Here is a 57,671-nt window from a genome sequence, read left to right as displayed (position 1 = left end):
GATGGAGTGCCAAGGTTGACGGAAAGAAAGTAAAGATAGAAAAAGTCCAGAATGCATTTATGGGTATAGAGCTTACGGAAGGAGAGCATACTGTAGAATTTTATTATACAGCTCCGGGATTCTATCCGGGCCTTCTGATCATGGCAATATCCTGGGGAATATTTATCTTTATCATTGGCAGAAATTCATTCGGCGCAAAGAAAAAGCACAGTATTTACACGCCTGCACAGCCTAAATAATATTTGACCATAATAGCTATTTATAGTAAAATATTTTGTGTATTTTATAGAACGGAAACCCTATATATTGGGTATAATAAATCAAAATGAAAGGATGTAAGGGGTAAAGCTTATGGAAAAGCTTAGAGATATGAATAACCAGCAGTTGGGTATCGTAACTGCTCTTATAGTCGGTGTGCTGGGTGTTGTCGGTGTATTAGCGGGTAATACGGTTGTTGGAATACTGCTTTTGGTAGCGGAACTTGGTGTGATAATCATCATGTTCATGAATACCAGCATGAGATCGAATGGAAGTAAGAAGAACGATAAGTACAGAAAACTTTTCATGAATCTTCCTATCGGATTCGCTCAGGCAAAGATCATAACTGATCATACAGGAACGGTTACAGGATATCAGATGGTCGATGCAAATGAAACATTCGGAGCATATTTCAATCTTGATCAGCCGGATTTTCAGGACAAGATACTTGGAGAAAGTAATATCGAAGTTCTTCAGGATATTAATGCATGGTTCAGTGCATATAACAACTCAGGCACCAAGGAAGGTGATCTTATGGACGTTGAGATCACGATGGAAAAACTTGGTAAAGTATTTAATACTGTTATGTACAAATCAGAAGCAGACCATATCAACATGGTTGTTATCGATGTTACAGAGCAGAAGGAAACAGAAGGTAAGCTTTCAAAGGCTATCGATGATGCCAATGCAGCATATAAGACTCAGGCTGAGTTCCTTGCAAATATGAGTCACGAGATCAGAACACCTATTAATGGTATTCTCGGAATGATTCAGTTAACTCTTATGGCTGATGACCTTCAGGCAGATTACAGAGATAATCTTATTACAGCAAAGAATTGTGCGGATAACCTCCTCAGACTTATAAATGATATCCTTGATATCAGTAAGCTTGAAGCAGGTAAGTATAAGATCAAAGAAGAGATATGTGATATCAGAGCAGCGATCGAAGAGACTGTTGCAGCACATGTTCCTGCAGCTACACAAAAAGCTATTTCACTTGATCTTAGCTTCGGTAATAATATTCCTAAACTTGTTAAAGCAGATGGACAGAGAATTCAGCAGGTACTTAACTGTATGCTTTCAAATGCCATCAAGTTTACTTCAGAAGGTGGAGTAAGGGTTAAGATTGCAGCACTTGATGATGTAAATGAACAGATAAGACTTCGTATGGCGGTAGCCGATACAGGTATTGGTATATCAGATGCCAATATGGGCAAGCTTTTCGTAAGATTCTCACAGGTCGATGGTTCGGATACAAGAAAGTATGGTGGTTCGGGACTTGGACTTGTAATCAGTAAGCAGATTACAGAACTCATGAATGGTACTATTACTGTTCAGAGTAAGGAAGGAATAGGTTCTACATTTATCGCTGAGATTCCTCTTAAGGTTGTTAAGGCAGCTGAGGTTGAGGAAGAGCATAAGGAACTTGAGAATCCGGCAGTATTTTCTATCAATGCTAACGGAAATAATGCAAGGATACTTGTTGCAGAGGACGAGCCGGTTAACCAGCAGGTTATCGGAAAGCTTCTCGGTATGGCAGGCTTCTCATATGATATAGCTGAAAATGGTGAGAAGGCCATCGAGCTCTTCAAGCAGAAGAGTTATGATGCAGCCCTCTTCGATGTTCAGATGCCGGTAATGGACGGTATCGCAGCTACTCAGGAAATCAGAAAGATTGAGCAGAAAGAACATAAAAAGAGACTTCCTATCATTGCCGTTACAGCAAGAGCGATGTTTGGTGATAAGGAAAGGATCATTGAAAATCAGCTCGATGATTATATTGCAAAGCCTTATAACCTCAGCACTGTTGTTGATACACTCAACAAATATATCAGTAAGAAAGATAAATAATCATAAGGTTATATGATTGAGGGATTTATCTGAGAATTCAGAACTGAGAAATCAATTTAGAAATTAAATCTGAGATATTGGATTTGAGAAATGCAACAAATTGTTTCGTTATAAGTAACAAAACAATATAGATGATTTACACAAAAAAGATGCGGGATAAAAAGTCCTGCATCTTTTTTGTGCGTGCTTTTTTTCGTCGGGTTTTAGTTAATGAGTAACAATATAATGATATAAATAGCAAATTAATGCCCTTATTCAGGATTTTTAAAGTCATGGAGTAAGGGCTTTATTTTGTTGCGCAACAAACGGAAGCATCCCTCTACCTTATATTTGGACCGAGTCAGAATCGATTACTAAAAATAAATCAATATTTTATAGAATATAGAATGAAATATATTCTATATATCTTTTATTAACATTATACACAGAAAATACAGGAATTCAACAATAAAATATATTCCATAACGCATTGGGATATATTTTAGAATATAGAAAGGTGCGTTTGAACAGAGTTTAGAGTAGAAATAAAATATATTTTAATGGGACAAAATATCGATTCCGTAGTATAATAGAGCTTAAATGGAGGATTACGCATGAAACGAAGTGTAGAACCAGATTTTAAGTTTGATAAAGACAAATTCGGCGAAGCTTTGATGGCGGCGGTAGGCACAAGAACCATCGTGCAGTTTTCAAAAGATACAGGCATAAGCTATGCTTATTTGAGTAAGTATAAGAACCTGCGCGAAGAGAAAACACCAACACCGCAGACAATAAAGAAGATGGCTCTTGCGTCACAAGGTCCATCTTATAAGGAGCTTTTAGAAGCAGCCGGGTATGATTCAGATAAATATGAAAATGATGATATCAGTGCGACCATGGTTAATAGTGAGTGGTCGCCAATGAACACTCTTTTACCAACACTTTGCAGAACTAGCTTTAAGTGGCAGTTTGTAAGTGATGGAACAGCCGGTGCACCACTCTGTGCAAAAATAGAAGGCGCACCATTTGAAAGCTGGTATTTCATTCCGGTAACAAAGGATAACGTAACTAAAGAAGATATTCTTGGCATTCTCGGAAGTAAAGAAGCTGAGGTTATTAGTCCAGATTCAAAGGTTACATTCCTTACAGCTAGTGAAGACGTTTTCAACCAGATAAAAGACATTGAATTAAATCTTATATCGCTAAGAATATCTGTAGCACTTGTGAAAAAGATTGATGGATTGATTGGTGATGAATCTTACTTGAAAACAAGTGTAGAGATAAAAGCTAAGGACGAAGTGTACCAATTAACGGACAAGGGGAATGATACCATTACTCCATTGTCATTATAAAAAAGTGGGTGGTTATTAATGTTTGATAATAAACTTGGTTATGATCCAGCTGATCCAACAAGTATAGCAGATTATGCAGCTAGGCTAGAGGAAAAGACTTTTTTAGATATAGTTCATGAAAAAGGGCATCAAAAGAATATAGAAGGCTATGCAAACAAGTATAGAAAAGGTGGATTAGGTAATCTTTTAGAAGAAATTTATTTTGGATATAAAGCAAATTCTAATCAAGAGGCGGATTTTGCAGAAGCTGGAGTTGAACTTAAGACTACTCCATATGAGGTTACAAAGAAAGGCGAGCTGAGAGCTGGAGAAAGATTAGTTCTGACGATGATAAGTTATGATGGACCAATTGAGATTGATTTTTATAAGTCTCACGCTTGGGAAAAGATGCGGTTGATACTGCTGATTTATTATTGGAGAAATAAACAGTTTGAAAGCAATCTATTATATAAGATTAAGTATGTAAAACTCTTTACGCCGCCGGAAGCTGATTTGGAAATAATTAAGCGAGATTACAACTATATAGTTCAGACAATTAGGGATGGACATGCTCATGAATTATCTGAAGGAGATACCATGTATCTTGGAGCTTGTACCAAAGGAGCGACCGCGGAAAAGAGTACGGTGCCTCAGTACTATGGTAACAATATTCCGGCAAGAAAAAGGGCTTTTTGCTTTAAAATTTCATATATGACATATGTGTTGAATCATTATATTGCTGGCAGGTCGTCAGATAATTCGATACTTAAAGATGTTGAAACTATAAAACAAAAAAGCTTTGAGGATATTCTTGAGGATATGGTTTCAAAGTATATTGGAATGTCAGATAAGGAGTTATGTGAGAAGTTTGGTAGAGAGTATAACAATAATAAGGCGCAATGGAACGATTTAGCATATAAGATTCTTGGTATTAGAGATGAACATGCGGATGAGTTTGAAAAGGCCAATATTAGAGTGAAAACTATAAGGATTGAAGAGAATAATAAAATCAGAGAGAATATGTCGTTCCCTCCGTTTAAGTTTATGGATTTAGTAAAAGAAGACTTTGATGATTCAACTCTTCATAATTATTTTGATGAAACTCGTTTATTCTTTTTTGTTTGGAAAAAAGATGGCGATATATATCGAGTGAAGGGTTGCCAACTTTGGAACATGTCGCATGATGATTTAGATGTCACGGTGCGAAATGAGTGGGAAGAGTACAAACGAATTATTCAGTATGGTGTAAAGTTTACAAAGGTGCTTGATAGTGCTGGAAAAGTAAGCTTTAAAAACAATTTACCAAATAAAAGTGAAACTGAAATTATTCATGTTAGACCGCATTCAACAAAGGCTGCATATAGGTTTAATAATGGGGAGGAATACGGAAACGTCGATAGAGATGCGAATATTCTTCCGAGTGGTGAATATATGACTACACAGAGTTTTTGGATTAATAATGATTATGTCCTTAAACAATTAAAATGTATAAAAGAGGAAGGTGAGAATATTTAGATGGCTGGATATGTAATGACACTTGGGAAAGATGCTTCTGAAGCATTAAAGAAATGTTTTGAAACAGGCATCTATAGTACAAATCTAAATGTTCCAGGAAAGGATACTTGGAATACCCCAAATGAAGGAACCTTTGCAGATTACCTGAGCATGAAACCCAGTGATCATATATATTTCTTTACCGATAGAAGAATATATGGAATTGGTGAATTGATAAATGTAGGGGAAGACTGTAAGTACTTGAATTATAAAGATGCTGATAAACCGCGAGGAAATCAAGGCGTTGCGTATGCGAAGTTAGATACGTTGTTGGATAAGTCATATTCAGATTGCAACCGTGTATTTTGCACTTTTAAACCGTCTCCGCTGTTCTTTAAAAGAGGTGTAGAGATGGATGATGCATTAAATAGTAATCCAGATAAATTTAGGATGTTACGTGCAATGTGGAAGGTTTCTTTTATCAAAATAGATGATGAAGAAGACAAAGCATTGCGAGATATTATTCTTAAACGAAATGAAGAAAACTTGTTAAATAACGAAAATATCTTTTTGTTCGATGTTGAAACGCAAAACGATATGAGAGATAGAATAAAGGCGTATCATAGATTTAGTGCATATTCTATTTTGAGTAAATGCGCTTCAGAAAATAAAATAGGACATGAAATGGCTATAGAAGCTACTTTGTGTAAAATTCTTTCGAGTGAGAACCACCCGATTTTCGGAGGCCCATGGGATTATATCTCACATCAGGTAGTTGCATCTCCATTTAAACCAGTTGATTACATGGATAAGATGGATGTGTTTGGATATCGATATATTAAAGGATATGACACCATTTCTAAATATATAATTGTAGAGATAAAAAAAGACGCAGCAACCCCAGAAGTAATTGATCAAATTATGAAGTATGTCGACTGGGTGAATATTGAGTATGCACATGGAGATTACTCAATGATTGAGGCATATGTGGTTGCTAGTGATTTTTCAGATGAAGTATTAGAGGAAAAAAAGAAGGATGCTATTCGTGGATATGTAAAAGGATATCGTCCAGCAGAATCAAGTTTGTGGAAAAATCTAAAACTTGTTAAGTATTCATATGAAAATGAAGAGTTGAAGTTTAAGGACGTTAACTAACTGTTGATCAATTATTACCTACTTGCTATAATTAAAGAAAAATAAAAGAAGGAGTTATTCATTAATGAATAAGACAGTATGCGAATTATTTGCCGGAGTCGGAGGTTTTCGATGCGGATTAAATCATATACATTCAAGCGATGAAATTAAAGAAAAAGATAAAAATTGGAAGACGGTATGGTTTTCTCAGTGGGAGCCTGCAGACAAGAAGACGCAGTGGGCGCACGACTGCTATGTGTATAATTTCGGAACATGCCTTGATAATTATGGAAATGATACAACAAATATAAATGTTGAAGAAGTGGACAAGACAAGGATTCCGGATTTTAGTTTGTTAGTCGGAGGATTTCCTTGTCAAGATTATTCTGTTGCTTCATCATTAGCCACTTCCAAGGGACTTGAGGGAAAGAAGGGCGTTTTGTGGTGGTCAATTAGAGAAACTCTAGAAGCAAAAAACCCGCCATTTGTATTGTTAGAAAATGTAGATCGATTGCTGAAGTCGCCAGCCAGTCAGAGGGGAAGAGATTTTGGTGTTATACTCGCTTGCTTTAGAGATGAAGGATATACCGTAGAATGGCGTGTGATTAATGCTGCTGATTATGGATATCAGCAAAGGCGACGTAGAACATTTATATTTGCTTACAAGAATGAGTTGAAGTATGCAAAGGATGTTAACAATAGAATTAATTACATAGAGCAATATGGAGATGAAATGCATCGTCAGAGTGTTGCGAAAATGATTTTAAAAGAAGGATTCTTTGCTCGAACATTCCCAGTGAATGAAGTTGATAACAAAAAAATCAAAATTGAAAAATTGCCAAGCGGAATAGGAGAACTTTCTGAGAGTTTTAGTTTTGGGTTTGAGAATAGCGGAGTAATGATTGATGGTGTTATTTATACAGTAAAAACTATTCCAAATTACTATGGAAAACAAATTACACTTGGAGATGTAATGGATCAAGATGATGTGGATGAAAAGTTCTTTATTCCGGAGGAAAAACTCTATTACACTTATCCAGATATTACACATAGTGATGAATCTTTAGGAAAACTGCCAAAAGAACAAAGGCAGACATGGCAGTATTTAAAGGGTGCAAAGAAGTTGCCTCGAAAGGCTAAGAATGGTCATGAGTATATTTTTTCTGAAGGTGCAATTCCGATGATTGATTCTGAGGATAAGCCAGCAAGAACAATGCTTACATCAGAGGGGTCATTTAGTAGAACTACGCATATTGTAAAAGATAGGAAAACAGGAAGAATACGATTGCTTACACCAACAGAGGCAGAACGTATACAAGGGTTTCCAACAAATCATACAAAGTATGCCCTTGTAAATGGTGAAAAAACAGAAATGCCCGTAAATAAGAGACGATTTATGATGGGGAATGCGTTGGTGGTAAACCTTATTGAGCAGATGGAACCGATGTTGAGTTCAATAATTGATGCAGAATAAAATGGCTGACAAAATATTCATAAGATAGGCCTGTGTGAAGTACGGGAGGAATTGATGTGCATTCAATAGGAAAAAGAATCCAATTTGATGATTTGCAATTGAGAAAAGGAAATAATACAAAAAAAACAAGACAAATGTTAGAGAAGGACTTATTGTCTTTTAAAAGATTACCATCAAATGAAGATTTTGATGCTACGTTTGATATGTTGTTCGCAAATAAAGCTATTCGGGAGAGTTATTTTACAGTTAACTTGTTTCCTTTGAATGTGAATTATTTTGCAAAATTTGCAGAGCCTATATGCACAAGAAATATAAGATTTGAACTACGTTGGCAACTTAAGCTTTTTTCGTGTTATTCCAAAGAAATAAATATGTTTATTTCAAACAAAGATAGATTCGATGAATGCTTGTTAGAAGAAAAATATAATGAGGCTTATGAGATTTTGAAAGAACTTGAAAAGGACTTCGGAATCTCATTATGGTTGATGGAAAATAAAGTTTTGCTTTTTCATATGTTGGGAAAAGATGTTAAAGAAGAGCTAGTAAGTTCTATGCGTCAAGGTTTTATTTCTACAGTTATAAACTTCTATGATATGAAGGCATCTAATGAAATGCTTGCTAGAGATTATGAATATATTGTTAGAAGAGAACTAGATAAATTTATAAGACTTAATCCAGAATCGGCTGAGTTGAAGGATTGTTATACTTTCTTTATTGCTCCGTTTTTATTCAAAATGGACGATGAAGCTAAAGTACGTTTGCTGAATATGATATGCCGGTTTCCTTTAATTGATAGATATTTAGTGGTCTTAGATATAATTGAACATTATGCATCTGAAAGGCCTGAACAAACCGCTCCTGAATGGATTGCAGAGGTAATGGATTATTTAGAGGAAATAGATGATTCTTGCGCAACTACTTATAGATTTATTATTTCAAATGGTGTAAATAGAGTAGACAAATTTACTTTAGATGATTCATTAATTAAGGGAAGGAATGCTTTTATTCAGGGCAATTTAGATAGATGTTTAGAGTTGGTGAAAGCGAGTGTCGAAAACGGACCAGCAGACATTAGACTTTATAATTTGTATATTGAATGTGCTCAACTTTGTGATGCTGATATTATGGATATCAATATTAGTGAGAATAAGAAGCGTATAATTAAAAACCTTAACAATATTTATTCATTTGAAGAAGATTATAATGATGCGATTGATGCAATATACAAAATGTGTTTTTGGAGTTTTCATGCTCGGTGGTCTCGTGATATTTATAATCATATTACGAGACACGTTCAGCCAATTAATAGTGATGAGGCAAAGAGGGGAATAAAATACTCAAATTTGCAGCGTTTAACAGTTGATACAGTTGTAGAAAATTTGGAAAAGTCAGAGGCAAAAGCTTTCTTGACAAAAGCAAATTTTATAGAGGGAGAAGACTATAGATTATATAGTATGGCGATAGTTGATGAGGACTATAAAATGGCAGCATCACTATGCAAGGTTTATCAGCTTAGTGAACTTCTTCTGTTGAAAAGTAGGCATGATTTCTCTGCATATAGAGTGTTCTTAAAGAAAAAGTTACCGAAATTATATGAAGTCGCATGCTCTAAATTATTATGGGATAGCATGAGTAATCGTGAGGATTTCGAAAGAGGAATAGATTATTTCATACATCTTTTTATTAAGCGTGAAGAATATGCGATTATGACGCCAATGGATAAGTTTATGGACTATGCAGAGAATAGTTCATTAACAGAGAGAAAAAATATCAGGGTACCAATTTTATACTACATATATACAACATATTTTGACTCAAATAATAAGGACGATTTATCAATTGCGTTCGAAGATTTTTTAGATTTAAACGAAATAGACAAGCCGTCAAAAATGGAATGTGAATGTGATAGTTATGAGAAACAGCAATTAATTTTTTTCTTAAGGTATATTTGTGTACCAGAGATAATGGGACCTGTTTTGCTTAGTGTTAGATCGACTAGAGAGTTGGAAGAGGAACGTATTCTTATTTGTCAAAGGTTAAGAGAATTGGATTCCTTGAACGAGGATGTATATGACCAAGAAATTAAGGATATTACACATAAACTCTTTTTAGATGATGGCGTTAGTAATTTAGAGACGCATAAAATACAAGTAAATACTGATGGTATTAAAGCAAGAATTGGCAAGGACTTAAAGAGTGTCTTTAATAAATATATGTATGCACGAAATTCTAAACTTGATGTAATTATTGACACATTAAAGAGATTTGAGGGGGGAGAGAATGTATCAATTGTATCTTTGGAGTCGTCTCAGATCCTTAATGAAATCGTAACTACAATTAGAAATGAATTTGTATTAGGAGAAGAATATGGGTTGGACGCCTATCTTAGCCTGAATATTAGGCATGGCACATTGACAGGACAATTGCGTGCTCCATTAATGGGGATGAATATGTTGGCCGAGAAACAAGTTGAAACATCGGAATATAAAGTGTCTGACAGATGGTTATATAAACTTAGAAATCCAGATAACCGTAACAAAGCAAAACAGGCAATTATTGCTTTTACAGAAGAAACAGATGCAATTGTCGAATATTTAAAGAAAGAACTAATTCAAATATCAACAGAAGAAAAGCCAACGCACGGGATATTTGATTACTCATTAACTGAAACAGAAATAAAGCTGTTTCAGAATTATCTAACTGAAAATATTGAGTTTGAAGAGTTTATAGATAATGTCTTTGAGCAATTGTGGAAGTTAACTGAATTAAATTTAAACAATATGCGTTCAACAATTCGAAATGATATAAAGCAGAGATATATCGAAGCATTTAGTAGACTTCAAAAAGTATATAAGAATCTAAATGAGGAATTTATTGAAGCAGACCAATGGATAAAAGAAGCACAGAATGACATGGATGCTGAACTTGAAAAGATAAGTGACTGGTTTAGAAGGACTTCGGATGGTCAGTATTCGGATTTTGAATTAGATGCGGCATGTCAAGTTGGGTTACAAACTATTAAAAACATACATTCGTCAATGGAGTTTGAGATTAATTACATTGAGAAAGATTTATCAAAAAAGATTGATGGGGGTGCATGGAAGTATTTTGCGTCTATGTTTTGCATTTTGTTTGATAATATTAGCAAGTATGCAAAGGCAATTGATGGAATCAAAAGAGTAGATTGTGTTTTGAAATCGACTGAGAAAGGTGTTTTTATAGGGATGTGCAATCAAATTGATTCAAGCGTAAGCCTTGACGCTTCAAAGCAAAAAATCGAATCGGCAATGAATTTGATTTCGGATTCATCATATTTAGCTAGAGCAAAGCAAGAAGGCGGTTCGGGAATACCAAAAATATATAAAATTTTGGCTATAGATTTAAATATGAAGCCACAAGTAAAGTGTGAAATTAATGAGAAAGAAAATGTGTTCTGTGTAGATATTGGGGGTGATTATAAGTGAGAATTTTAGTCATTGAAGATAATCATAGTAAGTTGAAAAAGATTAAAGCTTTTTTGGAAAAGAATTATCCGACCGTAAGTGTACATGATGCAATGTCTTATACAGCAGGGTTACGCAGATTATATGATGAAAATTGGGATTTGATATTGCTGGATATGTCTTTGCCGGTATATGATATGAATATTCAGGACACTGGAGGAGATAAAAAATCCATAGCTGGTAAGGAAATAATGAAGCGTATGTTGCATAGAAAGGTGATGGTTCCAACAATCGTTGTTACACAGTTTGATATCTTTGGAGATAGAGGAATCACTATAGATGCTCTTAATGAAGAATTTGAAAAAACACTTTCTTCTATTTGGAAGGGAACGGTGAATTATGAAAAATCCTCATGGACGATAAGCTTGAAAAAAATAATCGATGAAATAATTGGAGAAGAAAATGATAAAGGTACTTGTAGTTGACGATAACGTAAATAAGATAAATGATATAGTTGCAGAAATAAAAAAGAGTTACGGAGAAAGCCAGGTGTCAATCGAGACGGCAATATTTGCCAACGATGCTAAACGGATTTTAAAAAGAAATTCTATTGATATATTGATACTAGATATTTGTTTACCGGAAATTGCGGGCGGATCATTGATAAAGGACGCAGGCATAAAATTGTTAAAGCAAATAAAAGGCGCTGTCGAATACACATATCCGCGGTATGTAATAGCGCTTTCTGCGTATGAAGAGTTGGCAAAAGAGTTTGATATAGAATCAGGAATGATCCATACATCATTGCTTTATGATGTATCCACGAATGAGTGGCGAAAAAAACTTAGTAATAGCATTCGCGATTTTGTCTCAATATTGACTCAAAATATTGATAGAAGGTCATATGATTATGATGTTGCGGTGATTTGTGCATTGGGCGAGGAGTTGGCGTTAGTAAAGGCATCGCTTGATAATATTAAAAATGTATCTTTACCTGATGACGATTATATCTATATAGAGGGGACATTTAAAAAAGAAGGTGTAACTAGGCGAGTTGTTATGGCACAATCTACTCATATGGGTATGGTTCCAGCGGCAACATTAACGACTCGATTAATCTATAATTTTGCACCGCGATATGTTGTGATGACGGGTATAACGGCTGGGATTAAAGGGAAAGCAAATTTTGGAGATGTTATAGCCGCGGAGTATACATGGGATTATGGCGCAGGTAAAGAAGTAGTAGAAGACGAGCAAGCTGTTCATAGGAATACTATAGATCAGATTCATATTGATACAGATGTCGCAACTATGATTCGTAAAGTGTCGGCAGATGGTTCTTTGTTGCAGAGCATAAAGAATGGTTTCATGGGAACGAAACCGGAAACTGAATTAAAGGTAGTAATGGGGCCTGTAGCGTCAGGTGCATCGGTAATTGCAAATCCGCAAGTCGTTGAGAGCATAAAGAATGGTCAAATACGAGATACAGTTGGTGTTGAAATGGAAATATTTGGGGTATATTATGCGTCAAGATGGTCAGTTTCTCCAAAACCTAAGTTTATAGCGCTAAAATCTGTGTGTGATTTTGCCGATTCAGATAAAAATGATAATTATCATGCATATGCGTCTTATACGAGTGCAAAACTCTTTCTGGAATTGGCAACGAAATATTTTGAATATGAATAAGGAAAATGGCCTGGGCAATTAAGCCCAAGCCATTTTTTATCTTCTGCACCCGCGTCTTATAATGTTGTGGTCAATCGGCTGACAGACATGAGATTCTTCCAAGGATTTCATAGTGGAAGGTACATTGCTAAGCATCTTGTCCGCAGTGGCAAGCGCAGTTGTGAAGCAGGTTGCTACTTCTTCTTTTGTTAATTCAAATTCATTTGAAGTCAGGGCTTTAAGCATATCGACTTCTTTTTCCGGACGGAAATTATTACGCTTTGACTGAGCTAATGCAAGAACCATAAGGGAAGTTGATTTGAGTAACTCGGAAAAATCGTCTAGTAGTCTGTATTCTTCCTGATACTCAAGAGTTATCTGTTTATCAATCCAAAAATCCTTTCCCTGAGATGGTAGATACTGAGTTCTTAGAGTGTGATCTACTGCAGCAACTCTTGCGCGGATTTCTTCAATTTTTTCTGCTACACTATCTGCCTGTGTTTCAAGCGTATTGCTTTTTAGTCCACTTCCGAAACCGAAAGACCTAAGCTGTTCAAGGCAGTGACTAAAGGTCTCGCGGAGCTTTTTATACTAGTCAACGATTCCTCTAGTTCGTTTCGCTGTTTCATCAACTTTTCGGTCAAGTATCTAAACTGGCCATTCTCTGAAAGTGCCATTGCCAGGCTTTCCTCCAACTGTGCTATTCTTTTCTGCTGACGTTCTATGGTCTGCATCTGGGTTAGCGTATTCTTCTGTAGCTTCTCGTACTGGTTTTTCCAATACTTTGCGTTCTCTGCTTCCTTCGTCTGTGATAGCAGTTCGCTCCGCCTGAACTGTTCTGTTTCTGTTAAAAGCATCTTCTAAAATCTCCTTTGATAATTCGATACTATATGTTTCTGCTAAGTTCTTATCTCTAAAAGATTTGCCGGATTCGATGTGTGTAAAGGTGATGTATTCCCACTTTACTTCATAGCCATGCTCTTCCATCTGTGAGATGAATTCTACCTTATTTGTTGCAGTAGTCATGCAAGCAAGTACTGCGCTGATGCAATCTGTCTTCAAGCTCTTCTTTCCATCGGTAGTCATAAGACGATAATCTCTTTTATCGTAGGAACGGATAGTCCCTTCTTCAATATCAGATTCATCAAAGTGCTTTCCTTTGACACAGACTGACAAACCATGTGAAAATTATATTATTGGTATATTTCAATTAAATAATGCTCCATGTTATAATCAACTGAAGTATAGGGGTTAGAATGAACCTGCCCGATATACCGGCGGAACAAGTAGACAGTAAGTAAATGATGAATGGAACAAATATATATATATATATTTTTCATCATTCACGATGGTATGATAGGGGAATTTTAAGGGTATGAAACTGGAAAATAAACTTTCTAAAAATGCATTGAAGCAGATTAAAGATCGGGGGATTTCTGAAAAGGATATTCTTTCTTCAAGTCCCATTGATCTGTCTTCTGACGGAGAGTATGTAAAGGGATATATCTTTTTTACAAAAGAAAAGTTGGGCGTCATGATCATGCATCTTCCCGGAGATTATATTAAATTATTTAAGGGAGTCAGAGAGGCAGATGAATTCATTTTGGATGAGCCTGAGAATTATGAGATCACTTTATATGATCTAAGTAAAATGGAGCATATCAGGCTTGAGAATTATATAGGAACCAATATTATGACTTCTGATTATGAAGGGGTTCCTGTGAAAATCGCTGTCTTCACCAACAAATATCTGGAAATGATGAATCTCTTCGTTCGACGTCTTAGAACATATGTCAAAGAAGGAAAGATTCCTGTCGAAGAAGTAAAAGAAGAGAAAAAAGAAGAAAATCCAAAGAAGAAAAACAAAAGATCGATTTTCGGAAGAACATTAAAGTACTTCCTAAGATATAAAGCTCAGATATGTGCACTTATTCTCACATACAGTATTACAGCTGTTATGGGAATAGCCTGGCCATATCTTACAGGTAAGGTTCTTTTCGATAAAGTAATCGGAAAGGATGATGCATACCTTTCTGATTTTGGACTCGGAGGAAAATATCTTCTTGCTCTTGGTATTGTAGCTCTTGCCATGTTAGGGTGCCGTCTCATTGTCGGATTATCAAGATATATGCAGATTTTTGTAATGGCGAAAGTATCGAGCTCGGCAGTAAGAGATATAAAGTCGGATGTATTCGACAATATGAGTAAACTGTCTCTTAATTTCTTTGTAAATAAAGAAACAGGAGGTCTTATGACAAGAGTTCTCAGTGACTCCGAAAAAGTCAGAGAGTTCTTTGTAGACGGACTTCCGATGATATTTGTTCACAGTATAACGATAGTGGTAACTTTCGTTGTTATGTACAGATTGAATTGGAAGATGGCTCTTATAGCATGCATTCTCCTTCCGCTTCTTGTAGTCATGACAGTAAAGCTTCGTCCGGGACTTTGGATGCTTGCAGGTAAGAGACATCGTGCAGAGAAAGCGGTTACAGGAAAGGCTAATGATAATCTTACCGGAGCGAGAGTAGTTAAAGCTTTCGGTCAGGAAAAAGCAGAGATAGAGAGATTTATCCATCCGAATCACAATCTTCGTGATGCGGAGATCAACATAGTAAGACTCAGAAACAGATTCACAATTTTATATAACTTAATCCAGGAAATATCAAGTATCTGGATATGGATTGTCGGAGTATTCTTCGTACTTAAGACACATAGCATTGAGCTTGGTGTACTTATCACTTTTGTAGGATATGTTATGCAGCTCAATGAGCCGATGAATTTCTTCTCATGGGTATTCCGTATGTGGTCGGACAGTATCAATTCGGCAGAAAGATTATTTGAGATAATTGATGCAATCCCTGACATACAGGAGAAAGAAAATCCAACGAGACTGGAATCACCTAAGGGCGAGATTGTCTTAAATGATGTTACATTCGGTTATCAGGTTGGACGTCCGGTACTGAAGAATATTAATCTCAAGATAAGAGAAGGCGAGATGCTTGGAATCGTAGGACGTTCCGGAGCCGGTAAATCAACTTTGGTAAATCTTATTTCCAGACTCTATGACGTAAACGAAGGAAGCATTCTTATAGACGGAAATGATGTAAAAGATCTTGCACTTTCAGATTTGAGAAGAAATGTTGCCATGGTTTCCCAGGATACATATATCTTCATGGGATCCGTTGCTAAGAATATTGCATACGGAAATGAAAATGCATCAAGAGCAGAGATAATACGTGCAGCTAAGCTTGCGAGTGCACATGAATTTATCTCAAGACTTCCTGATGGATATGACACTGTAATAAGTGCTGCCGGAAAGGATCTTTCGGGAGGAGAGAAACAGAGGATATCTATAGCAAGAGCTATACTTGCCAATCCAAAGATTCTTATCCTTGATGAAGCTACAGCCAGCGTTGATACGGAGACTGAGAAGGCGATACAGAATTCACTTAAATACCTTGTTAAGGGAAGAACAACACTTTCAATCGCCCACAGACTTTCGACTCTTCGTGATGCGGACAGGCTGATAGTTATTGATGGTGGACGAATAGTTGAGGAGGGAACTGAAGAAGAACTTATGGCTAATACAGATGGTATTTTCCATAATCTTCTCGAATTACAGAATAAGTCCCTTGCACTTAATACGAATTTCTAAAGGTTGAAAGATGGGAGAAGAATATGGCGGACAATACTCTAAATATTTTTGAGAAAAAAGCTGAGGAAATGACAGCGATTCATATGATCACTGACAAAGAAAAGTTTGAGAGGACCGAAGGCGGATTTGTAAGTCTTGATTATAATGGCGTGCATTATGACCGCATCAAGGTAGTAAGACTCTTTCCTTTTTCCGATGCAAATAAATATATTTCTATAAGGGATCATGGTAACGGTGATAAGGAGATTGGTATCATTGAAGACCTTGAAGCTATGCCTTCGGAGGTACAGGAAATACTGAATGAACAGTTAAATCTCAGCTATTTTACACCGGTGATCGAGAAAATCTATAATATTAAAGATGAATATGGATATGCTTATTTTCATGTAAAGACAGATAAAGGGGAATGTAAGTTTTCCATGAATATGGGATCGAATGCGGTTACTAAGTTATCAGATACTAGACTTATAATCTCGGACGTTGATGAGAATCGTTTCGAGATTAAAGATACTGATGCGTTGACACAGAAAGAGAAAAGGATGTTGGACCTTTTCCTGTAGTGGGGATATGAGGGCAGAATATGATACTGAAATATGCATTACCGAATACTATCGACGATGAGATAAAACTTTCAAATGATGAAAGAATATATTATGCAGTTCCGGTTGATATCGACGAAAAAGGAAGATGGACGAATGACCATTTTCTGGTTGTAACAACTAAGAAGATTTATGTATTCGGCGAGGAAAAGAAAATATTTGATATAAAAGATTGTGATAATGCAATAGCTGAGCCGGGCGTTGGGGGCGGCATCCTTACGGTTAAACATAAGGGTATCGAGAAGGTTCTTGTGCATTATTCTTCAAAGCATCTCAGCAGATATGCCTATATAGCCAGAGGAATCAACATTCTCATTTCGGGAAGATTTGAGGAAGTTGAAAGTAATGAGTATGAAAAGATATGTCCTAAGTGCGGAAGGGTAATTCCGGGAACAAGGCATTGTCCTAAGTGCTCAAAAGAAGGAAGCTTTTTAAAGGTTTTCACAAAGATGGCAAAGCCTTATAAGAAGGACTTTTTAAAGGTATTTCTGTTGATGGTACTTGTTGCTGTAACAACTCTTCTTAATCCGGAAGTACAGAAACATCTTATCGATGATGTTCTGCGTGAAGGCGGAAGCATGAAGGATGCACTTATCTTTCTTCTTATGATGTTCGGACTAAGTGTAGCCATAGTTATCATCAATATTATGAAGAGCAATTCTTCAGCGAGACTTGGTGCTAAGATATCGGCTGATCTAAGAGTGGAACTTTTTAAGAAATATCAGAACCTTCCGCTCAGTTTTATAAATGACAGAAGACCTGGAGAATTGCTTAACAGAATAATTCAGGATACAGTATATATAAGACAGTTTATGGAAGATGTATTCTGTAATCTTTTTGCCATACTCTTCATTTTCATATGGGATGTAATCTTTATGCTTATTTTGAATGTTAAGCTTGCACTTCTGACATTCATTACAGTACCGATAGTATCGGTATTTATGATCACTTTGAGAAAGAAGATTCATCAGGTATTCCATATACAGTTCAGGAAAAATGATGATGTATCAAGTGATCTTCAGGACGTAATATCGGGAATGAGAATCGTAAAAAGTTACGGTAAAGAGAAGGCGGAGTCAGAAAGATTCAAAGATCTTTCAACAAAGCTTGCGGATATTCAGAAGAAAAATGAACGCTTCTGGGGAATGTTTGACTTTGTCCTTTCTGTTCTCATGGGACTTGGAGTAGTAATCGTTGCTTACTTCGGAGGACGCGATGTATTTGCCGGAAAGATGTCATCCGGTGAACTTTACCAGTTTATAGCATATACTTTACTTCTCTTCCAGTACATTAACTGGATGGGCAGATTGCCTCAGGAAATATCAAAGCTTTCAAGCAGTCTTGAGAGAATATATGATGTTATGGCTCAGGATGTTCCTGAAGAGTCAAAGGATGTTCGTGATATAGATATAAAGGGTGAGATAACTTTCGAGCATGCTACATTTGGATATAAATCATACCAGCCGGTTCTTTGGGATATAAATGCAGTGATCAAGCCGGGTGAGATGATCGGTATAGTAGGTGCTTCGGGAACAGGTAAATCTACTCTCATCAACCTGCTTATGGGACTTTATAAGATTGATGACGGACGCCTTCTTATAGATGGCGTTGATTTAAATGAGATAAGCAGAAGTTCATATCATTCTCAGATTGGAGTTGTTCTTCAGGAGACATTCCTCTTCTCAGGAACGATCATTGATAATATCAGATTCTCAAAGCCTGATGCTTCCATAGAAGAGATAATCAGAGCGGCGAAAATGGCGAATGCTCATGACTTCATTTGCAGACTTCCAAATGGATACAATACTTATGTAGGCGAAAAAGGTTATGCTTTATCAGGAGGAGAGAGACAGCGTATTGCTATTGCAAGGGCTATTCTCCCGGATCCGAAGCTCCTTATACTTGATGAAGCAACAGCGAGTCTTGATACCGAGAGCGAGTTCATGATACAGAAAGCTTTGGAACGTCTCACCAATGGAAAAACAACATTTGCAATTGCTCACAGGTTGTCTACTCTGAAAAATGCTGATAGAATAATGGTTATTGACGACCACAGGATCGCTGAGATCGGAACTCACAGCGAGCTGCTTGAGAGTAAGGGAATATACTATAATCTTTACACTGCTCAGATACAGTAAAGTATAAGCGGTCAGTCAATACTACTATAAAGAATCAGGGTATGGACTTATGATAAAAAAAGAGATAAATGAAATCAAATCATTATATGACACTATTCAGGACTGCGGCATACAGAGACTTGCAGGATGCTATGTAAATGGCGAAAAGCAGAAGGCTAAGACTTTCAGCGGTACATTTTTAAATATTCCGGAAGAGGAAATGTATAAATATCTCGAGATATTCAGAAAGACTTTATCCGGTACACCGGGTAAGAATCTTGTTGATATGAGTTTTTCCGGAAATAGCGAAGCAGGAGATAAGGGCAAGATTCTTCTTGAAAAAATCAGGAAAAGTGAACTTAAAGAAGAGAATTTATTAGAGGAATTCTATGATAAGATCATCGCTGATTATAACTATGTCGGAAGTTATCTGATACTTCTTATTTATCAGGCCTATGATGTTCCGGGAGTTTCTACTGACGGGCTGCTTATGGACGATGCTTCGGATGAAGTTTATAGTTATATTTTATGCAGCATTTGTCCTATGAAGTTAACTAAGCCGGGACTTGGATTTGATGATGATCTTAGAGAGATTCACACACTTAAACAGGTATTTGCTGTAGAGCTTCCGGAAAATGGATTCCTCTATCCTGCATTTAATGACAGAAGCAGTGATGATTCTTCACTTCTTTTCTTCAGCAGAAAGGCAGATACGCTTCAGGGTGGACTTCTTGATAATGTTCTGGATGTTTCAACAACTCTTCCTGCAAAGCAGCAGAAGGAAGGATTCAATGATTTTGTAATTGATGTGCTCGGAGATGAGTCAAGCTTTGAAACGGTTCTTTCCATACAGGAGAATCTCAATAAGACTATCAAAGAGAAGAAGACTGAAGCTGCCGGCGAAACGGTATTTCTTGATAAATCATCAATAAGAAATGTATTTGAAGAGAGTGGAGTTTCAAGTGAAAAACTGGAGCAGTTTGATAAAAAGTTCGATGACCAGTTTGACATGAATAAAATCTACAAAAAGAATATTGATAAGATAGTGGAATCCGAAGAATTCGAAGGAAGCGATCCTGAAGAAATAAGGAAAAATATCCCTAAGGTAAAAGTTGAAGAAAAGCTCTTTGCTGATAATGTTGCACCTGTAAGAAATTTTGAAGTTAAGACAGCCGATATGCTTTTAAGGATTAACAGCAAACATACAGATATAATCGATACGAGAGTTATCGATGGAAAGAATTGTCTTGTTATAGAGATAACAGAAGATCTGACAGTGAACGGAATACCTGTAAGAAATTAAGAGAGCTTTCTTATAACAAGTTTTTTAAGTTGAATATTTTTGATTATGTCATTTATTGGCATAGGTTTTCCGAAGAAGTAACCCTGGAGACGGTCACATCCGATCTCGTGAAGGAAGGTTGCTTCTTCTTTTGTTTCCACGCCTTCTGTAATGGTATGCATATTCAGATTCTTGGCAAGAGCCACTATATTTTTAAGAATGATCTTGGATTTATCATTATTCTCAAATCCCGAAAGGAATTTCATGTCGATCTTGATAAGGTCTAAGGAGAAATCCTTCAGAACATTAAGAGAAGAATATCCTGAACCGAAGTCATCAAGCCAGATCACGAAGCCGGCTTTTGCGAGAGCATCTGCGGAGGACTGGATGGCAGTGGTATTTTCCGCAAGCGCACTTTCTGTAATCTCAACATGAATATTTTTCTTAGGTATTTTATATTTTTCTGTGAGGGACATAAGAGTCTCCTCAACATTTATAAGTTCAAAATCAAGGCGTGAGAAATTAAGGGATACCGGAATCGGCTTAAGTCCAAGACTTTTGGCATAAGCCATATCTTTGCAAACGGTTTCCCATATATATTTATCGAGTTTATGAATCTGCTTATATTCCTCAAGAAGTGGGATGAAATCTCCCGGCGAAAGGAATCCGTATTCCGGATCGATCCATCTTGCAAGAGCTTCGCAGCTGCAGAGTGTATGATCGCTGGACCATACTACAGGCTGGTAATAAACCTTGATATATTCATTTTCGATAGCTTTATCTATATTATTGACGATGTACTGATGTCTGTGAAATTCATTATTTACCTGTTCATCATATTCCTTGAAATGAACGCCGATGACATCCTTAATAAGACCGCAGGCAAATCTTGCTTTATCTACAGCCATTCTAGGATCCATGAGAGTATCGAGAGGTGTGTATGCTCCGACTTTAAGAGCAAGATAAATCTCGCGATTACTGTTGCTTGAAACCTTGTCATTAAGTTTATTTAACCGTTCGTCAAGACCGGTTCTTTTTGTAAGAACAACAAAATGATCATCCGACCATCTTGCCACAATTCCGTCCGGGAAGATATCTTCAAGAGAGTGAGCAATATAAATGAGAAAATTATTTCCTGACTGATATCCGAACTGATCGTTATAATTCTTGAAGTTCTCAATATTTATAAAAAGGTAGATGAGATCCGTGGCATCCTTAAACATAACCTTTTTGGATTCTTTAACGAAATGCTTGATATTGCTGATACCGGTAAGGTCATCCTCGATGGACTGCTGTTTCAGGAGAGCATTAACACGCATTAATTTTTCATCTTTCTTAGCTTCCGCAAGTCGCTGCTGATAAATGCTCATGCTGATCAGAGTCAGGCTTATCCAAAGTGTAAAATAATTAATCTTATTGCCTTCTAATATATTTTTACTGTATGGCGATGTATTACTCTGAAGAATAGGAAGCCATTTCTCATAAAACCATATAAATACAGTAGTTGTTATGAGGATTGATATAAATGGTTTCCAGATAAGCAGGCAGACTACGTAAAGAACCATTGTTACAAAACATAATATCTGTCTTTCGTTTTTAATATCATATATTGAAGTAGAAACTCCGAAGCAGAGACATATGATGGAAAATATAACACTTAGGATCTGACCATATTTGGCACTTAGTTTTTTACTGAAGTTTTTATATAAGATTTCATATATAAGATAGCCGAGGGTAAGGACGAGCAGCATCAGCTGATAATTAATACTTTTCAGTAAATGAAGTATGTCCTTCGGACTTGTGACATAACAAGCCCTGACTATCATCGATATATCAAGTGCCAGAATGATCAAAGAGGTAATGATACCTGTTATAAATCGTTTGTAATCGTGGAGATATCTTGTAGCAAAAAGCAAGATGATAAGAGATGCGGAAAGAAGTATAAGATAATTGGTCTCCCCATCAAAATATTCCAGGAATGTTCTCCCCGGACGTTTATTTACATATCTGATAATCATCCAGATTTCAAGGCAGATGATGATGAATGTCATGTAGATTGCTGTTTTGAAATTGGTTTCATATAGATACTGTTTTTCATAATCTGTATTTTTATATAGTCCAAGCTCATAGCGAATCCATTTAATAAAGTTCATTGCCCCTCCAATACAACTTAATCAATATCGATCGAACATGCTATATCATCCGGTTAACTGCGTAAATAACTTACAAAAAATCAAATCGAATCGTATGAAAAAATTGTTTCCCCATAAAACAAAAAAATATATAAACCCATCATTATTTTATCATAATTTTGGGTTTTTATCAATTTTTTTGACACTTCTTTGCATATGTTGTAAGATAAATATTGCTTGAAAAAATAAGCATTTTGAGCGTATTTAAGATTAAAATATCCGGAGGTTAATGAAGTGGAAAAAAAGATTCCTTATAAAATTTACCTTGAAGAAGATGAATTACCAAAGATGTGGTATAACGTGAGAGCTGATATGAAGAATAAACCGGCTCCACTGCTTAATCCGGGAACTCTTAAGCCTATGACAGCTGAAGAACTTGCCGGAGTATTCTGTGATGAACTTATTCAGCAGGAGCTTGATGATGATACAGCATATATTCCGATTCCTGAAGAAATCATCAATTTCTATAAGATGTACAGACCATCTCCTCTTGTACGTGCATACTGTCTTGAGGAAAAACTTCAGACTCCTGCAAAGATTTACTATAAATTTGAAGGAAATAATACAAGCGGCAGCCACAAGCTTAATTCCGCTATTGCTCAGGCATATTATGCTAAGAAGCAGGGCCTTAAAGGTGTAACAACAGAAACAGGTGCAGGTCAATGGGGAACAGCTCTTTCTATGGCTTGTGCTTATCTTGGCCTGGATTGTAAAGTTTACATGGTTAAGGTTTCATATGAGCAGAAGCCTTTCAGAAGAGAAGTTATGCGTACATATGGTGCGACAGTTACTCCTTCACCAAGTGATACAACAGAAGTAGGTAGAAGAATTCTTGCTGAGCATCCGGGAACAACAGGAAGCCTTGGATGTGCAATCTCAGAAGCTGTAGAGGCTGAGACAAAGCTTGATGGATACAAATATGTACTCGGAAGCGTACTTAATCAGGTACTTCTTCATCAGACAGTTATCGGTCTTGAGACTAAGGCTGCACTTGAAAAGTACAACATCAAACCTGATATGATCATTGGCTGCGCAGGTGGCGGATCTAATCTCGGTGGTCTTGTATCTCCATTTATCGGTGAGATGCTTCGTGGCGAAAATCAGTATCAGATCATCGCTGTTGAGCCGGCATCTTGTCCAAGTCTTACAAGAGGAAAATTTGCTTATGACTTCTGTGATACAGGTAAGGTTTGCCCTCTTGCGAAGATGTATACTTTAGGAAGCAACTTTATTCCTTCGGCAAATCATGCAGGTGGACTTAGATATCATGGTATGAGTCCAATTCTTTCACAGCTTTATCATGATGGATATATGGAAGCAAGAAGCGTTGAGCAGACTGCAGTATTTGAAGCAGCTACACAGTTTGCACGCGTTGAAGGTATTCTTCCTGCTCCTGAATCAAGCCATGCTATAAGAGTTGCAATTGATGAAGCTATTAAGTGTAGAGAAACAGGTGAAGAGAAGACTATCGTATTCGGTCTTACAGGAACAGGTTATTTCGACATGGTAGCTTACGGAAAATATAATGATAAAGAAATGAACGATTATATTCCGACAGACGAAGAGCTTGAAAAGAGCTTCAGTACTCTTCCGGAAGTAAATCTGTAAATAGCTGAATTTCGCAGCAATACGAAAAACGGTTTTAGGTTCAGCAAATAAAAATAATCCATAAAAGTGCTATTTGAATCATATAAATTCAAGTAGTACCTTTATGGATTTTTCTTTTTGAAATATAACGATATATGCTTAGTCGGGTTATTCCGGAGACTATACACTATTTGACCCAGCTGATATCTGTAACATAGATAATTTCACAAGCAGTTCCGTCTGCGCTTGTATCATCTCGAACTGTACTGCTCGAACCGTTTATCGTAGTACCATCAGTGCTGACAGCGCTATAAGTAACAAGGTAGCCCCGGATTCTGACATGATCACCTTTTTTAATCTTTCTAGCCTTCTTTTTCAGTGCTTTTGTAGGAGTAATAAGATGATTGTTGGAACAGTGGGTGATAACATAATTTTCATCTAATTTTTTGAGGACCTCATCTGTTAATGTAAAAATAAGGCAGCGGTTACGCTGTTCCCATTTGAAATCGACATCAAGATTATACTCTGCGACTTTTCCCCATGCGAGACCTATATCTACAGGCATAAATTTGCCTGAATGTTTGTTGGAAGTATAATCGCAGGCGCTGACGACGAGACCGGAAATATCATATGAATAAAGATATTCCACGTTTACAGTATAATTGGATATTTTGAAAGATGCGGTTCCGGAAGCTTCTTTTTGAACAGGGTCTCCAATTCCGGCTATCGCCCGGCGACGCCCATGTGTATCAATATAGAGATAGATAGCGACACCGACAAGAATCAGGAGCACAATGCCGAAGCTGTGTTTCTTTAAAAATCTAATCATAATTCCCTCATATAAATATTAATAAACCAATAGTTACTAAAAAAGTGAAATGAACATTTCACTTATAACCTTCAAAAATATTATAAGCACGTAATTTTGGCATAGTCAAATCATCCGGCGAGTTATTCACAATAATTTCAAACAATGATCAAAATGATAAGAATAATGATTTGCTACTACGGGAGTAGCATGATAAAATAGCCGGAGTATATAAGAAATCATTTTATAATAATATATCAAGAGAAAGAATAGAGAGAATAAGAATGAGTATTTTAAATGTTGAACATCTTACACATGGATTTGGTGACAGAGCGATATTTGATGACGTATCTTTCAGACTCCTTAAGGGTGAACATATCGGACTTATCGGCGCAAACGGTGAAGGTAAATCAACCTTCATGAATATCATAACAGGAAAGCTTATGCCGGATGAAGGAAAGATCGAGTGGTCTAAAAATGTCAAAGCAGGATACCTTGATCAGCATGCTGTACTTGAAAAAGGAATGACAGTCAGAGACGTTTTATCCAGTGCATTCAAGCCTCTTTTTGCTATGGAAGAAAGAATGAATGAAATCTATATGAAAATGGGCGAAGCCGGCGAGGATGAAATGAATGACCTCATGGAAGAAGTCGGAACTATACAGGAGCTTCTTACGAATCATGATTTTTATCTTATCGATTCTAAAGTAGAAGAAGTCGCAAGAGCTCTCGGGCTTCTTGACCTTGGTCTTGACAGGGATGTTACAGAACTTTCGGGAGGACAGAGAACCAAGATACTTCTCGGAAAACTCCTTCTTGAGAAGCCTGACATTCTCCTTCTTGACGAGCCTACAAACTATCTTGATGCCGAACATATAACATGGCTTACAAGATATCTTCAGGAATATGAAAACGCATTTATACTTATATCTCATGATATTCCATTTTTAAATTCAGTAATAAATATCATTTATCATATGGACGGAAATACTCATAAGCTTGAGAGATATGTAGGCGACTATGACAAGTTCCAGGAAGTATATGCTATGAAGAAGGCGCAGGCTGAAGCAGCATATAACCGTCAGCAGCAGGAGATAGCTGAATTAAAGGATTTTGTAGCAAGAAATAAAGCCCGTGTAGCTACAAGAAATATGGCTATGTCCAGACAGAAAAAGCTTGATAATATGGAAATCATCGAGAAGGTTTATGATAAACCAAAGCCTGAGTTCCATTTCAAAGAAGCACGTACTTCAGGAAAGGTAATCTTTGAGACAAATGATCTTGTTATCGGTTATGATGAACCGCTTTCAAAACCTATTAATTTCAGAATGGAAAGAAATGATAAGATAGTTCTTACAGGTTCAAACGGAATCGGAAAGTCAACTCTTCTGAAGAGTCTGCTTGGACTTATTAAACCGATTTCCGGAACAACTACAAGAGGAGATTATCTTGAGATAGGATATTTCGAACAGGAAATGTCGCCGGATATTGATACAACATGTCTTCAGGAAATATGGAATGAATTTCCGGGATTTAATCAGTATGAAGTTCGGTCTGCTCTTGCTAAGTGCGGACTTACAACCAAGCATATAGAGAGTAAATGTAAGGTTCTTTCCGGAGGTGAGCAGGCAAAAGTGCGCCTCTGCAAACTGATCAATAAAGAATCCAATCTTCTTGTACTCGACGAGCCTACTAACCATCTTGATGTTGATGCCAAGGATGAACTTAAAAGGGCACTTAAAGAGTATAAGGGAAGCATAATCATGGTTTGTCATGAGCCTGATTTTTATGAAGGACTTGCTACTGATGTTATGGATTGTTCTAAGTGGACAACTAAGTTATAAATAAATCCCGGGAATTGATCCGGAATAAGACTACGAATATAATTATAAATAAGATTACAAATAAAAACCCTGCTTTAATCTGTATCACATATTGTGAATACATTTTAAAGCAGGGTTTTTTACACTGTTTATATAATATGTTTTGTATAACATCATTTATATAATATCATTTATATAACAGTATTTTTATATATCAATATTTTTAATAAATAACGACATTTTATACTAATCAATTTATTTGGAAGGATATGCTGTCTTCTTTACAACAAATCTATCACATACTGCAAGCATTCCCGGAAGGAAGCAAAGTATCATAACAAGAGCGCATGTAACACCAATAGAGATGATGTGGCAGATCTGACCGATTGATGGATCTGCAAATACATAACCGAGTATCCAGGTAATGAAGATCATGATAAGACCTGATGTAAGAATAGTTCTTATTGATGCCTGGTAAGCACTCTTAAGAGCATCTTTGACGCCTCGGTCAGCTCTCTTTTCGATATAGAAATTCGTAAATACAATAGCATAATCAATGGTTGCACCCATAAGCAGACTCTGTACTATAAGTAATGCGAGATAGTGCATATCCATTCCGAAAAGGTTCATAACAACCATTGTAATATATACGGAACACTGGATAAGAAGCACAAGTATCGCAGGTATTACCAGAGATCTGAATGTTACAAGGACAACGATGAAAATAGCCAAAGCTGTAATAAGAGTGATCTTATTTAATTCATCTTTGAATGTCTTTGACATTTCATATGACATAGGTGTGTTACCGATGAGATAATAATCTTTTTCAAAATTATCATCACAGAAGCTTTCAAGTTTTTTGGCGAATTCCATTGAATCAGGATGTCCGTCGGTAAGGTAAGTAGTAAGAGCGCATATTGAATGTGATTTTCCTACAAGCTTTCCTTTTCCTGCTGAAAGTCCCATTGAAACCATCTGAAGTCCCTTTTTGCTTTCTTCATCAAGAAGCTGGCTGAAGGTTTCCGATTCCATAATATGGTTGAATAACTCTTCTATGTCCATTGTCCATGAATCATCATAATTTACTGATGAGAAATAATACTCATAAACAAGTCTGATATAACCTTCTGTTGTTTCATCAGCCTTTGGAACTTTTGTTGAGCTTTCGCCATTTGCCTTATCCTGAATGAGAGCTATCATTGTAGCCATTTCCTTAGCTGTATAACTCTTATCATTCATTATGCTGCTGACAAGATTATCATAAAATGCGATAGCATTTATATCTTCATTTGTAAGAGATCCGGAAGCTGAGATAACTGTTGAAACGGTCGGATCCTTTATAGCAGCTAAAAGTTCATTTATACTGAGGGTTGATTTTCCTGTATATGACATGAGTGCCGATAAAGCGCTTTTATCAATACCAAAAAGCTGTGAAAGTTCATCAGCGTTTCTTTGTGTATTTATAGCATCTTTACTGCATAAAGCGCTATACTGATTCAACTGTGTCATTGAAGCTTCATCTATAAATTCAGAGGCCATCGGATTATTTGTTATAAATGCGTTGACAAATCCGACGAACTCCTCAAGAGTCATTTTCTCACCCTCTCTGTCTGAGAAGCGGTCATAATAAATGAATTTGATTATTGATTCATCAAGTGTAAAACCTCCGAGAAGGTTTGAAGAATCTGCACCGCCAAGCATGTTATCAATATACTGATACATTTCCTGACTATTCATTTTTGCGCCGAGGGTTGTTGCAAAACAGTTTACTGCTGCAACATTTTCATCTTCTGTAAATTCTTTGATAAATTCAGGCATGCGTGATTCATCATTATTGTCATAAAGAACGATGAAACGGTTTTCCTTCGGAAATACATCATTTATAACATGTTTTGTTGCTGGGTTTCCGTAAGAGATTCCGGCCTTGTCCTTTGCTACAAATACAATGCCGAAGATAACAAGGAAAAGGCAGCCGAAAATTATACGAGCCTTATATTCTGCTTTGGCAAGACCACCCATTGGAATGAATGGTGACTTTTTAGCTGTCTTCTGGATAAGCTTATCAAAAAGTGTCATGAGACCCGGAAGAACAGTAAATACACATAAAAGACTGAAGAATACACCCTTTGCAAGAACGATACCAAGGTCAGCACCGATCTTGAAGTTCATAAAGCATAAAGCTAAAAGTCCGACTATAGTAGTGATTGAAGAACTACATACAGAAGGGATGGCTGATGCTATTGCATTTCTCATGGCTTCAATGTCATTTGAAGGAGCATTGCCGGCAACTGCTGAACCTGAATTCTCTTCCGGATGAACCTTTTTTCTTTCCTGACGATATCTGTTAGAAAGAATGATAGAGTAGTCCATGGCAAGAACCAGCTGAAGGATTGATGCGATGGAATGAGTTGTCTTCGATACACTCGGAAGGAACATATTTGTTCCCATATTGATCAGGATAGAAAGACCGATCGAAGTGATGAAGAGGAAAGGTTCAATCCAGGAATTACTCATGATGAAAAGGATTATCATGAGGATTATAACTGCACCGGCGATGATATGTCCCGGAAGGGCATCATTTTCCTGATTCTCATTCTGGCAATGGATATCATATCCTGAGAATTTGGTCATTACGGCTTTGCGCATCTGCTTAAACTCTTTTGATGAATAATCATATTTTGAGCTAAGGAGATAAAGCGTATGATTGTCTTTGTTGTAATGAATGCTGTCCGGCTCATAAACTACCGAATCAACATAATCTATGGTAGCAAGTTCGTTTTTAATCTCAAGTTTTTGTTCGTCCTTCAGGTTGTCGAACATAACTCTGAGTCTGTAATCTTCTGAGAGGTCTGTAAACTCTTCTTTTAAAATAGTTGTTCCGTTTTTCATCTGAGATGAGTCAGGAAGATATTTTGACATATCAGAATTAATATTTGTCTTTTTGGACATGAATATACTTGCTATTGCAAGACCAATAAATATTATCAAAAGAACGTAGCGGCTTTTGATAAGAAAATCAGCTATTTTTTTCATTTCGATGTAACTGCCTCGAGGTATATCTTATTCTACCCGAGGAAAACTCCTTTCATGGTGTAACTTAAAAATTGAATTTGGATTCGTTTCTTTCTTCGAGTGCTTTAACTATATGATATGCAAATTCATTGTATGGAACCGGTATACCGAGTTCATGCCCCAGTCTTACAACTGTTCCGGAGAGCATGTCGATCTCAGTACGGCGTCCTGCATCAAGATCCTGAAGAGTGGAATATCTTGCTGCGGGATTGATACCGTTTGAAGGGTCGAGACTCCATGAGTCGTCAACATCAATATCGATTCCGTAATGAGCAGCAATCTTTATAACTTCACTACGTAGAGATGTTCTTAGAAAGTCAGCATTTTGACTTTTATTAAATATACCTACGCCGGAAGATAGTATAGCCTGCGGGATATTTTGACTGATATTGATAGAATATTTCAGCCAGAGATCCTTACGGATGTCATCACTTACATGGTGAACTATCTCGCCTGAATCAAAGAGCTCTTTAATGCTGTTAACATAGTCTTTCTGTGAAGCAGTTTCAGCACCGTAAATGACACCCATACCTTCTGCAGGAACCGGGAAATTGATTGAATTGCCATTACGCTGGGAAGCGATCTTGATCAGTGATGTGATAATTCTTTCTTCAGGTATAACCCTTTTTATGATCTGTTCGGAATCGACGCCGTTCAGAAGGCTCATAACAAGAGTATTATCTCCTGCTATTCTTTCAATGTCTGAAAGTGATTCCTGAAGCGAAATGTATTTCACCGCAACAATGATAAGATCCGGACCTTCCGGAATCTCGTCCCTTAGCTCATCGGCGGTTCTTACATTAAGGGATAATCTTTCGCCGTTTACTGTAAGAGATTTCTCTTTTAATCGGGCGTTACGTTCTCCTTCAGATATAACGTAGAGTCTTATATCGGGAGTATTTCGAAGTCCCCATAGAATATAGGAGCCTACAGCTCCTGCACCCAATACAGCAATGTTTCTTAATTTCATCTTATGTAACCTTTCACAGCCGGAGAATTTATATATTATTCCCGGATAATAGCAACATAATAGCACAAAGGACATTTAATCAAAAGAAAAATTATGATATATTTATCATTACTGATTTTGGTGGCATTATAATTATTTGTTACCCGAGTAACAAAGGAAAGAAGAGTCAAAATGATAGAAGAATATCCTTTTTTATACGAAACACATTTACATACTTCTCAGTCAAGCGCTTGTGCCCATAACAGCGGCAAAGAGATGGCTATGGCTGCAAAACAATACGGTTATACAGGAATAGTGGTTACAGATCACAACTGGGGCGGAAATACCTGCATACCTAAAAGTCTTCCATGGGGAGAATGGGTTGATGAATTTGCAAAGGGTTATTATGACGCCAGAGAGTGCGGAGATAAGATTGATCTGGATGTATTCTGGGGATATGAAGCAGGTTATAACGGTACGGAATTCCTTATACACGGAACAACTCCGGAATGGCTCAAGGCTCATCCGGAACTTAGGGATGCAACAGTTGAGGAACAGTTTGAAATAGTTCATAACTGCGGCGGTATAGTTGTTCACGCGCATCCATACAGAGAAGAATATTACATACCGGAGATCAGACTTTTTCCGAAATTTGTAGATGCGGTAGAGGGTGTAAATGCAACGCATTCCTGCCACAAGAGCGTCAGTCACAATGATCCGGGATATGATGACAGAGCGATAGCTTATGCCAATAAAGAAAATCTTCCTATGACAGCCGGTTCGGATGTTCATTCGACTGTTATGTTCGGAGGAGGAATGGCATTTAAAAAGAGACTTAAGTCGTCAAAAGAGCTTTGCGAAGAAATATTACGCGGAACGGATTATATACTTACAAATGGCGACAGATATTATGATCATAAAGGAAATGTGATCGGCTAGAACAGGTAAAAGAGGAGATACAAAGTGAAAAGTTTCAGAGCAGATATATGGGAAGAAAATGAATATGATTACAGTGCAGCATATGGGTTTACACCTAATATCCATGCATATTTACATGATGAGACGGATGAAGACCGTGATGCGATGATCGTATTGCCGGGAGGCGGATATTGCATGTGCGTACCGCCTGAAGGAAAGGTTCCCGCAATGGAATTTTATAATCAGGGAATGAATGTTTTCGTTCTTACATATACAACAGATATAACTATGTCTGTTCCGCTTAAGAAGCAGCCTTTAAATGATGTTTCGAGAGCTGTCAGATTCGTAAGAAAACATGCGGAAGAATATAAGATAAAAGGTAAAAAAATGATAATAGTAGGATTCTCTGCGGGAGCTCATGTCTGCGGAAGTCTTGCAACACATTTTGATGATGTTTCTGATATAAATCCTGAATATAAAGATATATCCAATAAACCGGACGGAGTCATTTTATCTTATCCGGTTATCACAACAGGTGAATTTACACATATTTATTCGGTATGGGCACTTCTCGGACAGAATGCTCCGGAAGAGGAAATGACATATTTCTCTCTCGAGAAAAATGTTAAGGAGAATACTCCTCCATGTTTCATCTGGCAGACGGCTACAGACGACCTTGTGCCTGTTGAAAACAGTTATCTTTTTGCAGAGGCTTTAAGAGCTAAGAAAGTTCCTTATGCACATTATGTATTTCCGTCAGGATTCCATGGCCTCAGCGTTGCAAATGACGACTTCTATACAGGAAATAATTTTGATGATTATACAATGGAACAGGTTATGAAAGCTGTTGATGCCGTAAAAGAAGGAAAAGGCATAAATGTTTCTGAGGAAAGAAGACAGGAACTTATCAAACAGTTTTCAGGCGAGGGTATGGAAGGATATAAACTTGATGACAGCTGGAAGGAAGATGTAGGCCTTTGGACAAAACTTGCAAAGGTATGGATATCAAGACTATAAGGAGTTATCGATGGAAAAGATGGATATAGTTAGAGGAAATGCTGTATTTATTTATGAGAAATGCTGCAGCTCCGGGATAAAAATGATAGCTGACAAAGTCAGAGGAGATATCAGTAAAGTCTTTGGAGATATGCCCGAAGTTATAGAATGCAGCGGAGAAATAAATCCTGATAACAGCAGGATAAATATATTTTTCGGACAGGTCGGTGAAAGTGAGGTCCTGAAAAAACTGATCCTTGATAAGACCATAGATGTGACAGAAATTGAGAATAAGAGAGAGGTTTATGGCTTCTTCGTATGTCCTGAAAAGAATATGATCATTATCGCCGGAAGCGATAAGAGAGGTACTATATACGGACTTTTCCATATTTCCGATTGTCTTGGGGTTTCACCTCTTGTTAACTGGTCTCTTGTTCAGCCAAAGAAAAGGGATAGTTTTACATTTTCAAAGGAAGATGAATTCATATCGAAAGAACCTTCGGTTGAGTATAGAGGTTTCTTTATAAATGATGAGTGGCCTTGTTTCGGCAACTGGTGTATGTCTCGTTTTGGTGGAGTAAATGCCGAAATGTATGAGCAGGTATTTGAGCTGCTTCTTCGTATGAAGGGTAACTATATGTGGCCGGCTATGTGGGCATCATGCTTTGCTGAAGATGGTCCGGGACTTTTGAGTGCCGAACTTGCCGACAAGCTTGGAATCGTTATGGGTCTTTCGCATCATGAACCTTGTCTGCGTCATGGAGAAGAGTATAGCCATGTCAGAGGTAAGGATTCTATCTATGGTGATGCCTGGAATTTTAGAACCAATAAGGAAGGAATCACAAGATTCTGGCGTGACGGACTTAAGAGAAACGGTCATCTTGAGAATGTTATCACCGTGGGAATGAGAGGCGAGAGGGATTCGACTATACTTGGAAGAGAAGCAACTCTGAAAGATAATATAGATCTTTTGAGAGACGTTCTCAAAACTCAGAATCAGCTTATCAGAGAAGAAGTGAATCCGGATCTTGATAAAGTTCCGCGAATGATTGCTCTCTATAAAGAAGTTGAAGCATATTATTATGGTGATAAAGATACAGAAGGTCTGAAAACATCTGAGGACCTTGATAATATTATACTCATGCTCTGCGATGATAATCATGGATATGTAAGAAGTCTTCCGGATGAAGAAATGAGACGCCATAAAGGCGGATTCGGAATGTATTATCATTTTGATTATCACGGAGATCCTATTTCATATGAATGGATCAATTCCACATATCTTCCTCTTGTAAGAGAAGAGATGTCTACAGCATATGAGCATGGGGTTAAAAAGTTGTGGATCGTAAATGTTGGTGATCTTGGATTACAGGAAATGCCGCTTTCTTATTTCATGAGTCTTGCTTATGATTTTGATAAATGGAGTGGCGCGGATAAGGAAAAACTTTATCTCAGAGATTGGATGGAAATGCAGTTCGGCTGTGCGTTTTCAGAGAAAGAACTGGACTGTCTCACCGATATTTATAATAGATATACAAGGCTTATCAATAACAGAAAGCCTGAACATATGAGTGAGAATGTTTACCATCCTCAGAATTATTATGAAAGCCTGAAAGTTCTTCATGAGGCAGAGGAGATTGAAGAACTTTGCAGAAGTCTCGAAGAGAAATGCCCGAAGGAGTATAAGGATGCTTATGTAGAGCTGATTTCTTATAATATTCTGGGCGGAATGAATCTCGTTAAAATGTGGATTTACAGAGGATTTAATCATTATTTTGCTTCAATCGGCGCCTGCGTTGCAAATGATTTTGGCGATAATGTTAAACGTGCTTTATCTATAGACGAAGATTTGAAAGGAATATTACATTCGGCTGCTGACGGAAAATGGAACGGCTTCGGACTGGCACCACATATCGGATTTAAAAACTGGAATTCGGAAGAAGCTGCAAATCCTGTTATTGAAACAGTCATTCCGGTAAAAGGACCTAAGCTTGTTGCAGGACTTGTAGGAGAAAAAGGTTCTTCAGCAGGAATGGAATGGACCGGAAAGAAACTTTATATCAAAGAGTTTTTTGAAGGAAATGGATTAAATGATAAACAGTCAGCAAAGATTTTTGTTGCATTAACAGGCGATGAAAAGACGGATTATAAGATAATTACTTCTTCGAAATGTATAACGGTAAGTGAAGAAGAAGGATATGTTTCGCCGGATAAATCTTTATCATATATAACATTATCGGTAGATAAAAAAATGTATGATGAAAAGGACGGATATCCGACAGTTTCTGTTATTTATGCAGAAGGAAAGATCGATTTTGTCGTTATGCCGGATGTGATAAGTGATGATATCCTTTCGGAAGCAGAGAAGATAAAAGCGGATAAAAAACTGGACAATATTTGCTTTACTAAAAAGGGTATCGCTGTTCTCGATGCAGAACATTTTGCATATCAGAAGTTCCGGGGAAGCAATAAGTTTATTACAGTAAATGATCTCGGACGAAGAGAAAGTGCGGTGAAGTTATCCGATACTGTCGGTAAGGCTGATGCGGAGCTTGGCTATGCATTTTATATTACAGAGCCGGGGGAATATGATATTACATTTCAGCTTCTTCCGACGCATGCATTTTCATTTGGAAAAGATATTAAATTTGCATATGGCATAAATGAAGAAAGTACAGTTGAACTGGATATCATTTCTGAGGATTTTAAAGAAGGCGTTGTCAATAAATGGTCAGAGGAAGTGCTGTCACATACAAGACTTGTGCATTGCAAGGCCGGATTAAATAAGGGGCTGAACATTGTAAGATTTTACGGAGTTTCATCCGAAAATGTTCTTGAAAGGATCATTCTTGTGAAAGAAGATAAAGAGCTTCTTCCTTCCTACCTTGGTCCTGATGAAAGTGAAGTTTTGTAGTAAGACAAAAAATATCAAAAGAGTTTGGAGTGATCGAATGAAGATATTGGTTTATAGTGGGGCGCTCACAGAGAAGCATAAAGAGATGATAAGTGAGGCTGCAAATAAAGTCGGTGCCGATCTCTGCTTTACGGAAAATGCAAATGAAGTTCCTGAAGGCTATGAAGATACGGAAATAGTTTATGGATACGGCATGAATATTATCGGAGCAGATAATATAAGAATGCTTCCGAATCTTAAATGGATAAGCATAACCTCAGCAGGTGTTGATTATCTTTTTAAACCGGGATTATTTAAAAATGAAGATGTCATAATCACCAATGCATCCGGTGCTTATGGCGTAAGTATAGCTGAACATATAATAGCTGTTTCTCTTATGATGATGAGATCTCTTACGTATCATTACAGTGAATCTTCCAATGGAAGATGGGCGAATCTTGTTATGCAAAAGTCGTTAAAAGATTGCAGGATAACTGTTCTTGGTACCGGAGATATCGGAAGTACATTTGCAAGAAGGGCGAAAGCTTTTGAGCCGGCAGTGATTACAGGAGTTTGCAGAAGCGGAAAATGCGATGATCCCGTATATGATGAAGTTTTCTCGATAGATCATCTCGATGAGATACTTCCTTCAACAGAGTTACTCGTTATGAGCCTTCCTGCAACCAAAGAAACCGAAGGAATCTTATCAAGGGAGAGAATAAATCTTCTTCCTGAAGGAGCATATATCGTCAATGTGGGAAGAGGATCTGCCATAGATGAAGATGCACTTTATGATGCACTTCAAAGCGACAGACTCGGAGGTGCAGCTCTGGATGTATTCAGAAAAGAACCGCTTCCTTCCGAAAGTAATTTATGGAATGCGAAGAATATTCTTATTACACCGCATTCGGCAGGAAATCTTACATTACCATATACAGTGAATAGAAATGTTGAACTCTTCTGCGAGAATCTACTGAGATATGCAGAAGGAAATAAAATGAATCATGTAGTAGATAAAAACACCGGATATTGATTCGGTGTTTTTGCTTTAAAAAATCAATCGACATTTTTAGAGAAGAATTCGGGATGGTCGAGTACCATCTGAGAACTTCTCTGGAATCCTCCGGTGATATGTCCTGTGATGACTTTCTCAAGAGAATCCCAATCTTTATTTATCAGATTATCAAGTATCTCAACATGCTGTTCATATAAAGATTCCATCGGGTCAGAGTTATATTGAACCAGCAGTGTTCTGAAACGCTGATAGTGCTGATTCAGAGAGTAGATGGACTGCCATACTCCACGCCTGTTGGCAAGTGCATATAAAGCACTGTGGAAGGCATTATCAGATTCTGTAAATTCCAAAATGGAAAGAGATGTATGTTTTTTCTTTATGATCCTTGCCTGTGTTGCAAGAAGCTGCTGAAGAGGAAGAAGTTCATTCAAACCATAGTTATGTTTAAATAATTCTCTGAATATAGCCAGCTCGAGAGACAGACGAATGAAAATGGTATCAGATACTTTGTTGAGATCGATCAATGATACATAACTGCCTCTTTGCGGTTTAACTTCCAGAAGATCTTCGCTTTCGAGTTTTTTGATGACATCTCTTATAGGAGTTCTGGATACTTTATATTTCTCACAAAGTTCCATCTCACTTATCATAACTCCCGGTTTTAAATCGAGATGAAGGATATTCTTTTTAAGGTCCTCATAAATTGCTTCGTTGAACATACATGCCTCCAATGTATACATTAATATGATTAAACCATAAAATGCGATATAAATCAAGGGCATTTAAGGGATTGACACTTGTATACAAGTAGTATATGATGCTTATATAAAATAGGATCGGAGGGTCTACTATGAAGATGTCATTTCGCTGGTACGGAACCGGCAACGACAGTATAAAACTTTCTGAGATCAAGCAGATTCCCGGAGTGACAGAGATAGTCTGGGCATTGCACAGCAAACAGCCGGGAGAAGTTTGGACAGTTGAAGAGATAAAAAAAGTTAAAGATGAGCTGGATGAATATGGGTTTGGCATGGCGGTTGTTGAATCGGTTAATGTGCATGATGATATAAAAACTGCCGGACCGGGACGTGATAAGTATATAGAAAATTATAAAGAGACGCTTAGAAATCTCAGTCAATTCGGAGTAAAAGTTGTTTGTTACAATTTTATGCCTGTATTTGACTGGACAAGAACCGATCTTTTTCATCCGCTTCCGGATGGATCTACAGCATTATATTACGAAAAAGATAAGATCAAGCAGGATCCGGAAGAGATGGCTGAGTATATTCTCAGTGAGACAAAAGGATATACCATGCCGGGATGGGAACCTGAGAGAATGGCTCATTTGAAGGAGCTTTTCAAGGTATATGAACCTGTTGATAAAGAGACATTATGGGATAATCTTAAGTATTTCCTGGAAGAGCTTATGCCTGTTTGTCATGAAACCGGAATAAAAATGGCTATTCATCCGGATGATCCACCATGGGATATTTTCGGACTTCCAAGACTTTTGGTTGATGCCGAATCGGTAGACAGATTTTTGAAAATGGTAGACGATCCATATAACTGCCTTACATTATGCAGCGGTTCTCTTGGCTCAAATCCGAAGAATAATGTGGCTGATATTGTAAGAAAGCATGTGGACAGAATAGCATTTGCGCATATAAGAAATGTTAAACATTTTCCAAATGGAGATTTTAGCGAGACATCACATAGAGACTGCGACGGAGATGTAGGAATACTTGATATCATAAAGGCTTATCATGACGGCGGTTTTGATGGCTATATAAGACCGGATCACGGAAGACATATCTGGGGCGAAAAATGCAGACCGGGATATGGCCTGTATGATAGGGCACTTGGAATAATGTATATACTGGGTGTCTGGGATATGCTTGATAAACTCAAAAAGTAGTATTGAAAAGAATAAGAGGCTCCGGAAATATGGATAAATATATTAAAAACGATAATTTCATAAATGATGATTTTCTTCTTGAAACGGAAGAAGCTAAAGTTTTATTCCACAAATACGCAAAGGATATGCCCATCATAGATTATCACTGTCATATCGATCCAAGTGATATTGCTTGTGACAGAACATATGACGATATTACTGATTTATGGTTGTCGGGCGATCATTACAAGTGGAGACTTATGAGACAATGCGGTATAGATGAGGATCTGATTACCGGAAATAAACCAAAAGAAGAAAGATTTAAAGCTTGGATCACTGCGCTGGAAAAGTCTATTGGAAATCCTTTATATCACTGGAGTCATCTTGAACTTAAGAGATACTTTGACTGTGATATGCCGATATGCACGAGTAATGCGGATGCTATTTATAAAAAGTGCAATGATATTTTAAAGAGCGGAAAACTTTCTGCAAGAAAGATAATCGAAATGTCGCATGTTGAGGTTATAGGAACAACAGATGATCCGACAGATGACCTTAAGATGCATGAAGAGATTTTAGCGGATGGAACTTTTAAAACAAAGTGCATACCAACCTTCAGACCTGACAAGATTCTTCTTATAGGTGGAAATGATTTTACTGATTACATTTCAAAACTTGAAGAAGTCAGTGGTAAAAAGATTACAGACATTACTGCATTAAAAGAAGTTCTTAAAGACAGGATGGAATATTTTAATAACCATGGTGCAAGATCAAGCGACCAGAGTCTTGGATATTTCCCATGCACTTTGATAAGTGATGAGGAACTGGAAGAAATATTCAGAAAAGCGCTTAATGGAGAAAGTCTTACAGACATCGAGGTTGATGGATACAGAACCATGATAATGATGTTCCTTGCTGAAAATTATTCCCGTCTTGGATGGGTTATGCAGCTTCATTTTGGAGTGGTAAGAAACAGCAACAGGAAAATGTTTATGAAGGTCGGCAAAGACAGTGGTTTCGACAGGATAGACAGCGGTTCGGATATCGAATCATTGGGAAGATTTCTTGATGAACTGGATTACAGAGATATACTTCCGAAAACGGTTTTATATAGTCTAAATCCAATCATGAACCGCTCACTCAGTGTGCTTTCGGGATGCTTCTTTGAAAAAGGAATTGCAGGAAAAGTTCAGCACGGAGCTGCGTGGTGGTTCAATGACAATAAAAGCGGAATCTGTGATCATTTAAGATCTATTTCCGAGCAGGGTGTACTGGGGACATTTATAGGTATGCTTACAGATTCAAGATGTTTTCTGTCATATACCAGACATGAATATTTCAGAAGGATACTTTGTAATTTTATAGGAAATATGGTCGCAAACGGCGAACTGTATTGGGACGAAGAATTAATCGGGAAGACAGTTTCAGACATCTGTTACAACAACGCCTTACATTTCTTTGGTCTGTAGGTAGATTTCTGAGGAATATGAATTAGGAGAGATATAAATGAATATTTTGGATGAAATACATAAGATAGGGATAATCCCTGTAGTTGTGATAGATGATATAGATACAGTTGTTTCCCTTGCTGAGGCACTTATAGCAGGCGGACTTCCTGCAGCGGAAATAACATTCAGAACCGATGAAGCAGCGGAAGCCATAAGGATCATTACAGAAAAATTCCCTAAGATGATAGTGGGCGCCGGAACGGTTCTTACAAAAGAGCAGGTGGATGAAGCTGTAAAGGCAGGAGCACAGTTTATTGTAAGTCCGGGATTTAATCCTGAGGTCGTGGAATATTGCATCAGTAATGATATAGTTATTCTTCCCGGATGTTCATGCCCGAGCGATATAGAAAAAGCTATTTCCATGGGACTTGAAAATGTAAAGTTCTTCCCGGCTGAACAGCTTGGCGGAATAAAACTTCTGAAAGCAATGAGTGCACCTTACAATAAAATGAAATTTATGCCGACAGGAGGCCTGGAGATCGATAATCTCAGTCCTTATCTTGAGTCATCGAATATCATAGCTTGTGGCGGAAGCTTCATGGTTAAAAAGGAATATATTGCCAAGGGAGATTATGAAAGCGTAGTTAATGAGACAAAAAAAGCGGTTGATCTGATGATTCGGTTTAAGTTTAAAGAAGTTATGATCAATGACAGTAAGCAGGAATATATTTTCGAAAGTCATAATCTTGAGAGAGCTGTATTTCATCTTGAAAGACGCGGAGTGCTCTTTAATAAAGACAGTTTTATTATGAATAACGGAAAGCTGGAAAGTGCAGTAACTGCCGATGGTGGAATGCGACTTATCCGTATCAAATAATGTGATCTTAAATATGTATTCTGATATGTTTCAGGATCACATTCAGATAAAAATTGCTTATTTATTTTAACCGGTTTTGAACCGAAATCTGCATTTAAGAAGGAAGTAAAATGAGATTAAGTTACGATAATATTTACAAAGAAAAAGCGTTTTGGGATGAGAGAAATATCATCGTCCCAAATTATGATACCAAAGTAATAAAGGGAAATACGAGGAAGAATCCGCAGTGGCTTCATTTTGGTGGCGGTAATATCTTCCGAGGTTATATAGCCTGTCTTGCGGATACACTTATCGAAGAAGGAATCATGGATACAGGTATCATAGCAACTGACAGTTTTGATGATGAGATATTTGAGAAGGTTTATCAGCCATATGATAATCTCGCTCTTCTTGTTGGACTGAGAAGAAGCGGCGAGAAGTATTTACGAGTTATCGGAAGCGTTGTTGACGCAGTAAGTGCTGTTGGTGAGAAGCAGAAAGACTTGGCTGAAATAGCAGTAAAGCCTTCTCTTCAGATGATTTCATTTACGATTACAGAGAAGGGTTACGCTATAAGGGGACTGGACCGAGGCATCCTTCCGATGGTTGAGGCGGATATCAAGGCGGGACCTCAGAATATACAGTTATCTGCCATGGGAGTTGTTACGAGTCTTTTATATAAGAGATTCAAAAATGGCATGTTGCCGATTGCACTTGTAAGTATGGATAATTGCAGTGAGAATGGTAAAAAGCTTCAGGAAGCTGTGCAGTTTATCGCAGAAGAATGGAAAAAACTTGGATTTGTCGAGGATGAATTTATCACATATTTAAGTGATAAAAGCAAAGTTTCATTTCCATGGAGTATGATCGATAAGATCACTCCGAGACCTGATCCGGAAATAACTAAGGAACTCAGTGAAATGGGCATTGAAGATATGGACCCGGTACTCACTTCGAGGAAGACATTTATAGCGCCGTTTGTAAATGCTGAAATGCCGCAGTACCTGGTTATCGAAGATGATTTTCCGAACGGAAGACCTGATCTTGCAAAAGCCGGAATATATCTTACAGACAGAGAGACAGTAAACAGAGTTGAAAGAATGAAAGTAATGACATGTCTTAATCCTCTTCATACAGCTCTTGCAATCTTCGGATGCCTTCTTGGATTCAAAAAGATTTCCGATGAAATGAAAGATGTGGATTTAAGAATGATGGTTGAAAGACTTGGTGTCAAAGAAGGACTTCCCGTTGTGACAAATCCGGGTATCATAGATCCGAAGAAGTTTTTGGATGAAGTCATGACCGAAAGACTTCCGAACAGTTTTCTTCCGGATACTCCGCAAAGAATTGCCACTGACACAAGTCAGAAGGTTTCTATAAGATTCGGAGAGACCATAAAAGTTTATGATGAGAAAGGTCGCACCGGAGAATTAAAAGTCATTCCTCTCGTAATAGCTGCATGGTTAAGATATCTTATCGCCGTTGATGACTTTGGTGAAGTTATGGAACTTAGTTCGGATCCAATGTTAAATGAATTAAGAAGAAGGCTTAGCGGCATTAAGATCGGTACAGATATTTTTGCAGAGGAAAATTTTGGACTTTTAAGTAATGTGAGAGAAATACTCGGCAACAGCAAACTTTTTGGAGTTGATCTTGTAGCAAATGGCATGAATGAATTGATTGAAGAGCGATTTAATTATATGATAGGAAATATAGGTAGAGTCAGAAGTGCGCTTCATGAAACTGTCATAATGAAATAATTAAAGTCGGGAGAGAAATATGAATACTGTAAGAAGAGCTGTAAAAGAAGATATTTCCAGAGTTTTGGAATTACTGGTTCAAGTAGATATGGTCCATCATAACGGAAGACCGGATATTTTTAAGGGACCTGCAACCAAATATAATGCTGAGGAACTTGAAAAAATTTTCGGGGATGATACTACACCGGTTTTTGTATGCGTAAATGAAGACGATGTTGTGATGGGGCATGCATTCTGTATTCATCAGCAGCATGTTGGAGACTCTGTCCTGACTGATATAAAAACTTTATACATTGATGATATATGCGTTGACGAAGAATATCGTTTCAAAGGAGTCGGAAAGGCACTTTACGATCATGTACTGGAATATGCAAAGGGCGAAGGATTTTATAATGTCACATTAAATGTATGGACATGTAATCCTTCGGCCATGAAATTCTACGAAGTGATGGGCATGAAACCTCTTAAGGTTGGAATGGAACAGATACTGTAAGATAACTTTTGAGAGGAAGTATCATATGAACGCAGTTGATGCATCGGTGAAAAAGACCAGGGGCAGGATGGCCTTTTGGGACAATATCAAATTCTTGATGATCATACTCATGGTCATAGGGCACTTTTCAGATGAGCAGGTAAGAAATTCAGATATATGTAAAAGCATATATCTTTTTCTCTATGCGTTTCATATGCCGGTTATGATTTTTATTTCCGGGATGTTCTATAAAAGAGAGTATGCTTTCAGGAAGATCGCATTTTATCTGACATGCTGGATATCTTTAAGGGGTGCTCTTTATCTTGTTGAGAGGCTTACAGGAAAAGACACGGAATTCATACTGTTTACAGATCAGGGGATTGCGTGGTTTTTCTTCGCCCTTGCAGCATTTTTACTTGTCTTATTCTTGTGTGCAAAAGTGAATAAGATTTTTCTTTTGATCGCATCTTTGGTTCTCGCGTGTTTTGCGGGATATGATCAATCAATAGGTGACTTTTTATACCTTTCAAGAATAATAATATTCTTTCCTGTATTTTTGCTTGGTACACTTTTTAAACCTGAGCAGGTACAGGATTTTATGATGCAGAAAAAAAAGATCATCATTCCGGTGGGCATTATCCTGCTTTTAATATGGTTTTCTTTGTGCTTTTTTAAGCTGGACAGCTTTTATATCTACAGACATTTATTTACGGGAAGAAACCCGTTCTCAAAAGATGTTATAAGCTATGGGCCTTTAGCAAGGTTTATGTGCTATGTTATAACATTTCTTACCGGTTTCAGTGTGATAAGTCTGATTCCTAAAAAGAGGATCCGGATCGTTTCAGAATTCGGAAAATATACCATAAATGTATATTTCTGGCACTGGATCATTTTCATGATACTGGACAAAATATTTTTAATAAAAGATCTTTATACTCAGTCAGCCTTCGGCAGAATAGTATTCTTCACACTGCCGGTTCTTATAGGCATTTTGATCATGTGGATCAAATTATTTGATCAGCCTGTGAAATTAATCCGTAAAATAACAGATAAAATAAGATTCTAAATTTTTAAATGATGTGTTTGACAAATAAAAAATAACATGTTATATTGTCAGTGGTTAGGTATAACTAACACAAAATAGTTATATCTAATATCCTGGTTTTATCAAAGTAGGCTAAGTACTTAGCCGATACGTAGTCATAAATGCATTAAGAGTACCGGGATATATAATGATTATCCGGTTGCTCTGGAAAGGATTTTTAATGAGTAAAGTAGCAGTTGTTTTTTGGAGCGCATCAGGTAACACAGCAGCAATGGCAACAGCAATAGGGGATGCGGCTGCCTCAAATGGAGCTGAAGTAGAATACCTTGCGCCGGCTGATTTTTCGTCAGCAAAAGTTGGGGACTATGATGCTATAGCATTTGGATGTCCTGCTATGGGTGCCGAGGTTCTTGAAGAAGTTGAGTTTGAGCCTATGTTTACTGAGGTTGAAGGCTCGCTTAAAGGAAAGAAGATCGGACTTTTTGGCTCATACGGATGGGGTGATGGCCAGTGGATGAGAGACTGGCAGGAAAGAGCAATCGCATCGGGAGCAAATCTTGTGATGGACGGTGTGATGGCAAATTATACACCTGATGAAACAGCATTAGGTGAGTGTGCATCGCTTGGCGCTGCATTAGCACAGTAAATATATTTAAGATAAGGAGATAGATTATGTATCTTGAAATTGAAAAAGTCATAGGACGTGAAATACTTGATTCCAGAGGAAATCCTACTGTTGAGGCAGAGGTATATCTTATTGACGGTACAGTGGGCAGAGGAACTGCACCAAGTGGAGCGTCAACCGGTGAGTTCGAAGCTCTTGAACTTCGTGATGGAGATAAAAGCCGTTATCTTGGAAAAGGCGTGGAGAAGGCGGTTAATAATATAAATACAATCATAAACGACGTCCTTGTCGGACTTGATGCATCAGATACATATGCTGTTGATGCGGCAATGATAAAAGCTGATGGCACAAAAGATAAATCAAATCTTGGTGCAAATGCAATTCTTGCAGTTTCTATCGCTGCGGCTCGTGCAGCTTCTATAGCTCTTGATATTCCTCTTTACAGGTTCCTTGGAGGCGTTCAGGGTAACAAGCTTCCTGTTCCTATGATGAATATCTTAAATGGTGGTGCTCATGCGGACAGTGCAGTTGATACACAGGAATTCATGATAATGCCTGTAGGTGCTCCTTCATTTAAAGAAGCACTCAGATGGTGTGCTGAAGTATTCCATAAGCTTAAGAGTCTCATTAAAGATATGGGAGATGTTACAGCTGTTGGAGATGAAGGTGGATTTGCACCAAATCAGTTAAAGAGTGATGAAGAGGCTATTGAGAAGATCCTTGAGGCTATTAAGGCAGCGGGATTTGAGCCTGGCAAAGATTTTATGATCGCCATGGATGCAGCTTCATCAGAATGGAAGAGTGAGAAAGGAAAAGGATTCTACAAGCAGCCAAAGTCAGGTAAGGAATTTACATCAGATGAGCTTATAGCTCATTGGGAATCGCTTGTAGATAAATATCCTATTATCTCTATAGAAGATGGTCTTGATGAAGAAGATTGGGAAGGCTGGCAGAGAATGACAGAAAAGATAGGACATAAAGTTCAGCTTGTAGGAGATGATCTCTTCGTTACCAATACAGAAAGACTTTCAAAGGGTATTAAACTTGGAGCAGGAAATTCAATCCTCATCAAGCTTAATCAGATCGGATCGGTGTCTGAGACACTTGAAGCCATCAAGATGGCGCGCAAGGCTGGTTATACAGTTATTTCATCTCATCGTTCCGGCGAAACAGCAGATACAACCATTGCTGATCTTGCGGTAGCGCTTAATACTTGTCAGATCAAGACAGGAGCTCCAAGCCGTTCTGAGCGAGTAGCAAAATACAACCAGCTTCTCAGAATTGAAGAAGAACTCGGAGCATCAGCTGCTTATCCGCAGATGAATGCCTTTAATGTTAAAGGCCGATAATTAAAACCTCGTTTATATTAATTATTTTTTGCATATCTAAATTAACTTTGGTAGATGGTATGAGTGATCAATCAGTATTATCAGGGCACAAACTGATCATCATTTATACTCAAAATATATAATCCTTACTTCTTAAGAGGGCATTATGAGAGGGCATTCTCGTAATGTCCTTTTTTTCAAATATAAAAAGGTTTTTTCTACAATACAACATTTCCACAGATGATTTCACTCGGTGCGATAGGGAAATAGTAGAACAAAAAAGTACAACAAAAAAGTACAATGATAAGAAAATATGATTAGACATATAAAGCATGATGTGGTATCTTTGTGCGCGTAAGAAAACAGTATTTGATGGAAAGGATGTTTGTTTTTAATGTTAAATCAGTTTTCAAGAACGCAGCTTCTTTATGGTGTAGATGCTATGAAACGTCTTGCATCAAGCCGTGTTGCGGTATTTGGTATCGGTGGAGTCGGAGGATATGTAGTTGAGGCACTGGCAAGATCCGGTGTTGGAGCTCTTGATCTTATAGATGATGATAAAGTTTGTCTGACCAATATAAATAGGCAGATCATTGCAACCCATAAAACAATAGGAAAGTATAAAGTTGATGTAGCTGAAGAGAGAGTGAAAGATATTTCACCTGATTGTGAAGTCAGAACATATAAGACTTTTTATCTTCCTGAAACTCAGGATCAGTTTGATTTTCGCGAATATGATTATGTGGTTGATGCGATAGATACAGTCACAGGTAAGTTAACTATCATAGAAAATGCAAAGCGTGTGGGAGTTCCTGTTATATCATCAATGGGAGCAGGTAATAAAGTTAATCCTGCAGCATTTGAAGTAGCAGATATTTATAAAACTTCAATCTGTCCTCTTGCCAAAGTCATGAGAAGGGAATGCAGAAAAAGAGGTATTGATTCTTTAAAAGTTGTTTATTCCAAAGAGCCACCGGTGCGTCCATTAGAAGATATGTCCATCAGTTGCAGACAGAACTGTATATGCCCTCCGGGAACTGCAAGAAAATGCACAGAGAGAAGAGACATCCCGGGTTCAACCGCATTTGTGCCATCAGTTGTGGGACTCATAATCGCGGGCGAGATTATAAATGATCTTTGCAAAGGTTATAGAAAAGATGAAATAAATTAATCCAAAAGAATTTAAAGTCGGTATTTATACCGGCTTTTCTTTTAAGTATAAATATCTTTAAGGGGTTTGATGAGGGTGGAAAATATGTTATAAATAAAGTGGCATATAAAAATGTTAAAAATCACCTCAAATAAGATGCCATACGGGAGGGCTTATATGCTTACTTATGATCTGTCCAATAAAACAGGACCTTTATATGTTTATTTATATCAGAGTCTTAAGAAGGATATATCTGAGGGCAGGATCCTGCCCGGGACAAAGCTTCCGTCGAAGAGAACATTTGCAAATAATCTTGGTGTCAGTACCATAACAATTGAAAATGCATATGGGCAGCTATAGCAGATTACCTTTATCCATATATGTCCGACTCATCATTTTCCGACAGGTATAACTATGCCGGTAAGCAGAAGATATGAGCTTCTTACGTGGGCAAATGAGAAAAAGGGAAGATATATAATCGAAGATGATTATGATAGTGAGTTCAGGGTAAATGGCGTGCCGATTTCTCCGTTTTTCAATATTGATTCAAGCGAGAAAGTTATTTATATGAATACATTTTCAAAGTCTCTGGCACCGACTATCCGAATCAGTTACATGATACTTCCGGAGCATCTTCTGAAAAAATATAAAAAGGAACTGGGATTTTACTCATGTACAGTTCCGACGTTTGAGCAATATACTTTAGCATCATTTATTTCCAAGGGATATTTTGAAAAGCATATAAACAGAATGAGGATTTACTATGGCAAGAAAAGAAAGGCACTTATTGAAAACAATGAAGCTTGTATATATTGAACCAATTATCATGGCGAATCGTTTATCATTATGGATTAATTAACATGCAGGAACGTTATCATTACGGATTAATTAACATGCATGAACGTTATCATTATGGAACAATTATTATTCAGAAACGTTCGTCATAACGATTGTTTATCATGCATGAACGTTCATCATAACTAATTGTTGGCAGAAAAGTGTGGAGAATTACAGGAGGACTTACCAGATGAAGAACAAAGATTACGAAGTACTGCTTTTTGACTTGGACGGAACCGTTACAGATTCCGGCCCGGGAATTATGAAAGGATTTGAATATGCAATTAATAAGATAAAGGGTGAGGATTTTGAAAAGGGGAATCTTCGTCGATTTGTAGGACCACCTTTGGAGAGTTCATTTAGTGATATTCTTGGATTTGATGAGGATGAAACCAAAAGGGCTGTTGAGACTTACAGAGAATATTATTTTGATAAGGGTATTTATGAAAATGAAGTATATGAAGGGATTGAAAAAATTCTCGGCGAGCTGAAGGGTAGAGGAAAAAAGCTTTCCATCGCTACTTCAAAGAATACAAATGCAACGGAAATAGTTCTTAAATATTTTGATCTGAATAAATATTTTGATTTTGTAGCAACATCAAATTTTACTGACAGAAAAACAAAATCGGATGTAATAAGATATGCGCTTGATCATTTTAGCGGCACTGATAAAAGTAAAATCTTAATGATAGGCGACAGGCTTCATGATGTAAATGCAGCAAATGAAATAGGTCTTGATTCGGTTGGTGTTCTCTGGGGTTATGGTGACAGAGAAGAATTGGAAAAAGCAGGTGCCACATATATTATTGAAAAGCCGGAAGAGCTAATGGACATATATTGATCATTATTATAAAAACTGTCATAAACATAAATATAAATTCTTAACATAATGGTTTAAATGTGGTAGAATGAATGAGTAGTCAGACACTTTTGGGGAAAGGGTCTAAATGGACTGAAAATGATTAGCGAGAAGGGAGTATGTGCAAATCTTGGACTCGCTAAATTATCGGAAGAGGTATCTGTTATTTCGGAGGAATTTCGTCCGGGTAAGAGCAGGAAATTTTCTGATTAGGAAGTTAAAGCACGACTGAAATCTATATGGGAGATGTACAGTCATGTGGCTGAAGAAATAAGACTTTATGAGGAGTCTTGTGAATAAAAGGTTATTGGGATTTTAAGGATGAAGGAATTATAGAACATACTTATTGATTTGGGGTTTAACTGAAATACTTGGGGGGATACTGAATGGGGTTACTGGCTGATAAAGAAGGAACAACTCCTGAACAGAAGCAATATCTGGGCCTTCCGGGAGCATGGGCACTTGCATTCGGGTGCAGCGTCGGATGGGGCTCTTTTGTGATGCCGGGAACAACATTTCTTCCAATCGCAGGTCCAATCGGTACTGCTGTCGGCCTTAGTCTTGGCGGCTTTGTTATGCTTCTTTTGGCCGTAAATTATCATTATCTTATGAACAAATACCCTGATGGAGGCGGAACCTATACATATACCCAAAAAGCTTTTGGATATGATCAAGGATTTCTTAGTGCATGGTTTTTGATCCTGACTTATATCGCAATCATTTGGGCAAATGCAACTGCATTACCTCTTATAGCGAGAACATTGTTCGGGAACGCTTTCAGATTTGGTTATCTCTATGAGATAGCAGGTTATTCCTCAATAGAGAACGTGAACGTCGGATGGGAAAGAACATAATGGCATGGCTATAACAAAGAATCTTGTGGAGATATTTGATACTATGGCCCGATTGATCAAGCAGCGGGCTGAGGAGGGGGTGAACAAAAATGAAGATGAATAAGAGACTTAAGCGAGTTATAGTATTTTTCCTGTTATTTATACTCGCGTTTAATTACATACCCCCATCTTCTGCATCTGCTGCAAATGTAGATCATAAGGTGGTTCGTGTCGGATGGTTCGATTCATCATTCAATTATTATGATAAGTTTGGACGTCGATGCGGAATCGGATATGAATACCAGCAGAAGGTTTCAGCTTATACAGGCTGGACATATGAATATGTAGAAGACAGCTGGCCTAATCTTCTTCAGATGCTTAAGAATGGTGAAATCGATCTTTTGAGTGATGTTTCCTATAGACCGGAACGAGAGCCGTATATGTTGTATCCGGATCTTCCTATGGGTACAGAATCATATTATATCTACATTGATGATGAAAACAGAAAGGTGAATTCTGCCAATCCTAAGTCTGCGGAAGGCATGCGTATCGGTGTAAATAATGAAAGTATTCAGGCGGAATTTCTAAAGGAATGGGCAGGCAGATACGGTGTAAAAATCGATATAGTTTTACTGAATGGAGAAGAAGATGAATCGATGAAGATGGTAGAAACCGGTGAGCTTGACGGCTATGCTGCTATTTATACATTCGATTCAAAATATGATGCTATTCCTGTTTTCAGAATCGGTGGTTCGGACTATTTTTTTGCTGTAAATAAAAACAGATCGGACCTTCTGGTAGAGTTAAATATGGCATTGTCACAGATACAGGATGAGGATCCGTATTTCAACCAGAAGATAACAGAGGACCGTCTTTATGGTGAGAGAACCAATGCTCTTCTTTCTCCGAATCATGAGGACTGGATCAAGGAGCATGGCCCGATACGTATAGGATATCGTGATGATTATCTTCCTTTCTGTGATATGGATAATAAAACAGGCGAGCTGACAGGAGCTTTGAAGGATTATCTGGCACATGCTGAAAATAGCCTTAACAGCATACATATTCAATTTGAAACTATAGCATATGAGTCGACTGATGACGCTGTAGAGGCTCTTAAGGCCGGCGAAGTAGATTGTATTTTCCCTGTATATTTCAGTACATATGATGCCGATAAAATGGAGATAAGACTGACGAACCCGGCAATGAAGACGGAAATGATCGCTATTATGCGTTCGTCGGATAAACGTGTTCTGTCGGAATACAGTGATTTAACGGTAGCGGTAAATGAAGGAATGAGGAATATCGAAACCTTCATTATGGACATGTATCCTTCGGTTAAAAGAAAAACGTTTCCGGGACTTAATAAGTGTTACAAAGCGGTTGCAGATAAAAAAGCAGATTGTGTTCTTGTCAGTAGTTACAGGATACCTGCTGCGGAGAAAACCTTGAATAAGTACGATCTCTGTACTGTTCCGACAGGTGAATCGGTGCCACTTTCATTTGCAGTTAAAAGGTGGGATTCGGAGCTGTATTTGATCATGAATAAAACAGTTCTTACTACAAAGACTGAAGAAATGGATGCTGCTCTCGCGTCATACATGCAATTTGATCGGAATGTAACGGTAGATGAGTTCATTAAGGAAAACTGGATCCTGGTTATGGCGATACTTATAGTTGTGTTTACCGTTATAATAATTCTTTTGATACAGAAGATAAAAGCGGATAAAACTGCCAGCGATCAAAGAAGGATGTTGGATGAAGCGGCGGAGGTTGCGGACCTTAAGCAGACGATCTCTTCTCTTCTGGATAATATGCCGGGAATGAACTTTACCAAAGATGCTGAAACCGGAGAATATCTTGCCTGCAACCAGGCTTTTGCTGCATATGCACAGAAAAAAGATCCGTCGGAAGTAGTAGGACTTAAGCCGACTGACATATTTGATGAGGAAAGAGCAAAAAGGTTTATGGAAGATGATAAGGTTGCTCTTTCAATGGATGAGCCTTATATATTCTTCGAAGATGTTTATGATGAATATGGAAATGTAAAACAGATCAAAACAACTAAGCAGAAATATGTTGATGCAAACGGCAGGCTTTGTGTACTTGGTATATTCCTTGATGTAACGGATTCATTCCGTATCTCAAGAGAAAATTCAAAAACCAAAGAGTCTTATGAGAAAGCACGAAGTACGGGACATATCGTAACTCATATAGCCCAGACTCTTGCTCGTGGATATACAGAACTTTATTATATCGATCTGAATACTGAAGAGTTTATAGAATATCGTACCGATGCTGAAACCGGAAGTCTTTATGAGGCCAGACGTGGATGGCATTTCTTTGAAGAGTGTCAGGATGAAGCGGATTTATATGTATATCCGGAAGATCAGGATTTTTTCAAGAACGGTTTTGACAGGAAGACTCTTTTAGCAACCCTTGATAGGGACAATACATTTATGATGACCTATAGACTTAAGAGTGAGAATGGTCCGGTTTATACCAGTCTTAAGGTTACAAGAATGCAGGATGATGACAGATTTATCATTATCAGCGTTACTGATGTTGATGAGCAGATGAAACAGAGAAATGCTATCCAGAAGATTCAGGAAGAGCAGATTGCTTATAATCGTATAAGCGCTCTGGCCGGAGATTTCATCGGTATTTATGTTATTGATCCTGAGAACGGACATTACCGTGTGCTTAGTTCGACAGTCGGTTTTAATGCATTTGATATTCCGCCGGAAGGTGATGATTTCTTCACCGCTTCAAGGCAGGAGTCTATCAATGTTGTATTCTTAGACGATCAGAGCAGATTTCTTTCTGTAATGACAAAGGAGAATGTTGTTTCGGAGGTTGAACGTAACGGTATATTTACACTGAGTTACAGACTGGCAACAGATGGCGAGCCGCGATATGTACAGATCAAGGCTGCCATGGTTGAAGAGGAGGAAGGCCCTCGTCTTATAGTCGGTATAAATGATATAGATGCTCAGGTTCGCCAGGAGGAGGAATATGGCAAACGTCTTGCTCAGGCGAGAATAGAGGCAAATATTGACGCACTTACAGGCGTTAAGAACAGAAATGCGTATCGAGTTTACGAGGAGCGTCTGAATGCACAGATTGAAATGAATCGTGCGCCGGAATTTGCTATCGTTATACTTGATGTAAATGATCTTAAGACAGTTAATGATACCTTAGGACATAAAGCAGGTGATCAGTATCTTCGTGATGCTTGTAAGGTCATTTGTACAATATTTAAGAGAAGTCCTGTATTCCGAGTGGGAGGAGATGAATTCTGTGTTCTTGCTCAGGGAGATGATTATGGACGACTTGATGAACTTGTGGAATTGATGAACGAACATAATGATGAAGCAATCGAGAACGGAGGAGTCGTAGTTGCGCTTGGTGTTTCAAGATACAAACAGGATTCCAAAGTTGCTTCGGTTTATGAACGTGCTGATCAGAGGATGTATGAGAACAAGAGTGGTTTGAAAGCAAAAAAGAAAAATAGGGGATAGATAATATATGTATTATTCTACAATCGGTCTGTTAGCGCTTTTGGTACTCATAATAGTTAACTGGGATATTCTTCGCAATTTTAAATTATCAGAAGATAAACCTGCGTGGAATGTTTACAGGAGATTTCTGTTCGTAGTTATTGCATATTATGTAACAGATATTCTATGGGGTGTCCTTGATGCCAATAAGCTTGAAACAGCATTATTTTTCGATACAACTGTACATTTTGTGACTATGGCAGTCGGTATATCTTTCTGGGCTGAATATACTGTAGCATATCTTGATGATAAGAGTGTATTCGGTAAGATTCTTGTAATAGTTGGACGGATTATTGCAGGACTGATAATCGTATTTACTGTGACCAATATGTTTATTCCGGTACTCTTCAAGGTTAGTGAAGACTGTGTCTACAAAGCGCTTCCTTGCAGATATGTGTTGTTGTGCCTGCAGATATTGATGCTGTTCAGTATATCGGTCTATGCATTTCTTCGTATGTCTCATGTGAAAAAAACGGATGATACAATGGTTCGATATAAGATTTTGGCCGCCTTTGGAATTAGCATGGCAACACTTTTATTGTTTCAGCTTTTCTTCCCGCTTCTTCCGGTATATTCAATCGGATATATGTTGGGCACCTGTATGCTTCATTCATTTGTTGCTGAGGATGAGAAGGGATTATATAGAAAAGAGCAGGAGGAATCAAAGAAGATAACCGAACTGAAGGATAGATTTGTATCGTTGCTTGATAATATTCCGGGTATGACTTTTACAAAATATGCGAAGACAGGCGTCTATATAACATGTAATAAGGGGTATCTTAATTATACCCAAATCAAATCTCAGGAAGAGTTAGTAGGACGTACCGATGCGGATATATTTGACTCTGAGACGGCGGCGCATTTTGTGGAAACAGACAGAATAGCTATGTCGCTCAGCAAACCGTATATTTATTATGAAGATGTTCTGGATGTTGCAGGAAACAGAAGACAGTTGCAGACTACAAAACTTAAATATACTGATACAGCCGGTAATCTTTGTATTCTCGGTATATGCCAGGATGTTACCGATATGGTTCGAATACAGCATGAACAGGCTATGACACAGGAAGCCTATGAGAAAGCGGTGAATAACGGAACTATGTATACCAGTATCGCGCAGACTTTGGCGAGAGATTACAATGATATGTATTATATCAATACGGATACCGAGGAATACATAGAATATGGTAATGCTGAGCAGAACCGGTCGCTTTCGGAGATAAGACGAGGATGGCATTTCTTCAGTGACTGTAAGATGGAAATGGCTGAGAAGGTTTATGAAGATGATAGGGATGGATTTCTTCTTGCAATGAATCGTAAGAATCTTATGAAGGCTCTGGATAGAAAAGATACCTTTATCATGACTTATAGGCAGATGGAGTCAGGGGAACCTGTTTATGTTAACATGAAGATCTCCCGTATGGAGGATGAAAAATATATCATCATAGGTATAACAAATGTGGACTCAGAGATCAAAGAGACAATGAAGAAAAATGAAACTCTTATTGAGGCTCTTGAAGCTGCTGAGCAGGCAACAAAAACCCAGACAATGTTCCTTTCGGGAATGGGACATGAACTTCGTACACCGCTTAATGCCATCATCGGTTTATGTAGTCTGTCTCAGAAAAAGAATAATCTTGATGAAGAGACAAGAAGATATATGGAGAAGATTGAGGGCAGTGCAAATAATCTTCTTGGACTGATCAATAACATTTTAAATATAAGTCGTTTGGAATCCGGTAAGATAGTACTTCATAATGAAGAATTCTCTCTCGGTTCGATGATAGAACAGATCAATACTTTGATGCAGACCGAATGCAATAAAAAAGGTCTGACATATAAATGTGATGTAAAAGAGCATACATACGGTCACTACATCGGTGATGAATTTAAGATTAAAGAAGCACTCATCAATATTTTATCAAATGCGGTTAAATTTACCGAGGCACCCGGTGAGGTTACATTTACGATTGAAAAATCGGCTGAATTTGATAATGAATCTACGATTAAATTCATCGTAAAGGATACGGGAATAGGCATTGAGAAAGAATACCTTCCTAGAATATTTGATGCCTTCTCTCTTGAAAACAGCAGTTACAGAACAAAGTACGGAAGCAGTGGTCTTGGACTCGCTATTACAAAAAAAATTGTAAATGTGATGAATGGCTCCATAGAAGTTGATTCGGAAAAGGGGCATGGGGCAGAGTTCAGTGTTACTATAACTTTACGTAACTGTGAATCTAAAAAAGCGGATTACAGTCAGGAAATCAATCTTGAAGAGATTTATGTACTCATTGTTGATGATGATCCTATCGAGGCAGAACATGCAAGAATGGTACTTGAAGAGGTGGGAATCAACGCTGAGATATGCTCAAGCGGTCAGGAAGCATTGAACAGAATGGAGGTTCAGCATGCTAAACAGACTCCATACAATCTGATTCTGATGGATTGGAATATGCCGGGAATGAGTGGTATGGAGACTGCTGCTGAGATCAATAAGCTATATAATGAAGAAAGTGTTGTTGTAGCAATGACGGCGTACAGCTGGGATGATATTCATGAGGAAGCACGTAAGGTGGGGGTAGATAATTATCTTTCAAAACCACTGTTTGCCACAAATATCATCAAGAATATTGAGAGAATAGCAAGTCGTTGTAATAAATCAATTTTCAAAGAAAAGAAACAGGCAAATCTTAACGGGCGCCGTATCCTTCTTGCTGAGGATGTCGATATAAATGCAGAAATCATGATCGACTCTTTAGAGATGGAAAATATAATGACTGACCGTGCGGGAAATGGTAAAGAAGCTGTTGAGATGTTTGAAAATAGTACGGAAGGAATATACACAGCTATCCTTATGGATGTTCGTATGCCGGAAATGGACGGACTTGAAGCAACAGAGAAGATCCGCTCATTAAACAGGCCGGATGCCAAGAGAATACCGATAATAGCTCTTACGGCAAATGCATTTGATGAAGATATTCAGCGTTCTATCCAAGTAGGAATGAATGCACATCTAAGTAAACCTGTTGAAGCAGAACAGTTGATAAAGATACTTGGTGAACTTATCTATGCAGCGGAAATGCAGTAGGAAGCAGTAAGAGAGAACAACAAAAAATCCAATAAATAATATAGTAAAGAGCTCCCTGTTACGGTTATATTTTGCAACCGTAAAGGGAGCTTTATTTCTTTATTCCCAGAATAATTCGTCAAGAGTTTTGTTGAGTGCCTTGCATATGCTGATACATAGATTAATTGTTGGATTATAATCGCCTTTTTCTATTGCGTTGATGGTTTGCCTTGAAACTCCGACCATTTTTGCAAGCTGCTCCTGTGAAAGATCGAGAGCAGCTCTGGCAGACTTAAGCCTCAGATTCTTCATTGGCTTCACCTCTCTTGTCAATGATTCTTTTTATTATCATTTCTAATACAATTATTATTCCTAACGATCCGACAGCAAGGTTAAGAACGTTTAATTGTAATTGGTCATCTTTTACAAGTTTATTGTTATGTATTGCAGTATAACCAAGTAAAAGATTAAAAATGCTTGTTGAAAGAATTATAGATAAGCATTTTTTGAATTCCGAATTAAGTTGTACATAAGCATTATGCCAGATACAGTAACTGACATGGATGAGGATTCCAATAAGTGCCGGTCCGGTGAACAGGAATTGATTAAAAAACTTTCTTGAACTTTCAGTTGTGACAAATGGGATTGCGCAGTAGATGATAAGTGTTGAATAAAAAGCAAACATATAACCGCGCCCTCTTTGGATTTTCTGTCTTTCATCGTATTTCGGAAGAGTGGATCCATCATTATTTACAGACTTAAGCATTACAATTGATAATACAATTGAAAGCAGGATAATTAACATGATTATTATTCCGATTTCCATATCATGGCCTCCTTTATAAATACTAATTTCTTCACAACGTTGTATGATTAACGTTTTTACAATGAGTTCTAAATCATATAAGTTATAAACAATGCGAGTCATAAAAAGATTGGATAATGCGCTTATCTTAGACATATAGTATGACATCATATTCATAATGTCAAGTATATATTACATTTTGTCACAATTGAGGAGGTTGACGTTGAGGTTGAGGTGAGGGCGGTAAATAGCAACCCGAGAGTCCCGTTTGTACTCCAAGAATCCCATTTTGTAAATGAGATTCCCCTTTTGTAAACGAAAATCCCGTTTTGTAATCGAGATTCCCGAGTTTTCATATTTACCTTGACATGATATAATGCGTTCAGCAGAAAAAAGTGTATAAGAAACCAGAGATCAATTCCCTCTCGAAATTTTTGTATTCGGAGAATCCATCCCTGTGTGGATAGTTTGAAGTTGGTTCCTCTGGCGGCTTAAGCAAGTTTTTCTGTTACTTTTTGAGAAGTTTCGGCTTTAAGACGATGTTCTCGGCGGCAACCGGTGAACATCCGAGTTTCTTAAGCAGTTCTTCTCCGT

42 protein-coding genes and 1 pseudogene (1 of these 43 running past the window's edge) are annotated in these 57,671 nt (G+C 37.6%); 34 read left to right on the top strand and 9 right to left on the bottom strand.

Features of this window, described 5'->3' with window-relative positions; translation table 11 throughout:
• The 9 genes from B5D25_RS06815 to B5D25_RS06770 all read left to right on the top strand — a co-directional run.
• A protein-coding gene (locus B5D25_RS06815) for a GtrA family protein (protein WP_078787215.1) crosses the window boundary here: on the top strand, positions 1-239 show its final stretch. It extends 2,803 nt beyond the left edge of the window; the window shows 239 of its 3,042 coding nt (coding positions 2,804-3,042); the start codon falls outside the window, past its left edge; it ends in the stop codon at positions 237-239.
• Between the two features lie 112 nt (positions 240-351).
• The gene (locus B5D25_RS06810; RefSeq protein ID WP_078787214.1) at positions 352-2,109 is read left to right on the top strand and encodes an ATP-binding protein; all 1,758 of its coding nucleotides are present in this window, start codon (positions 352-354) and stop codon (positions 2,107-2,109) included.
• A 593-nt stretch (positions 2,110-2,702) separates the two neighbouring features.
• The gene (locus B5D25_RS06805; protein ID WP_078787213.1) at positions 2,703-3,440 is read left to right on the top strand and encodes a helix-turn-helix domain-containing protein; all 738 of its coding nucleotides are present in this window, start codon (positions 2,703-2,705) and stop codon (positions 3,438-3,440) included.
• An 18-nt stretch (positions 3,441-3,458) separates the two neighbouring features.
• A complete protein-coding gene (locus B5D25_RS06800) occupies positions 3,459-4,934 on the top strand; it encodes a Sau3AI family type II restriction endonuclease (RefSeq protein WP_078787212.1) in 1,476 nt (491 codons plus the stop codon).
• Positions 4,935-6,068, top strand: a complete 1,134-nt coding sequence (locus tag B5D25_RS06790) for a PDDEXK family nuclease (protein ID WP_176755093.1) — start codon at positions 4,935-4,937, stop codon at positions 6,066-6,068. It abuts the gene before it with no gap.
• Between the two features lie 64 nt (positions 6,069-6,132).
• Complete coding sequence (gene dcm, locus B5D25_RS06785; protein ID WP_078787211.1) at positions 6,133-7,521, top strand: DNA (cytosine-5-)-methyltransferase; 1,389 nt, start codon at positions 6,133-6,135, stop codon at positions 7,519-7,521.
• A gap of 56 nt (positions 7,522-7,577) precedes the next feature.
• Positions 7,578-10,985 carry a hypothetical protein gene (locus B5D25_RS06780; protein WP_078787210.1) on the top strand — a complete coding sequence of 1,136 codons (3,408 nt, stop codon included), beginning with the start codon at positions 7,578-7,580 and terminating at the stop codon, positions 10,983-10,985.
• On the top strand, positions 10,982-11,449 hold the full coding sequence (locus tag B5D25_RS06775) for a response regulator transcription factor (protein ID WP_078787209.1): 468 nt from the start codon (positions 10,982-10,984) through the stop codon (positions 11,447-11,449). The genes B5D25_RS06780 and B5D25_RS06775 overlap by 4 nt, the downstream gene beginning before the upstream one ends.
• Positions 11,427-12,650 (top strand): phosphorylase family protein, encoded by a 1,224-nt coding sequence (locus B5D25_RS06770; protein WP_078787208.1) that lies wholly within the window; start codon positions 11,427-11,429, stop codon positions 12,648-12,650. The genes B5D25_RS06775 and B5D25_RS06770 overlap by 23 nt, the downstream gene beginning before the upstream one ends.
• A gap of 36 nt (positions 12,651-12,686) precedes the next feature.
• On the opposite strand, the gene B5D25_RS06765 is transcribed toward B5D25_RS06770, so the two are convergent.
• Complete coding sequence (locus B5D25_RS06765) at positions 12,687-12,935, bottom strand: hypothetical protein (protein ID WP_078787207.1); 249 nt, start codon at positions 12,933-12,935, stop codon at positions 12,687-12,689.
• 342 nt (positions 12,936-13,277) lie between these two features.
• Positions 13,278-13,805, bottom strand: a complete 528-nt coding sequence (locus B5D25_RS06760) for a hypothetical protein (protein WP_143000652.1) — start codon at positions 13,803-13,805, stop codon at positions 13,278-13,280.
• Between the two features lie 199 nt (positions 13,806-14,004).
• Here B5D25_RS06760 and B5D25_RS06755 point away from each other — a divergent pair, with 199 nt between their 5' ends.
• The 4 genes from B5D25_RS06755 to B5D25_RS06740 are packed head-to-tail and all read left to right on the top strand — an operon-like array spanning position 14,005 to position 20,303.
• Complete coding sequence (locus B5D25_RS06755; protein ID WP_078787205.1) at positions 14,005-16,284, top strand: ABC transporter ATP-binding protein; 2,280 nt, start codon at positions 14,005-14,007, stop codon at positions 16,282-16,284.
• A gap of 23 nt (positions 16,285-16,307) precedes the next feature.
• A complete protein-coding gene (locus B5D25_RS06750) occupies positions 16,308-16,844 on the top strand; it encodes a DUF1854 domain-containing protein (RefSeq protein ID WP_078787204.1) in 537 nt (178 codons plus the stop codon).
• 20 nt (positions 16,845-16,864) lie between these two features.
• Positions 16,865-19,021 (top strand): ABC transporter ATP-binding protein, encoded by a 2,157-nt coding sequence (locus B5D25_RS06745; RefSeq protein WP_078787203.1) that lies wholly within the window; start codon positions 16,865-16,867, stop codon positions 19,019-19,021.
• Between the two features lie 49 nt (positions 19,022-19,070).
• Entirely contained in the window at positions 19,071-20,303 is a 1,233-nt protein-coding gene (locus B5D25_RS06740) for a DUF4317 domain-containing protein (RefSeq protein WP_078787202.1), read from the top strand.
• On the opposite strand, the gene B5D25_RS06735 is transcribed toward B5D25_RS06740, so the two are convergent.
• Complete coding sequence (locus tag B5D25_RS06735; RefSeq protein ID WP_078787201.1) at positions 20,300-22,435, bottom strand: bifunctional diguanylate cyclase/phosphodiesterase; 2,136 nt, start codon at positions 22,433-22,435, stop codon at positions 20,300-20,302. The two genes, B5D25_RS06740 and B5D25_RS06735, sit on opposite strands and share 4 nt — an antisense overlap.
• Before the next feature lie 273 nt (positions 22,436-22,708).
• On the opposite strand from B5D25_RS06735, the gene B5D25_RS06730 reads away from it, so the two are divergent.
• Positions 22,709-24,082 (top strand): TrpB-like pyridoxal phosphate-dependent enzyme, encoded by a 1,374-nt coding sequence (locus B5D25_RS06730; protein ID WP_078787200.1) that lies wholly within the window; start codon positions 22,709-22,711, stop codon positions 24,080-24,082.
• A 166-nt stretch (positions 24,083-24,248) separates the two neighbouring features.
• On the opposite strand, the gene B5D25_RS06725 is transcribed toward B5D25_RS06730, so the two are convergent.
• Positions 24,249-24,890, bottom strand: coding sequence for a hypothetical protein (locus B5D25_RS06725; RefSeq protein WP_078787199.1), 642 nt, complete (start codon positions 24,888-24,890; stop codon positions 24,249-24,251).
• 263 nt (positions 24,891-25,153) lie between these two features.
• Here B5D25_RS06725 and B5D25_RS06720 point away from each other — a divergent pair, with 263 nt between their 5' ends.
• Complete coding sequence (locus B5D25_RS06720) at positions 25,154-26,713, top strand: ABC-F family ATP-binding cassette domain-containing protein (protein WP_078787198.1); 1,560 nt, start codon at positions 25,154-25,156, stop codon at positions 26,711-26,713.
• 234 nt (positions 26,714-26,947) lie between these two features.
• Here the strand turns inward: B5D25_RS06720 and B5D25_RS06715 are convergent, their stop codons facing one another.
• Both B5D25_RS06715 and B5D25_RS06710 read right to left on the bottom strand, forming a co-directional pair.
• Positions 26,948-29,725, bottom strand: coding sequence for an MMPL family transporter (locus B5D25_RS06715; RefSeq protein ID WP_078787197.1), 2,778 nt, complete (start codon positions 29,723-29,725; stop codon positions 26,948-26,950).
• Positions 29,726-29,789: 64 nt separating this feature from the next.
• On the bottom strand, positions 29,790-30,734 hold the full coding sequence (locus B5D25_RS06710; RefSeq protein ID WP_159444103.1) for a ketopantoate reductase family protein: 945 nt from the start codon (positions 30,732-30,734) through the stop codon (positions 29,790-29,792).
• Between the two features lie 171 nt (positions 30,735-30,905).
• Between B5D25_RS06710 and B5D25_RS06705 the strand changes: the two genes are divergently transcribed.
• The 4 genes from B5D25_RS06705 to B5D25_RS06690 are packed head-to-tail and all read left to right on the top strand — an operon-like array spanning position 30,906 to position 36,553.
• Positions 30,906-31,652, top strand: coding sequence for a PHP-associated domain-containing protein (locus tag B5D25_RS06705; RefSeq protein WP_090168516.1), 747 nt, complete (start codon positions 30,906-30,908; stop codon positions 31,650-31,652).
• A 24-nt stretch (positions 31,653-31,676) separates the two neighbouring features.
• Positions 31,677-32,648 carry an alpha/beta hydrolase gene (locus B5D25_RS06700; protein ID WP_078787195.1) on the top strand — a complete coding sequence of 324 codons (972 nt, stop codon included), beginning with the start codon at positions 31,677-31,679 and terminating at the stop codon, positions 32,646-32,648.
• Positions 32,649-32,658: 10 nt separating this feature from the next.
• Complete coding sequence (locus tag B5D25_RS06695; protein WP_078787194.1) at positions 32,659-35,541, top strand: glycosyl hydrolase 115 family protein; 2,883 nt, start codon at positions 32,659-32,661, stop codon at positions 35,539-35,541.
• Positions 35,542-35,578: 37 nt separating this feature from the next.
• The gene (locus B5D25_RS06690) at positions 35,579-36,553 is read left to right on the top strand and encodes a D-2-hydroxyacid dehydrogenase (RefSeq protein WP_159444102.1); all 975 of its coding nucleotides are present in this window, start codon (positions 35,579-35,581) and stop codon (positions 36,551-36,553) included.
• Positions 36,554-36,576: 23 nt separating this feature from the next.
• On the opposite strand, the gene B5D25_RS06685 is transcribed toward B5D25_RS06690, so the two are convergent.
• Complete coding sequence (locus B5D25_RS06685) at positions 36,577-37,254, bottom strand: GntR family transcriptional regulator (RefSeq protein WP_159444101.1); 678 nt, start codon at positions 37,252-37,254, stop codon at positions 36,577-36,579.
• Between the two features lie 131 nt (positions 37,255-37,385).
• On the opposite strand from B5D25_RS06685, the gene uxuA reads away from it, so the two are divergent.
• From uxuA to B5D25_RS06615, 15 genes and pseudogenes are all read left to right on the top strand, one after another.
• A complete protein-coding gene (uxuA, locus tag B5D25_RS06680) occupies positions 37,386-38,450 on the top strand; it encodes a mannonate dehydratase (RefSeq protein WP_078787191.1) in 1,065 nt (354 codons plus the stop codon).
• A gap of 29 nt (positions 38,451-38,479) precedes the next feature.
• Complete coding sequence (gene uxaC, locus B5D25_RS06675) at positions 38,480-39,898, top strand: glucuronate isomerase (RefSeq protein ID WP_090168519.1); 1,419 nt, start codon at positions 38,480-38,482, stop codon at positions 39,896-39,898.
• 37 nt (positions 39,899-39,935) lie between these two features.
• The gene (gene eda / locus B5D25_RS06670) at positions 39,936-40,754 is read left to right on the top strand and encodes a bifunctional 4-hydroxy-2-oxoglutarate aldolase/2-dehydro-3-deoxy-phosphogluconate aldolase (RefSeq protein WP_078787190.1); all 819 of its coding nucleotides are present in this window, start codon (positions 39,936-39,938) and stop codon (positions 40,752-40,754) included.
• A 110-nt stretch (positions 40,755-40,864) separates the two neighbouring features.
• The gene (locus tag B5D25_RS06665) at positions 40,865-42,493 is read left to right on the top strand and encodes a mannitol dehydrogenase family protein (RefSeq protein WP_078787189.1); all 1,629 of its coding nucleotides are present in this window, start codon (positions 40,865-40,867) and stop codon (positions 42,491-42,493) included.
• 19 nt (positions 42,494-42,512) lie between these two features.
• Positions 42,513-42,986, top strand: coding sequence for a GNAT family N-acetyltransferase (locus B5D25_RS06660; protein WP_078787188.1), 474 nt, complete (start codon positions 42,513-42,515; stop codon positions 42,984-42,986).
• 25 nt (positions 42,987-43,011) lie between these two features.
• Positions 43,012-44,031: an acyltransferase family protein gene (locus B5D25_RS06655; protein WP_078787187.1), complete on the top strand. Its 1,020-nt coding sequence runs from the start codon at positions 43,012-43,014 to the stop codon at positions 44,029-44,031.
• Between the two features lie 199 nt (positions 44,032-44,230).
• A complete protein-coding gene (locus B5D25_RS06650) occupies positions 44,231-44,656 on the top strand; it encodes a flavodoxin (RefSeq protein ID WP_078787186.1) in 426 nt (141 codons plus the stop codon).
• Between the two features lie 23 nt (positions 44,657-44,679).
• Positions 44,680-45,984, top strand: a complete 1,305-nt coding sequence (gene eno / locus B5D25_RS06645) for a phosphopyruvate hydratase (RefSeq protein ID WP_078787185.1) — start codon at positions 44,680-44,682, stop codon at positions 45,982-45,984.
• A 373-nt stretch (positions 45,985-46,357) separates the two neighbouring features.
• The gene (locus tag B5D25_RS06640) at positions 46,358-47,134 is read left to right on the top strand and encodes a tRNA threonylcarbamoyladenosine dehydratase (protein WP_078787184.1); all 777 of its coding nucleotides are present in this window, start codon (positions 46,358-46,360) and stop codon (positions 47,132-47,134) included.
• A gap of 156 nt (positions 47,135-47,290) precedes the next feature.
• On the top strand, positions 47,291-47,473 hold the full coding sequence (locus B5D25_RS13240; RefSeq protein WP_176755930.1) for a GntR family transcriptional regulator: 183 nt from the start codon (positions 47,291-47,293) through the stop codon (positions 47,471-47,473).
• Positions 47,474-47,485: 12 nt separating this feature from the next.
• Positions 47,486-47,905: pseudogene (locus tag B5D25_RS06635) on the top strand (aminotransferase class I/II-fold pyridoxal phosphate-dependent enzyme); the annotation flags it as partial.
• A gap of 235 nt (positions 47,906-48,140) precedes the next feature.
• Positions 48,141-48,791, top strand: coding sequence for an HAD-IA family hydrolase (locus tag B5D25_RS06630; RefSeq protein WP_078787183.1), 651 nt, complete (start codon positions 48,141-48,143; stop codon positions 48,789-48,791).
• Between the two features lie 404 nt (positions 48,792-49,195).
• A complete protein-coding gene (locus tag B5D25_RS06625; protein ID WP_078787182.1) occupies positions 49,196-49,663 on the top strand; it encodes an APC family permease in 468 nt (155 codons plus the stop codon).
• 89 nt (positions 49,664-49,752) lie between these two features.
• Positions 49,753-53,163: a diguanylate cyclase domain-containing protein gene (locus B5D25_RS06620; protein WP_078787181.1), complete on the top strand. Its 3,411-nt coding sequence runs from the start codon at positions 49,753-49,755 to the stop codon at positions 53,161-53,163.
• A gap of 7 nt (positions 53,164-53,170) precedes the next feature.
• Positions 53,171-56,293, top strand: coding sequence for a response regulator (locus B5D25_RS06615; protein ID WP_078787180.1), 3,123 nt, complete (start codon positions 53,171-53,173; stop codon positions 56,291-56,293).
• Between the two features lie 99 nt (positions 56,294-56,392).
• Here the strand turns inward: B5D25_RS06615 and B5D25_RS06610 are convergent, their stop codons facing one another.
• Together B5D25_RS06610 and B5D25_RS06605 are read right to left on the bottom strand one after the other, a co-directional pair.
• Positions 56,393-56,584 carry a helix-turn-helix transcriptional regulator gene (locus B5D25_RS06610; RefSeq protein ID WP_078787179.1) on the bottom strand — a complete coding sequence of 64 codons (192 nt, stop codon included), beginning with the start codon at positions 56,582-56,584 and terminating at the stop codon, positions 56,393-56,395.
• Entirely contained in the window at positions 56,565-57,098 is a 534-nt protein-coding gene (locus B5D25_RS06605) for a hypothetical protein (protein ID WP_078787178.1), read from the bottom strand. The genes B5D25_RS06610 and B5D25_RS06605 overlap by 20 nt, the downstream gene beginning before the upstream one ends.
• Positions 57,099-57,671 lie beyond the last annotated feature (573 nt).

The organism is Eubacterium ruminantium (assembly GCF_900167085.1).
Taxonomy (GTDB): Bacteria; Bacillota; Clostridia; order Lachnospirales; family Lachnospiraceae; genus Eubacterium_Q; species Eubacterium_Q ruminantium.
The sequence above is the reverse complement of the archived record's forward strand: the minus strand, read 5'-3'. Positions and strand labels throughout refer to the sequence as shown.

What these genes read in the sequence shown, in the direction of transcription:
- B5D25_RS06725 (WP_078787199.1), bottom strand. Translation starts at nt 24,890, where the DNA reads ATGATTAGATTTTTAAAGAAACACAGCTTCGGCATTGTGCTCCTGATT.
- B5D25_RS06710 (WP_159444103.1), bottom strand. Translation starts at nt 30,734, where the DNA reads ATGAAATTAAGAAACATTGCTGTATTGGGTGCAGGAGCTGTAGGCTCC.
- B5D25_RS06745 (WP_078787203.1), top strand. Translation starts at nt 16,865, where the DNA reads ATGATACTGAAATATGCATTACCGAATACTATCGACGATGAGATAAAA.
- B5D25_RS13240 (WP_176755930.1), top strand. Translation starts at nt 47,291, where the DNA reads ATGCTTACTTATGATCTGTCCAATAAAACAGGACCTTTATATGTTTAT.
- B5D25_RS06610 (WP_078787179.1), bottom strand. Translation starts at nt 56,584, where the DNA reads ATGAAGAATCTGAGGCTTAAGTCTGCCAGAGCTGCTCTCGATCTTTCA.
- B5D25_RS06715 (WP_078787197.1), bottom strand. Translation starts at nt 29,725, where the DNA reads ATGAAAAAAATAGCTGATTTTCTTATCAAAAGCCGCTACGTTCTTTTG.
- B5D25_RS06655 (WP_078787187.1), top strand. Translation starts at nt 43,012, where the DNA reads ATGAACGCAGTTGATGCATCGGTGAAAAAGACCAGGGGCAGGATGGCC.
- B5D25_RS06740 (WP_078787202.1), top strand. Translation starts at nt 19,071, where the DNA reads ATGATAAAAAAAGAGATAAATGAAATCAAATCATTATATGACACTATT.
- B5D25_RS06765 (WP_078787207.1), bottom strand. Translation starts at nt 12,935, where the DNA reads ATGGTTCTTGCATTAGCTCAGTCAAAGCGTAATAATTTCCGTCCGGAA.
- B5D25_RS06790 (WP_176755093.1), top strand. Translation starts at nt 4,935, where the DNA reads ATGGCTGGATATGTAATGACACTTGGGAAAGATGCTTCTGAAGCATTA.
- B5D25_RS06750 (WP_078787204.1), top strand. Translation starts at nt 16,308, where the DNA reads ATGGCGGACAATACTCTAAATATTTTTGAGAAAAAAGCTGAGGAAATG.
- uxaC (WP_090168519.1), top strand. Translation starts at nt 38,480, where the DNA reads ATGGATAAATATATTAAAAACGATAATTTCATAAATGATGATTTTCTT.
- B5D25_RS06705 (WP_090168516.1), top strand. Translation starts at nt 30,906, where the DNA reads ATGATAGAAGAATATCCTTTTTTATACGAAACACATTTACATACTTCT.
- B5D25_RS06690 (WP_159444102.1), top strand. Translation starts at nt 35,579, where the DNA reads ATGAAGATATTGGTTTATAGTGGGGCGCTCACAGAGAAGCATAAAGAG.
- B5D25_RS06695 (WP_078787194.1), top strand. Translation starts at nt 32,659, where the DNA reads ATGGAAAAGATGGATATAGTTAGAGGAAATGCTGTATTTATTTATGAG.
- B5D25_RS06625 (WP_078787182.1), top strand. Translation starts at nt 49,196, where the DNA reads ATGGGGTTACTGGCTGATAAAGAAGGAACAACTCCTGAACAGAAGCAA.
- dcm (WP_078787211.1), top strand. Translation starts at nt 6,133, where the DNA reads ATGAATAAGACAGTATGCGAATTATTTGCCGGAGTCGGAGGTTTTCGA.
- uxuA (WP_078787191.1), top strand. Translation starts at nt 37,386, where the DNA reads ATGAAGATGTCATTTCGCTGGTACGGAACCGGCAACGACAGTATAAAA.
- B5D25_RS06805 (WP_078787213.1), top strand. Translation starts at nt 2,703, where the DNA reads ATGAAACGAAGTGTAGAACCAGATTTTAAGTTTGATAAAGACAAATTC.
- B5D25_RS06650 (WP_078787186.1), top strand. Translation starts at nt 44,231, where the DNA reads ATGAGTAAAGTAGCAGTTGTTTTTTGGAGCGCATCAGGTAACACAGCA.
- B5D25_RS06720 (WP_078787198.1), top strand. Translation starts at nt 25,154, where the DNA reads ATGAGTATTTTAAATGTTGAACATCTTACACATGGATTTGGTGACAGA.
- B5D25_RS06615 (WP_078787180.1), top strand. Translation starts at nt 53,171, where the DNA reads ATGTATTATTCTACAATCGGTCTGTTAGCGCTTTTGGTACTCATAATA.
- B5D25_RS06755 (WP_078787205.1), top strand. Translation starts at nt 14,005, where the DNA reads ATGAAACTGGAAAATAAACTTTCTAAAAATGCATTGAAGCAGATTAAA.
- B5D25_RS06735 (WP_078787201.1), bottom strand. Translation starts at nt 22,435, where the DNA reads ATGAACTTTATTAAATGGATTCGCTATGAGCTTGGACTATATAAAAAT.
- B5D25_RS06800 (WP_078787212.1), top strand. Translation starts at nt 3,459, where the DNA reads ATGTTTGATAATAAACTTGGTTATGATCCAGCTGATCCAACAAGTATA.
- eda (WP_078787190.1), top strand. Translation starts at nt 39,936, where the DNA reads ATGAATATTTTGGATGAAATACATAAGATAGGGATAATCCCTGTAGTT.
- B5D25_RS06620 (WP_078787181.1), top strand. Translation starts at nt 49,753, where the DNA reads ATGAAGATGAATAAGAGACTTAAGCGAGTTATAGTATTTTTCCTGTTA.
- B5D25_RS06770 (WP_078787208.1), top strand. Translation starts at nt 11,427, where the DNA reads ATGATAAAGGTACTTGTAGTTGACGATAACGTAAATAAGATAAATGAT.
- B5D25_RS06665 (WP_078787189.1), top strand. Translation starts at nt 40,865, where the DNA reads ATGAGATTAAGTTACGATAATATTTACAAAGAAAAAGCGTTTTGGGAT.
- B5D25_RS06810 (WP_078787214.1), top strand. Translation starts at nt 352, where the DNA reads ATGGAAAAGCTTAGAGATATGAATAACCAGCAGTTGGGTATCGTAACT.
- B5D25_RS06605 (WP_078787178.1), bottom strand. Translation starts at nt 57,098, where the DNA reads ATGGAAATCGGAATAATAATCATGTTAATTATCCTGCTTTCAATTGTA.
- B5D25_RS06630 (WP_078787183.1), top strand. Translation starts at nt 48,141, where the DNA reads ATGAAGAACAAAGATTACGAAGTACTGCTTTTTGACTTGGACGGAACC.
- B5D25_RS06640 (WP_078787184.1), top strand. Translation starts at nt 46,358, where the DNA reads ATGTTAAATCAGTTTTCAAGAACGCAGCTTCTTTATGGTGTAGATGCT.
- B5D25_RS06660 (WP_078787188.1), top strand. Translation starts at nt 42,513, where the DNA reads ATGAATACTGTAAGAAGAGCTGTAAAAGAAGATATTTCCAGAGTTTTG.
- B5D25_RS06685 (WP_159444101.1), bottom strand. Translation starts at nt 37,254, where the DNA reads ATGTTCAACGAAGCAATTTATGAGGACCTTAAAAAGAATATCCTTCAT.